Below are 57,671 nucleotides of genomic sequence, written 5' to 3' on the forward strand. Positions count from 1 at the left end.
ATTTTGAAGTAGCTTTACAACAAGAAATTACTTTATCATTTAGCGAACTCGAAAACATTATGGGACAAGCCTTGCCAAATGCAGCTTACTTGAATAGGAGCTGGTGGAAGAAAACAAAGCCCCCTCTCTCTCACTATTTGTCATGGACAAATGCAGGCTACTATGTCATTGATGTTAAACTCGGTACCAGTGTATCTTTCTCGCGTACACAGATGAAGACTACGAGTAATATTTCTAAAGATGACGAAAACCCATCTGCATACATAATTCGAGCAATTGAAGCATCAGATGCCAGATCATTTATTCATTTGCAAGAAGAAATTTTCCAACAAACTGACTTCATGTATAACAGGGAAAATGAATTAGACCTCACAGTTCAACAGCTTCGTAAAGATTTAAGCAATTGGAAACAATTAAAAAACCGTACAATTTTACTTTGTATATTAAATGGTAATTTTGCTGGTTATGCCGTTATCCATGGCTATAAACATTCTAAAACTAAGCATGTTGCATCAGTCCGCCTAGCTGTTAAGGAAGAGCATCAACGACAAGGTATTGGTTCAGAGCTAATGAAAGCAGTTGAACAATGGTCTAAACAGCGGGATATTTCGCGCTTAGAAGCATCTGTTATGGAACATAATGATTGTGCTTTACATCTGTTTAAAAAACTAGATTTTCAGCAAGAAGGTATCCGACAAAACGCTATTAAATTAAATGATACCTTTATTAACGAATATAGCTTAAGTAAAATTTTATAAGCTTCTTTTTCTAGGATGTCTAAAACTTATTTGGACATCTTTTTTATGTGTAGCATAAATTAGATTTTACGTTTTCTACGCGTTGTAAAATGTTTAGAAAACTTGCTTCTCTCTTGCTGCATCTAAGAATAACAAATTATTTTCTAATTGCTCATATGATTGCTGGTATTTCTCATATTGTGCTTTATCCTGATTAACCATTTCCTCAATTAGCGCATGTAAAAACGAAAATACTACTGGAATAACATCCAATGAAGATTGCTTTTTCAGACTTAGTGTAAATAATGCACTTGCATATTCCCGAATAGAAGACAAGGCCGAACCAGTAATAGCAATAATTTTAGCTTTTTTCTTCTTGGCAATTTCTACAATCGTTTGAATGTCGTTTGAATACTTGTCCCCTGCAAAAACTATTAATGTCGTCTGCTCCCCCATACTGTTAATTTGTTGTACGATATCGTCGGATTCTGAGCGAAGCTGTTTTACATTTGGACGTAAAGTTTTCATTGTATACGATAACCAATTTGCAATGGACGCAGCTTGACGAGTACCTAAAATATAAACGTTCTCTGCTTCATGCATCCACTTTGAGCTTTTTTGAAGCATATTATCGTTAATCAAATGAATCGTCTCTTGAATATTTTGAATATCGCGTTGCATCACCTTACCGAAACTTGGAATATTCCGCTTACTTGAAAAATATGTAGGTTGAATACTCTCACCGCCATTTTGAGTCATTACATCGCTTCTGACCTTGTCTTGAAGCTCGACATAGCCCATCAAATCCATCGCATAACAAAAACGAATAACTGTTGATTCACTAACATTCGCCTGTCTACCAACTTCTGCTGCTCCATTACCAATTACAACTGTAGGGTTACTCATAACAAATTGCGCAACTTTACGCTGGCCTTTTGACAGCCTAACAAATCTTCTTTCTATTTCTTCATTAATGCTCATTTCTAACAACCTTTCTTTCAATGAAATTATCACGAACGGAGATTGTTTCCTACTGACTCTAAATTCGGATCAATTAAGCCTCGACATAATTGTTGCTGTCGCTTTCGCTTTCGCACAGAAAACATTTGGTGCTGTCGCTTCGCTTTAGATAAACAATGCATCCGTAATCGGCTGAAGGCTTTAACTTCTTTCATCGGGCGTTTAAATGCATGGATGTGTCGCTACGCTTTCGGTACGGAAAATAATTGCTGAAAGAAGTTAAAAATACAGTATCACGATTACAATCTGAATACAATGACTTTTCTGAAAAATCTTCAATGCTTTAACTCGCTAATATAAAAGAGACCAAAAAGTTCTATTATCAATAGTTTATCGCTGAATCAACCTTATAGGACAAGAGTTGATTTCCGTTGCGACTATAAGCTTTCCTAGCGAAGCTCGCTCCAAGGTTACATCTGTAGCCACGGGTATTACCAATAAACCCCTAGCCTGCAATCAATTGATCCACGTACTATACGTTTTTAACCAAATGTCATCCCCATTTTCAGTGACGAACCTTATTTTGTGATTTTAACAGATTTTTAAAAATATTTGAATAAAAATTAATAACCTCTAATTTTTATGTAAATCAATTGATAAAAATGCCTTGGATTATAGTTCATCCAAGACATTTTTATTTTTGTTATTCTAATTCAATTTGTTTCGTTTCTCGACCTAAGAATATTACCTCAACAACACCGATAATAATTGCTCCACAGAAAATAGCAAAGATAAAACCAATATCATAACCTGCAGTTAATAAAGAGCCTACTAACAAAGGTCCAAAAACACCACCGATGCGCCCAACAGCTGCTGCCATTCCTGCACCCGTTCCACGAATAATTGCAGGATACTGCTCTGGTGTATAAGCATAGAGCGCACCCCATGCTCCTAAGTTAAAGAACGATAAAAACATCCCAGATGTTAATAGCACTACTAGTGTTTCCGCATTACCAAAAATGAACGCACTTACTGCTGTACCAATTAAATAAGAAACAAGTACAAACTTTCTCCCAAATTTTTCTATAAACCAAGCAGCTGTAAAATAACCTGGTAGCTGCGCAAGCGTCATAATGAGAACATATTTAAAGCTCGTAATCATATCAAAACCTTTACCAACCATAACACTCGGTAGCCATAAAAACATACCGTAATACGAGAAAACAACCGTAAACCATAGCACCCATAACATAAGTGTCGAGCGTACATATTTTTTCGACCATACTTCTCGAATATTTTGCATAACACTACGTTTCTTAGACGCAGCCTTTACAGTAAATTGTGATGAATCTGGCAAGTTCCAACGAAGATAAATTGCATATATTGCTGGAATTGCCGTTAACAATAAAGCACTACGCCATCCCCATGAAGGAATAACAAAATACGATATCAATGCAGCAATTAACCATCCCGCCGCCCAAAAACTTTCTAGCAAAACAACTACTCGCCCACGCTCTTTAGCTTCTACACTCTCAGAAACTAACGTCGACGCCACTGGCAATTCTCCCCCTAGCCCCATGCCTACTAAAAAGCGTAGTGTCATAAAAGCAGCTAATGTAGTGGTAAATGCTGACAAGCCACTCGCAATCGAAAATAATACAAGCGTCCACATAAAAATTTGTTTACGTCCCACTTTATCGGCAAGCACGCCGAAAACAAGAGCACCTACAGCCATACCAATTGAGTTTATGCTACCAATCCAACCCGACTGACTTGGTGTTAATCCCCAATCAACTGCTAATGCTGCAATAACGAACGATAATATTCCTACGTCCATTGCATCGAAAAGCCAGCCTACCCCCGCTACCCCTAAAAGCTTATTGCGAGAAATAGATTGTTGAAATTTATCCGCTGATACTGTATTTATCGTCATTTTAACCACCTGTCTTTACACATGACTTTACATTGTAAGTTTACTATACAGTTGTTTCAAGAAAGTGACAAGCAAAAATTCAAATTACCGAATTGTTTAGACAATTTATGAAATTCTATTGAAAACATGGGGCAATTTGCGTTAAAATGTCTTTTATACAAAAACAACTGTTCTTCCTATGAGAACAAAAGGAGATCGTAAACGTTATGTGGAAAGGCCTAATTGAGGAATATAAACAATTTTTACCCGTAACAGAAAATACACCTGCTCTGACTTTAAACGAAGGCAATACGCCTCTTATACATTTAGTAAATCTATCTAAAAAACTAGGCATTGAGCTTTATGGAAAAATTGAAGGTGCAAATCCAACTGGTTCCTTTAAAGACCGTGGTATGGTGTTTGCCGTTGCAAAAGCGATTGAAGAAGGTAGCAAATGCGTTATTTGTGCTTCAACTGGTAACACATCAGCCGCAGCAGCAGCTTATGCAACTCGCGCTGGAATCCAGTCCATAGTCGTTATCCCTAAAGGAAAAGTAGCCCTTGGTAAACTAGCCCAAGCAACAATGTATGGTGCAAAGATTATCGAAATCGACGGTAATTTTGATGATGCATTAAATATTGTTCGTCAAGTAAGTGAAACAACTCCAGTGGCACTTGTAAACTCTGTAAATCCATTCCGCATCGAGGGGCAAAAAACGGCATCATTTGAAATTGTAGATGCTTTAGGAAAAGCTCCAGACTATCTTTGCATCCCTGTTGGTAACGCAGGTAACATTACTGCATACTGGAAAGGCTTTAAAGAATACGATGCAGCAAAAGGCTCTGGTTTACCAAAAATGTTCGGCTTTGAAGCTGAAGGTGCAGCAGCAATTGTAAAAGGTGAACCTATTGCTAATCCTGAGACAGTGGCAACAGCTATTCGTATCGGTAATCCTGCAAGTTGGAAATTTGCAGAAGCAGCTCGCGATGAGTCTGGTGGTATTATTGACTCAGTTACAGACGAAGAAATTTTAGCTGCTTACAAATTAATTGCTGGCACTGAAGGAATCTTCGTTGAACCAGGTTCAGCTGCATCATTAGCTGGCGTTATTAAATCAGTTGAAAATGGCAAAATTGCGAAGGGCTCTAAAGTTGTGACAATTTTTACGGGTAATGGATTGAAAGATCCTGATACTGCCATGAATGTCTCGACTGTAGATGTTGTTTCACTGAAAAACGATGAAGAAGAAATTCGAAAATATATCGAGGGCGTACTATGAGTAACATGTGGGAGATCACGGTTCCTGGGAGCACAGCAAATCTAGGTCCAGGCTTTGATTCAATAGGGCTTGGCTTATCCCTTTACTTAAAGTTAACCGTGTCTTTACAGGATAGTTGGGAAATTATCCACCTCGATGATAATGGTCCTAAAGAGTTTGAACTGGAAGAGCATTTACTATACGTCATTGCAAAAAAAATTGCGGAGAGATACGGGAAGCAACTACCTGCCTGCCGTGTTGAAATGGCAAGTGAACTTCCATTAGCCCGTGGTTTAGGGAGCAGTGCAGCGGTCATCGTTGCAGGAATTGAACTAGCTAATCAAGTCTGTGACTTAGGCTTAACTTTACAGGATAAACTCAATTTGTCCTCACAAATCGAAGGACATCCTGACAATGCAACAGCCTCGGTATTAGGAGGATTAACAATTTCTTCAATGAATGATAATGGCGTTGTTGATACATTTCATGTTAATGATCTAGATGCTTCCTTCATTGTGTATGTGCCCGATGTCGAACTAAAAACAAGTGAATCCCGTTCTGTTTTACCAGAACAATTTGATCGAACATATGCAGTGAGGGCCTCTGCAAATGCAAATATGCTAGCTGCATCATTAATGGTTCGTGATTTCGAGCGTGCAGGTCGTTATATGGAGGCTGATTTATTCCATGAACCTTTCCGCGCCAATTTAATTCCACAATATAAAGAGATTCATGAAGCAGCAAAGGCTAATGGGGCATTTGGAACAGCTTTAAGCGGCGCAGGACCAACACTGATTTCTATCATTCCTACTGCTATTGCGCAAAATTTCGTAAATGCCATGAAAAATCAATTTCCAGAGCATGAAATTATCTTAACAAAAGCCGATGAAAACGGTGTACAAGTAAAATTTGAACGTCTACTGCAAAAGTAGACGTTTTTTCTTGAAGGGGGGAAGTAGCTTGAAACCAATTATTTTCTGTGATTTTGATGGCACTATAACAGAAACAGATAATATCGTCTCTCTAATGACTCAATTCGTTCCAGAGGAATCTGAGAAAATTGCTAAAGCAATGATGGAACAAACTATAACCTTTAAAGATGGCGTTTCAGCAATGTTCGCGCTATTATCAACTAAACAAAAGAATACTGTGATCCAATATTTATTAGATACGGCCATTATACGTGAGGGCTTTGGCGATTTCGTTCGTTATGCACAAGAGAACCATATTCCGTTTTATATTGTTAGCGGTGGTGTCGATTTTTTCATTGAGCCACTATTAAAAAAATACGGTCCATTTTCCGGGATATATTGTAACAGTGCTGATTTTTCCGAACGGCAAATTAAGCTCGTTTTTCCAAATAGCTGTGATGAAGAATGTGCAAAATTTGATGTACAGGGTTGCGGTTGCTGCAAGCCAAGCGTTATGCGAAAAGTTGCACAGAGTAATCATTTTAAAATCGTAATTGGAGACTCACTTTCTGATTTTGAGGCAGCAAAACAGGCAGATTTAGTACTTGCCAGGGATCATCTTATTAAACGCTGTAAAGACCTTCATCTTCCTTATAAGCCGTTTGAAACATTCTATGATTGCTTAGAAGCTGTAAAAAAGCTTATGGAAGCGGAAAAGGCTGTTTCCATGTAATTGAGATCAGAGCAATAAGAGCGGTCTGCTAATACGGATCGTTCTTATTTCTACATAACAAAGGGAACCACCTGCAATTAGATGGCTCCCATTTCATGCTCATGATTTATTTTTCTCTTTAATTTCTATACCGAAAGCGAGCGACAGGTACAGAAGTCTCCCCACCTCTATAGGTGGTGAGATGAATGCGGGTTTAAGTTACTTTTCAGTGGGTGTCCAAACCTCCGCTCCCCCGGCGGATGTCAGTGAAATTGAGACGCAATTATGCCGAGGCATATTTGATAATTCTCTTCCGACGTTCATACCAAATAACACAAATGATAAACCACGTATAGCCCATACTCCATCCGGCCACTACATCTGAAGCAAAATGACGGGCTCCAGCAACTCGAGACAAACCAATAAGTACAGTTAAAACAATTGCCCCAAGCCAAAGCAATGTCTTACGTCCCTTGCTATTGTTCTCCGAAAAAATATAAGCTATTGTAAATAAATACAAGATACCGGTCATAGCATGTCCAGAAGGAAAACTAAAGGATGTTAATTGTTCTTCAATCTCAGGTCTTGGCCGCTGCACCCATTTTTTCAATAATTGGTTAAGTACATTTCCACCTGCAACCGTTAACAAAACAAATAATATACCTCGGTTATTTTTTGCTTTCCACGCTAAATACACGATTAAGACTATAGCTACGGATACTACAAATATCGGTTCTCCTATATAGTGGAAAAATTCTATAAAACGATTATTGAAATATAAATCTGCCATTTTTGTATCAAAAGTATTGATGAATTCACTTTGAAAAGTAACTCGTAACACAAAAAAGATAATGAGCGTTAATACCGCTAAAGGATAAGCCCATTTTTTCATATAATACTTCACCTCAAGAACAATATGCTGTTATATTTTTCACATCATATCATATTTACATCAACTAAAGGTGAATTTGGCTTTTTATCCCGTGTACAATTCCCAACGCAAAGATAACACCAAGAAGTTAGGTACAAGATTATCTCCTCGTAAATGTCCGATTGGTAAATCTTTATCTAACCCAATGTGCCCCCTCTTTCTTGGGGTAGGACAAATGTTTTTTCTTCTGCCCTATTAAAATAATTTGAAAGAGCTAATGCAACGATAAATAAGATTGCAACGATAGGTATTATTTTTCTAAACAAAATATACACTTCCTCATCTTCAGTTTAAATTATTTTAATAATACTGGATCGAATAACCAATCCTTCGGCCCAAAGTTTTTATCCTTCTCTCCTCTTACTTCACGAGATATATTGTTTTTATAAATTAATTCTCTAAACTTTCTACTGAACAAAGTCTTTCGATATAAATATCTACCGTCATGACTCCATTCTGCTGATAAGAAAACATCATTTTCAATATTGGTTATATCTTTACGATTATAAATATCCGGACCATTGATTACCCCACTTAATCCACAACGACATGGAGGTTGCTCGGTCGCAAAATACAACTTAACTCTTTCAGCACTACTCTCTGGTAATACTTGTGTAGGTATAATTTGAAAAGCTTTTTGCTTCCCTTCTTTCGGTCCTTGATGAATAACTTCTAACAGTTCATAGCCTTTCATATCCTCTTGCTTCATTAATGTCGCTAATTCCTGTGAAGCAACCCAATATCCGCTCACATGAACTAGATGACGGTCTTTCATTTCTGTTGTATCTATCACTAATGGAGAAAGCTGCTCTTTTTCCATTAGTCCACAATGCTGGCAATAGGTGTTTATAGAAAATAAAGTTCCTCTATCATCTATAAACATATCAGGTGAGTTACCAGTTGAGTTTAGTGTGAACAATGGTGCTTGCTCATATTCGCTATCTGAAAAGTCAAAGTAAAAACGTTCTCCGATTGAAACAATTCCTAATTCGTGTTCCAATGATTTGTAGAGTGCTGCTACATGTTCATATGTTACGTCTTCATTTAAGGTAAAAATAGGATTAAAAGATGCCTTTAAATTTCTTTTTCTTATTTTAGGTGCACCTATAAAAATACCATAGCGATTATAAACATTAATAACTTGATCTTGACTAGATTCATCTATAGAAAATAAATTTTCAAGTTCTACTTTCAAAATACACGCCTACCTTTATATAAAGTTTTATGGTGAAGTACGTTGACTAGCTAGTAACTTTAAAAAAATCTACAATCTCTACTTTCTTCATAGATAGCCAGGCTCTTATTTTAAACGAAATCTTATATAGTATTACCTACTATAGCAAATCTACTTAACCACGATTATCTTAAGCGTACCAGTACTTACACCGACATTTCAACGTTGGGTTTACGCCAATTTTTTGGCGGTTTTCAGCCCAATTTCCGGCGTGATTTGGCGGACATAGAAAAAACACCGCCATAATTTGGCGGTGTTATTAAAAAAATATAGGTATTTAGAATTAAAATTCAGGTGTAATTAACTAGGTAAATATATAGTGTTGCGAAACCACCCAAACTCTCCCTTTTTATTGAAAAATATACCAACGAAAGTTAGTATAACATACAGACAATCTATAGTAAATTCATTCTTTCTGCAAGATTTACAGCCTCTATCCGTGAATCTACATTCAGTAAAGAAAACAGCTGAGTTAAATATCTTTCGGTTGTTCGCTGAGGAATATTTAACTCTATCGCAATTGCTTTATTTGTATGCCCTTCCGCAATCAATCTTAAAATTTTCTTTTCTTTTTCATTTAAGTGAATATCGAGTTTGGCATCCTGCAATTGAAATTTATTATCCAGAAAATCCAAGAAATTTTGAGGTAAAACAATTTCACCATTTGCAATGGCTCGAACAGTTCGTAAAATTTGCTCTTTAGATGCTGTTTTAGCTAAAATACCTTCGATTTTCCTTTCTAAAATAAGTGGATAATAATCAGTTATATCATCACCAGTATAAAGAATAATTGAAGCATTTGACTGGATAGCTTTAATGTTACGTCCTACATTAATGCCATTTTCTAACGGCATATTTATATCAATTAAGTAGATATCATATGGCTTGTTTTTAATTCTCTGTATGACACGAGTTGCATCGCTTTCTGTATCAACTATAATATCTTCATTTTCTTGAAATAGGTTTTTCGTTCCCTCTAACACAATAGGGTGATCATCCACTATGAGCATCGTAATCAAGTGTATCACTTCCTTCTTTTACTGTAATTCTAATAGACATTCCTTCACTAACCTGTGAATCGATGTAAAACTGCCCGTTAAAGGCCTTTACACGTTCTTGCATACCTTGAATTCCCATCGATTCTGCGACAATTATATCCCCAATATTACAGCCTACACCATCATCCCTGTAGATAATTTCGAAACCATCGTCCATTTCCCGCAAATGAATTTCAACTGTTGTTGCATAGGAATGTTTTAACGCGTTATTGAGTAATTCTTGAAATAGTCGATAAATCATTAAATTCATACGCTCATCCTCTAAATAAAGGCGATCGATCGTATAAATTAACACAAAACTAGCTCTTTCTATTACTTTGCGAATAAGCTTTTCTAATGCAGCATTCAATCCTAATGTATCTAATAATGGGGGCTTCAAATTTTCGCAATAAGCTCTTAAATCATGTAAAGATGTAACCATCTGCTGATGAATTTCCGCAAGTTTTGGCTGGATATCTGTTGCAACCTTCATATTGACTAGGACATCAACTTCCCGGGCAATATGGAGCTGCTCTTGCAAATTTGTATCATGTAATTCTTGAGCTAATTGATATTTTTCCTCTTCAAACCTTAACCATAATAATTTGCTTAACCAAGGTAATTGACTATCATCTGCTTGCCTCATATGCTTTAATTCTTCTAACAGTTCTTCTACCATCTTTGTATTTTCAATAAAATTATTTACATATAATAAGAGCAATTCAAGCCATAGAAGCTCTTCATCTTTCAAATGAATCGAATTATTATGTCGTAATACTAATGCTCTTTTATAATGAGCATCTTGATGGAGGAAAGCTAGATAGACTTGATCAAATTTTTTAATTTCCCCTAATTTTAAATCTTCCATTAACATTGGATTAATCGGAAGACTGCCCTCACCCGTTGATGTAAATTGCTTTGTGTCATAGTCATAAGTTAATACAAATACATGTTCGAGCTCAAGATGGAGAGAAACCTCTTGCACAAATTTTTCTAGAAGATTATCTATTTTTATTGTTTTACCAATCTTATCTACAGCTGTATATAACTGATGTATATAATCCCCTTTTGTCGAAAATAAGATTTTTCGTTTTCGATAATCGACTTTCTCTTTTATGTAAAAAAGAACAACTAACGATGTAAAAGTAAAAAATGAAACACCTGATATGACGGTCATCGTTAAATATCTTCCTGCAATCCAATACAATCCAACTATAAACCACAAAGTAAAAATCAATGAAAAGATTACATAATAACGTAATCTAGTAATATGATATTCGATATCAAATAGCCGCTCTGCTAACTGCGTAAAAATAAAACTAAACGGAATTAACAATAAAAAAAGAGCACTAATTTCAGCAGAAAGTATATATTGATGAAATAAAATGTAAGGGAGCGCATAGAGAAAAAGGAATGGCAGAAACGGAATCATTATACTAATTAATAAAATTTTTAACTGAGGCGATTTATATTTGAAATAGCTTAGCAATAAAATACTAAGTATGATAATAAGGAAAACGAAGAACATAGCTAGTACAATATTCGAAAGTAAATTATTAACAGATGGGTAAATAATACCAATACCGCCCAATATCATTGCTATCACAGGAAGTATATAAAATAATTTTATATTATTAGAAAGCAACCAATTTGTTTTTAAAAATGTGTAATAATTCCTTAAGAAGTGGAGTAATAACACTAAGCATAGTAACATGCTACCACGGTTAACGATTACACCAATACTGTTTAGACTGCCGGATGCACCAATGCTAACATAAGCCATGGAAACAGTGAGCATAAATAAAATGAGTAAACATAAAAGAGATGTATTTTTTTGTTTAAAATATAAGTAAAACACAATAATTAATGTTAAAAAAAAGTAACAAGAAGGTATTACCAATATGTAATGAAAATATTGCTCTGGTAAATCAAATCTACTAACGCTCACATCCATTATTTGTCCGTTAGGCTTCATAATTGTTAGCAAGCTTGCCGTACGTAATAAATGATCATGTTTTATATTAGGGATATCCTCTATATGAAGGTTATTTACACTTAAAATTACATCTCCTTCAGAAATTCGAATTCCATCCTCTAATTGTTTATTGTACGAACTAGTTACTACCCATTCCCCATTCGCTTCTTTTAAATCTATACCCAAAAAATGCTTGCTGTAAGTAATATACAGTAGGTAAGTTCCTAGCAATATGTAAATACTTACAGCAAGCAGAAACCATATACGTTTAAATATTTTTAGTTCCAAAATCCATTTTCTAAGCGTACGTCTTCTTCAAATGAATCAAGTATCGCTCTTTGCTCCAAAGCTGAAACTCCAATTAATGAAGCTTTTTGTTCTTTTAAGAGTGCCACTAAGTCTGGGTTTTTTTCTAGATGTTGAATTACATTAATCATCTTAATCTCTCCTCAACTTATTAGTTTTTTTAGGTAATCTTTACATACTTCATTTATAGCTACATTTTCAAGAATATCTAATGCTCTAAACTTGTAAACATTCTTAATAGTAATTGCATAACGTATTGCGCCACCATTTGTCAACTCATTTTCCGTAGCATTATTATCCAAAAATGCAACTATATCATCATTATAATAGTTTACAACAGAATTTGAAACATCATTTCCCTGCGATAAAAGATAAATAATAGGCAATGAGTATCTTTTGTTTAGTAAATCATTTTTAGGTCCCCAAGTTTTTAAACTTTGAATATCATTTTTAATTTGTTGGATAATACCTATATATTTCCCATACTCCTCAATCTCAGAAGATTTCTCCCCTTTTGCAAGCACTTCGCCAATTAAGCAGCTCATTGCTGTTAAAGAACCCGACTTTTGTTCAATCATTTGTATATATGATTGCTCATCCCTACAAGTATTAAGTAAATCTAGTTGCTGACCGTTTATACTTCGTAATGCATAATCCTCTAGTATTTGAATAGCAATACTTTTGTGTTCAAAGGTAGACTCACGTATAGTTCTAGAAGCCATGACTAGCATAGCTAAAGCAACATTTAATGATAATTCAGGTGTTTTAGTCCAACTGTAGTCTGAATCCTTGTCCTGCAAGTCGTCGATTATATCAAACGATAAAATTAAAAGTTCGATAGCTGCGGCAACTTTATAAATGTCCTCGTTCAAACAATCTGTAAACGCTTCATAATGCCAATAACAAAGCTTGCCAAATGAATAGCCAACTGCCTTTTTTTCTTCTTTAAATTTTTTTAGCATCGACCGTAATTCATGACTGATCAATGTCTCGTTTTCAAATAGAATGTCCAATGCTTCATTAATTTGTTCGTCAAGCTCCTGCAATAGTCCTCTCCTCCCTTAAGTATGTTAATAAATATTATACAGATTAATGGGAAATAATACTAGAGACCGAAATCATAAGATAATATTTCACATTATATCATTAGCACAATATACCGCCAAAAAGTGGCGGTATTTGTGGAAAGCACGCCAGTTCTTTATTTAGGGATAGTAAAATAAGTGGCGGAGTTATATTATTGACCGCCATTTTTTGGCGTAAACTCACCATTGAAATGGCGTCCTCACTGATGATACGCTTACATTAAGCTAAGATAAATTTGTATTCCGTTCGTACACTAATCTTAGAGTTATAAAGTTCATTAGAAACTAGATTGTATACTATGTATATAAGTTGATTGGGGAGAGGACGGGCCGCTTCTCGGGATTAGAGTTATATTGAACGCCTATTCAGAATGGAAATCCCCTACGTTTATCGTGAAGTGCCATTTTCACATAATCTATTAACAAGGAAATTCTCGAAACACTGGGAGTGATTGAAATGAAAAATGAAGTAAATGAAAACGTTTTATTACTTACAGCTAATTTTTCCTGTACAATTTTAATCTCTGAAGAAGAAATCACTATTAAAAAACCTTCGAAAGAACAACAATATATTGAGCAAATTATTATTGATGCTGAGCAACAGGTTTTTAAAGAAACATTAGCAGAGTATAAAAGCAAATCTACATTTTCAAATTTTATTTGCAATATTCCTGGATTTGAAGATACTTTTCAGCAAAGGCTGGACAGTTTTATTGAACAATACGGAATTATAAGAGTATCCGAAGAAAGCCTGTCTATATTGCCTTTAGTAAGTCCATTTACTTCCGAATTAAACATACATACACCTGTACTCTATATGTCACCAAGCTTTAGTATTATAAACGCAAGAGGCAATTGCTCTAACGCTTCGTCAATTGGAAATGCTATTAAAATTGGAGAAACAGTCGGTTTACCTACTTATCTTTTTAATTCAGAAATGGAAATGTCCTCTTTAAGGGACGTCACTGCTGTAAAAAAAGCAAATTGGGCACCACAACAATCGACTGCCACTTTCACCGGGGTTTCCATTAATGACAATGGTTTTTCTCTAAATATTACTACAACATTAAATTCATGGAATAGAACGTCCATTAAGCATTAATACTAGACTGGGTATGGCACAGATATAGTTATGTGCCTCGCCCTTCTTCCTTAAAATCGTTCTTTATGCCATTTTATAGTTCTTTGACTTTTTCCGACGATCTAGCGGTTCTTTCCGTCGCTTTGACTATCTATCATTGCATTTCTATCGGACAATGCAATGATTCTACTATTCATAAGAAAAAGGTGCCTCAAATGAACTTTGAGACACCTCTAATTACTAACCTTTTACATAATAAACTTCTTGGCCGCTTTCGATGATATGATCTGGCTTAGGTTTACCCGCATTTGCTTTATGACCAGCAATATGTTCGGGACTCTTCTCCCAGTTTTTCCACGCTTCTTCTGATTCCCATCGAACCATAATTAGCACTTCCTCATCACCACGTCGTACTTTTTTTACAAGTACTTGCTTATCGATAAAGCCTGGCTGTTGTTCAAGCAATGACGGACCATCTTTTTTGGCGCCAAAACGCTCAACAACTTTATCCGAATTCCCTTCCGTAACGACAATACGTTTAATTTGTACAAACATATTAGTTAAACGCCTTTAAAACGTCTTCAGCTTTTTGAGTTTCAGAAGTTAAACCGCCACCAGATAAATACCAAACTTGTGGATCTAAATAAAAGATTTTACCATTTTTCGCAGCGTGAGTAGCACCAACGATTTCGTTTTCAATTGCAGCTTTTGTACCAGACTCGCCTTCTGGATTTACAGCAGCATCACGATCAACTACGAATAAAACGTCTGGGTTTGTGTCACGGATATATTCGAAGCTTACATTGTCGCCATGTGTATCGACTTTAATTTTTTCATCAGCAGGTTTTACACCAAACACATCATGGATCACACCGAAACGTGAACCAGGACCATATGCAGATAATGAACCTTCAGAACCTAGAACGATTAAAGCTTTTTCTTTAGCTGAAGCTGATTTAGCTTTAACTTCCTCTACTTTTGCTTCGTATGCAGCAAATGCATCAGCAGCTTCTTTTTCTTTACCAAAGATCTTACCAGCTAATTCAGTTTTTTCTTTGAATGATTCCACGAAATTTTGATCATCTACACCTACATATACAGTTGGCGCAATTTTAGATAATTCATCGTAAGCAGATGCTTGACGACCAGAGATGAAAATAATGTCTGGATTCATTGAAGAGATTGCTTCAAAGTCAGGCTCTTTTAAAGCACCAACATTAACATAATCTTTACCAGCATATTTACTTAAGTATTTTGGAACTGATTTTTGTGGAACACCTGCAACTTTAACACCTAAAGCATCTAAAGTATCAAGGAAACCATAGTCAAATACAACAACATTCTTTGGTTGCTCTTTAAGCGTTACTTCTTTAAAAGTATCTTCACCATCTTTGATAGCTGGGATCGTAAGTGGGTAAGATGTAGCTTCTTCCTTTTGCTCTTCAGCTGGCTTATCAGTTGAAGAACCTTTATCTTCTTTTTTTGCTTCGTCTTTAGAACCGCAAGCAGCTAGTACTAAAAGCATCATTGCCATTAACACAGTAAGTAATTTCCAATTTTTCATTGTAAAATTGCTCCTTTATTTTTTAGATGGACATTTCCATCTATTATTTTTTTAAGAGTTAAAATATACACAAATGCGACAACCATTCTGTTCTTGAACTGGGATATCCATATCGTAAATTTCCTTAAGCGCATCAGAGTTGATGATGTCATTTGTTGGACCGTCTTTGACAACACGTCCATTTTTTAATGCGACAATATGATCAGAGTATACGGAAGCAAAGTTAATATCATGTAATACAATGACAACTGTTTTCCCTAGCTCATCAACGAGCTTTCGCAAAATTTTCATGATTTGCACAGAGTGCTTCATGTCTAAATTGTTAAGCGGCTCATCAAGCAAAATATAGTCTGTATCCTGCGCAATAACCATTGCAATAAATGCACGTTGACGTTGACCACCAGATAATTCATCCAAATAATTGTGCTGAATATCCTTTAAATTCATATATTGAATTGCTTCATCTATCTTTAGCTCATCCTCAGGCTTCAAATTCCCTTTCGAATAAGGGAAACGCCCAAATGAAACAAGCTCACGAATTGTTAGGCGAACATTCATATAGTTTGACTGTTTTAAAATGGATACTCGCTTCGCAAAATCATCCGATTTCCAACGACGTACATCTGATTTATCGAGTAATACTTCTCCAGTGTCTGCATTAAGTAAACGGCTTACCATTGAAAGCAATGTTGATTTACCTGCGCCATTCGGTCCAATAAAAGACGTAATTTTCCCTGGTGCAACGTCCACACTGACATCTTGAATGACCGGTTTTTTCCCAAAAAACTTAGAGATTTCTTTTACTTGGATCATCCCGCTGACCTACTTTCCTTCAATAATAAGTAGATGAAGTACACGCCACCTACGAAGTTTATAATAACGCTTAGTGTTGTATCGAAATTAAAAATACGTTCGACCACAAACTGACCACCGACCAAAGCTACAATACTCATTACACAAGAACCTGCGATTATCACAGAGTGCTTGTACGTCTTGAAAAATTGATACGATAAATTTGCCACGATTAAGCCAAAGAAAGTAATAGGCCCAACAAGAGCTGTAGAAACGGCAATTAATACTGAAGATAATATGAGCATACGCTGTACAAGCTTGTCATACGGTACCCCTAAATTAATTGCTGTATCACGTCCAAGAGACATTACATCTAATTGGTTCATGTGACGCCAGCCATATACAAAGGTAATGATTATGACGACACCAGCAAGCCATACTAAATCCGAATTGACATTATTGAAGCTTGCAAACATTTTACTTTGTAAGCTTAAAAACTCATTCGGGTCTATTAGGACTTGGAAGAACGTAGTTACGCTTCCTAAAAACGTTCCGACAATCATACCGACAAGCAGCAAGAAATAAATCGGACGTTTTCCTTCCTTGAACAATACTCGATAAAATATTACCGCAAAGACAACCATCGCTAAAACAGCTAGTAAGAAATTGTATTTGGCGTTAATAACGAATATCGACATAGAGCCAAAGAAGAAATAGATGAACGTTTGAACCATCATATATAATGCATCAAGTCCCATTACACTTGGCGTTAAAATACGGTTATGTGTAATCGTTTGGAATACTACAGTTGAATATGCAATCGCAATTCCTGTTAACGACATCGCTACCACTTTAATAAGGCGGCGTGGAAACGCATAATGATAGTTACCATTAAGCTCATAAAATACATACAGTAAAATAGATGCTACAGCCAAACCTAGTAAAATCAACATTTTTGTACGGCTACGCATATGCTCTCCCCCTAAACAACATAATTAGGAAGATCGCACTTCCGATGACACCGACAGTCATACTAATCGGAATTTCATAAGGGAAAATCAGTACACGCCCTACAATGTCGCAGAATAATAAGAACGACATACCTAGTAATGCTGTATGAGGCAATGTCTTAGAAAGATTATCCCCTTTGAACAGCGAAACTATATTTGGAATGATTAAACCAAGGAACGGTATCATACCAACTGTTAGCACCACTGTCGTCGAAATAAGTGCTACTAACACTAAACCTAAGTTCACAACGAATTTATAAGAAAGACCAAGGTTTTTTGCAAAATCCTCACCCATTCCTGCCACTGTGAAGCGGTTCGCATAAATGTAAGCTAAAATCAGCACGGGTACACTTATGTATAAAAGCTCATAACGACCTTTCATCATTAATGAGAAATCTCCCTGTAACCATGCAGAAATGTTTTGGATAATATCCGCCTTATACGCAAAGAACGTCGTAATTGACGAAAGGATATTCCCAAACATTAAGCCAATAAGCGGAATAAAGATCGCATCTGTAAACTTTATTCGATTTAATATTTGCATAAACAATAATGTGCCGGCTAAAGCAAATATGAAAGCGAAGGAAATTTTTTGAAAGTACGTGACATTTGTGAAAAACATCATTGAAATTAGTACCCCCAACTTTGTAGCATCTAATGTACCTGCTGTCGTTGGTGACACGAACTTATTCCTACTTAAGCTTTGCATAATTAAACCAGCAATACTCATACCTGCACCTGCTAACAAAATTGCTACAAGCCTCGGTATACGACTGATAAAAAATAGTCTAGTTTCTTCTGATTCAAAATCTAATAGATCACTCGGTTTTATATCAACTACACCGATAAATAGTGAAACTATAGACAGAACAACAGTTGCTGTAAAAAGATATCTTTTTTTCATTGTAATCCCCGGTAGATTCATTTTTGCTCGTAATCATTGAAAATGATTATCATTACTCACGATTCTCATTATAAGCGTGTTTCTATTCTCAGTCAACCTACAACTGAGAATTATTCTCGCTTTATTTGAGAATCCTTAAAAACAAGAATTCTCAACGAAAAATTTGCCTTCAGTGTTATTTCTAAAGTTAAAAATTTCTACATTTTTCACACAAATAAAAAGGTAATTGAGAATAAAATACTAATTCCTTCTCAATTACCTTATCAAAGCAATTATACCTCGGCATAATTGCGTTCGGAGGCTTTCGGCCAATGGATGTATTGCCACAGGTGACGTGGCGTTTTTAGACTGAGTTCTTCTATTTAAGCGGATGTTTAGACACCACTAAAAAGTGACTTAAAACCACATTCATCTCACCACCGTAGAAGTGGGAGATGTGCTCCAAAGAAGTTAAGTTATTCGTCGACCGCCTTTTAGCCACGCAAAAATAATTAACACGATTAATACAAAACCGACATATCCCATCACAGCATATAGCTTAGCTACAAGCGTTGTAAAACCCGCGAGACTTGCTAAAAAGGCCAAACTACCGATAAAAACGGCAGTTACCTTAAAACTGGCCTTATTAGGCTTTAAAAATCTCACCATAAATGAATAGAACATCCCCACTGCTGTATTATAAATCATCCCTAATAAAGAAAAGGACATCAATAGACCAATAAGAGGATGAATTTCATTTGCCAAAGCTAACATTGGTATATCAATGCCAACGATAACATTCATTTTTGCAAGAAGAGACAGGTTAATAAGTAGAATTAAAGCTCCAAGCAAAATCCCACCAATAATACCTCCCAGCCCTGCCACTTTTTCATTGCGAATAGACCCACACATAACAGTTAAAAGAGAAAAACATACACCGATATTAAAAGACAAATACAGTAAAGCAGTAACCCACCAGCTTTTAGAACTTACCTGTGCTTGTTGTGCAATAACAGCTTGTTCGACAAAGGTTAAATCCATCGTAGCTAATGAATAGATCGCTATTATCGAGACAATTGCTAGCAGATAGGGCGTAGCAATTGCAATAACGTTTATAATGCTCTTCACATCCATCATAACTGTCGCTATAGTAAGTACAATCATAAAAATGCTCCCAAGCCAAACGGGTAGTCCAAACATTTGATGTAACGTAGCACCCGCTCCTGCAAACATGATTACTGCTACACCGAATAAGAAAAGCGACAGTAAATAATCCATCACCAAACCTACAGCATTACCTGAAATTTGATAAATTAAATCCTTGTGCGATGTCGTACGTAATCTTGAGCTAATTTGAGCAATGCACATTCCTACTAAGGCAAACCCAACTGTAGCTATAAGTGCACCATAAATCCCTTGAAAGCCATAGCTCGTAAAATATAGTACGATTTCCTGTCCTGATGCAAATCCCGCACCGACAATAATCCCTACATAGGCACCACCGATTTGCAAACTTTTTTTCAATCAGTTCTCTCCCTGTTTATCCTATTATTGGGGTCATCACCAAAACGTGTGGTTGATTTCCGTTCCGACTGGGCTCTTTGCCGCTGACGCTTCGCTTTCGCGCAGAAAAAAACATTTGCCGCTGACGCTTCGCTTTCGCGCAGAAAAAAAACATTTGCCGCTGACGCTTCGCTTTCGCACAGAGCAGAGCTTCCTGGGGCGTCCGATGAGCCGCTTCACTCGCGATGCTCGCTTTGGTGATGAACCTATTATTGATAGACCTTCTTACTGATTGTTTGCTTATCAATTACCTTCATATTAGGTGTATATCCAATTCCAGCCGTTTGTGGCACACGAATATAACCATCTTCTACAATTACTTCCGGTGTAATGATATCCTCATACCAATAATGACTAGAGCCTGCAGTATCCCCAGGCAACACAAAATTAGAGAGCGATGTTAATGCAATATTATGTGCTCGTCCGATTCCTGCCTCTAACATACCGCCACACCAAACAGGGATATTATTTTCCTTACATAAATCATGAATTCTTCTTGCTTCCGTTAAACCGCCTACGCGTCCTATTTTTATATTAATAACACCACAACTACCTAGCTCTATAGCTTTTCGAGCATCTTCGTAGGAGGTGATGCTTTCATCTAAGCAAATAGGCGTTTTTAACTTTCGCTGTAGCTTAGCATGATCGACAATATCATCAACTGCTAACGGTTGCTCAATCATTAATAGATTAAATGCATCCAGTTGCTGCAATACATCCATATCGTTCAATGTATACGCAGAATTAGCATCTACCATCAATGGCAGTTCTGGCATTTCAGCACGAATAGCACGAATAACTCCTACATCGTGACCGGGCTTAATTTTCACCTTTACACGTTTATAGCCTTTATTTACATGGCCTTTTAATAAATCAATTAATGCCTCTGTGGAAGATTGAATACCTACGCTAACACCTACCTCTATTTGTTCCTTAACTCCGCCTAACGCTTGAGCAAGTGATTGCTTCGTTTGTTGAGCGTAAATATCCCAAATAGCCCCTTCAATAGAGGATTTCGCCATGCAATTACGACGAATAGCAGAGAACAAAGCACTGACTTCATCTGGATGCCCGACCTCTTTATGTAACAAGATGGGGATTAAGAAGTCTTCAAGCACATGCCATGTTGTTTTTAACGTCTCCTCTGTATACCACGGCGCTACAAAGGCAACAGCTTCTCCCCATCCTACAGTTCCTGATTGATCTATCGCTTCTATTAGTAAGAGCTCTTTTTCATCAATTGTGCCAAAACTCGTTGTAAATGGTGCTTTCATAGGCATTTTTATATGTCTCACTGTAATCTGTTCTAGTTTCACACGATGTCACTCCTTATCCTTATTATAAAGCTAATAAGGAGCGTCTGACTAATAGATAGCTGTGAACATATTCCTTATTCTTTTTCACTCGAACAATTGCATAATTTTGTTCAAACAATGTCGTTAAAATAGTACGTACTTTATAACGCCAGTCCTCCGCAAGCCTAGGACTTTCCACTTTCATCTTTTGTAAAAATTGAGGAATGGGTAATAAATAGGCGTCCTTATAATACGATTGCTCTTGCTGAAATTCACCATCAACATCGAGCACCGGTAAGCCATCTACCGTTAAAGACCACGGTACAATTTCGTCAGCTTCTTCTTCCAGTTCATCTAGGGAATCCTCCACTCGATCGCGTTCAATCCACCATTCAACAACGATTCGATCTGAAGGTAGCCCATCGTTAAAGTCATCCTCGAGCGGACCATAGTAATCATTTTCGTACTGAAAACTAAAGGCATTGAGCTTTAAAAATGATAAATTAGCCATACACGCTTCTAGCGGATCAAATAGCCAAATCACAAGCTGAAACCCATGTTCTTTTGCATATTCCTGTTGGGCATGCTTTAATAATTCACCTACACCTTGTTCACGATATGTTTCCTCCACGCCAATCATGTGTGAATGTAAATACATTTTTCCATGCCGATAGCCAACAAAGCAGTAGTTAAAGCCAATCAGCTTTTCTTCTAAATATGCTCCAAGGATTAACCCACCATTTTGTACAGCTGCTAACAATTGATGTGAGGGAATAGCCTGACTCCCCCATATACTTTCGTTCAAAATTTGTACTTCTGCAATTTCAGTAGGTGCTATTATTTTTTGAATACGTACTTTCTCTAACATTATGCTAATCCCTCCTTTGAGTTCCCCGACTCCAATGCTAACAATACCGCTCTTGTAAGAATTTCAACTCCCGTCACAAGCCTCGCCTGCTTAAATTTCATCTTTGGATGATGTAGGCCTGGTGTCACCCCACAGCCTAAGCCTAACATCGTAGATTTTAAATGCGGGCGTTGAACAGTATAGTGATGAAAATCTTCTCCTCCAGGTGTATGAACTGGCTTTCTTAAATTCGACAACCCAGTTGCTTGCACGATTGCCTGCTCCATAATATATTGAGCAGTTGGATCTACTTCAGCTGCTACTACATTTGCTACTGTACGTAATTCAATCTGTACTTTATGCAAGATCTTGGAAGAATCAATAACCCTTTTTATTCCCTGTGCAAGGGCATCCATTACATCATTTTGCTGAGCTCGTATATCGATGGTAAACGCTGCACTTCCAGGAATAATATTGCCGGATTCTCCCCCAGCATGGAATTTGGTCATCTTAATTGATACAGGAACCATTGGATCTGTATGAAGTGTTCTTAAATCTTCGATAATAGTTGCTCCTACTTCAATGGCGTTCACGCCGAGATGCGGTCTTGCTGCGTGGGCATCTTCTCCAATGATTTCTCCCTCAAGCAATCGAGAGGCTCCATGATGCAATGCGGCACAATAAGTACCGTCTTCAAGCTCATGAACAGGTCTTACATGGACACCAAATAAAAAGTCTAAATCATCAATGATCCCTTCTTTTAAAACCGATAAAGCACCAGTTCCTTTTTCTTCAGCTGGTTGAAAAATCACACGAATTGTACCGTTGAATGAAGGAGCAAGCTCTTTCAAAAGTAATAGAGCACCAATTGCCATCGTCATATGTCCGTCATGGCCACAGGAGTGGTTCGCACGAAATTCACCATCTACTTCCTGCCATAACGCATCAATATCCGTACGCAAACCGACTTTAGGACTACCACTTCCTACGTCAACATAAAGACCAGTACTGTTTTTAAAGCGTATTGGTGAAAATCCTTCACGCGTTAGTAAATCAACAATATAATTTGTTGTTTCTACCTCATGCCAGCTTATTTCTGGATTCGCGTGCAAATACGTGAAAATCTCCATTAATCTTGGCCTCAAACGACTTAAAGCTTCCTTCATAGCATCCAACTCCTTAAATTATCATACTATTAAGATTATTATAACGAAAATGAAATCTTTTCACACAAAAAACATATTCCCGCATTCAGAAAATTACCTACATGATACAGTTTATTACGTTCAGACTGTAGATAATTTATTATATCGAGTCATAAAGTACATTGATTAATCATCTTTTATCCACTTTTAATAATTAGAAGATGCTGATTTTCGCTAAAGGCTATAATAATATGCCTACATAAGTTAAATTTAAGGCTTATCATCGAAGATTGGGGATGATATTTGATTAATTATGCCTCGGCATAATTGCGTCCGAAATCGGCTTTGTGCTTAGACCTGCAGATGTTTTTTTTGTGAAAGCGCAGTGCTAACGTAGCGGTAGCGGTAAATGTTTTTTACTGCGCGAAAGCGAAGCGGCAGCGGCAAATGTTTTCTTCTGCGCGAAAGCGAAGCGGCAGCGGCAAATGTTTTCTTCTGCGCGAAAGCGAAGCGGCAGCGGCAAAGCGCCAACCGGAACGGAAATCAACTACACGTTATGTGATGTGCAAAGTATCAACAAGATCTCTCTTCATACAAAAAAGATGCAAGTACAGTTATTTGAATAACTGTACTCACATCTTTTGATTAGTTAATACCTCGCATAGCTTTTGAAATGAATGGCGAAAGTACTAATATTATGATCCCTAAAACAATTGATAATGAGCCTAAGAAACCGAAGTATGTGAATTCACTTACCACTTCATAGACTTTTACAAGTTGTGCGTTGATTGCTTGCGCTGCTGCGCTTGTTAAAAACCAAAGTGACATCGTTTGTGCAGCAAAAGCCTTCGGAGCCAATTTTGTAGTAACTGACAACCCTACTGGCGATAATAATAACTCCCCAACTACAACTAAAAAGAATGATAATACTAACCACCATGGACTTACTAAATCTGTACCACCGGATAAATACGCTGGTAGCATCATCACTAAGAATGACAATCCTGCAAAGAATAATGCATAAGCGAATTTACGCGGTGTAGATGGTTGCTTATCTCCCCACTTCATCCATAACATGGCAAATAACGGAGCCATCGTAACGACGAATAAAGGGTTTAACGATTGGAACCAAGAAGATGGAATATGAAAACTACCAATATCCAATCGTGTACGACTATCTGCATACGTTGCTAAAATAGTCGCCCCTTGTTCTTGGATTGCCCAAAACATTACAGCCGATAAAAACAAAGGAATATAAGCGAGCACGCGAGACTTCTCATCCTTAGTTGTTTTCTCACTTCGATACATATAAATAAAGTACACCGTTGGAATTACAATACCTAGTATCGTAATAATTAAACCAAAAACATTCACTGTTAGTACGCCAGTTTTGATACCAATTGCCCCAGCAATAATAATAAGGAGCGCTATAATCCCAAATCGTGTAAAGACTTTTTTTCGTTCTTCAGGCAGTAACGGGTTGTTTACCTGTAACCCTGCCAACCCTAAATATTTTTTTTCTGTTAATTTAAAAATAATTAAACCAACTAACATTCCGATCCCTGCTGCACCAAAGCCTAGGTGGAAATTATACTGTTGTCCAATTGTTCCGACAATTAATGGTGCAAGGAATGATCCCATGTTAATGCTCATATAGAAAATTGAAAAACCTGCATCACGACGATTATCTGTATCAGCGTACATATCTCCGACAATGCTTGAAACGTTCGGTTTTAATAAGCCTGTCCCAATGACAATAAAGAACATTGAAACAAATAACATGCTTACGCCACCAGGTAACGCTAGCAGGAAATGTCCAAACATAATGAACACGCCACCATAGAAAATGGTTCTACGTGTACCTAGTATTCGGTCAGCAATCCAACCACCGATAATCCCTGACATGTAAACCAGTGATCCGTAGATGGCCATAATGGAGTTTGCTAGTCCACGATCTAGACCTAAGCCGCCTTCATGCAATTCATAATACATAAAGAAAATCAGAATTGCTCGCATACCGTAGTATGAGAATCGTTCCCAAAATTCAGTGAAAAATAATGTAAAGAGCCCTTTAGGGTGTCCGACAAAGCCATTTTGAGGGACGGATTTTACAATTTCATCTTTAGTAGACATAAAAATATCCTCTCCCGATTTCATTATTCAATAATAATATTATTACCCAAAAGTAAGGATAAAAACTTTATTTCACCATACTAAAGTGTTTAAAAAACTTTTTCAAGAGTTTTAAAAAATGTTGAAATATTACACCTTTTCTCTAAATTCAGAATGATTTTTGTAGAATTATAGCAAACCTGTTGCTATTCCTAAGTTTTCTCACTTTTTGATATCTACTAAATTACAAACTACCACAAAATTATTCTAAAATATTTTATAGTCAGATTATTTATTTTATTAACAAATAAGCTAGTATTATCTATAATTTCATTCACAACGATATAAATTCGCTTTACGATTACAAAAAAGCACGCTAGAAACAAGGAGCGCTTCTAGCATGCTTTTAGAACAATGATGTGATTGCTTATTTAATGACATATTGTTGGAATTTTGCGTAATCTGCTTCTTTTACCTCTATTGTTAGAAGCGTACCATTTTCTTCATACACTGTTTCATAGACAGAAGCATGTTCATTTAAATAAGAGACAATATTCCCCTGTTCATACGGAATAAGCATATTACATGTTACATAAGCAGAGAAAATATGCTGACGTACCATTTGCAATAATTCTTCTAACCCTATCGCTTGTTTCGCAGAAATCCAAATATTATCACCACTAATAACAGGATAAGGAACGTTTGCTATATCCGCTTTATTATACACATAAATTGTCGGAATCCCTTCAACGCCAACTGCCTTAAGCGTTTCATTTGTTACATCCATCATAAAGCCGTGCTCAGAATTGGAAACATCTACAACATGGAGCAGTAAGTCGGCGTCACGAGCCTCTTCCAATGTTGAGCGGAATGCCTTTACTAAATGATGCGGTAATTTACTAACGAAACCAACTGTATCTGTTAATAGGAATGTCTTTTTATCAGATAATTCTATTTGACGGACAGATGTTTCAAGTGTGGCAAAAAGCATGTCCTTCTCAAACACCTGTTTATGATCTTCTTGCCCTATTTTCGAAAGTAGCTGATTCATAATAGTTGACTTACCAGCATTCGTATAGCCGACAATGGAAACGACAGGGATCGCATTTTTACGTCGTTGTTTACGCTGCGTCTCTCGTTGCTCCTTTACATGCTCTAGCTCCTTCTTTATTTTCGAAATCTGATCCTCAATTTTCCGACGGTCGAGCTCGAGCTTTGTCTCACCAGCACCACGGTTTTTAAAGCCACCCCCTGTGCCACCACCTTGACGGCTGAGAGATGCATGTAAGCCGACTAAACGAGGTAGCATATATTGCAATTGCGCTAACTCGACTTGCATCTGTGCTTCACGTGTTTTAGCACGACGTCCAAAAATATCTAAAATCAACATCGTTCTATCAATAACCTTCGTCTCCAAATCACGTTCTAAATTACGGATTTGCGAAGGTGATAATTCATCATTAAAGATTACTAAATTTGCTTGTGCTTCATCATAAAAGTTTTTTATTTCTTCAATTTTTCCAGTACCAACATAATGAGATGGCGTAATGCGCTCTAAATTTTGTGTGACAATGCCGGCAACTTCAACATTCAACGCTTCAGCTAAATTTTTTAGCTCCTCCATTGAATAATCAAAATGCTCATCATTCCGTAGATTTACACCAACTAAAACAGCTTTTTCCAACAATATATCTACTTCTTTAATTTTATCCATCCACAAACCTCCCACCAAACTTTGGTGCTACTACGACAAATTTTCTTCATCTTACCATATAATGTCCTAATTCGTGTCGTTTAACATATATATCGTAAAAAATGCGCCTTTATGCAAAAGGCGCATTTCATTTTTACTTACGTTCTTCTTTTAGTAATACTTCCGTGCGATTGAATTCGTCTTCAATATCTTTATTCGGTCTATATGTCAAAACACTAACAATAACCGCAACGATTAAGCATACAAAGAAGCCTGGAACAATCTCATATAATGTATCAGCTAAGAACTTTATTTTCCCCCAAACAAAGGCAGTTGCAGCACCAGCTACCATCCCACTTAGCGCTCCGTAATTCGTTAATTTTCTCCAATACAGCGACAGCAATATTACAGGACCGAACGCTGCACCGAAGCCAGCCCAAGCAAAGCCCACTAAGTCTAAAATAGAACTATCTGGATTCCATGCTAAAATCCCTGCGACGATAGCTACAACTAAAACAGCGACACGACCAACAAAGACATAATGCTTATCATCAGCCGTTTTATTAAATAAAGCTTTGTAAATGTCTTCAACAAGCGCTGACGAAGTAACAATTAATTGCGATGAAATGGTACTCATTACTGCGGCTAAAATGGCAGCTAGCATTATACCTGCAATAAATGGATGGAATAAAATTTGGCCAAGTACAATAAATACTGTCTCAGCGTCCTTTAATTCACCTGCATTTTGTTCATAATAAGCCACACCTACTAAAGCTGTTGCAATCGCTCCGAATAAACTTAACATCATCCAGCCAATACCGATACGACGAGCCTGCGTTGTTTCTTTTACTGAGCTTATCGCCATAAAGCGTACGATAATATGTGGTTGTCCAAAATAACCAAGTCCCCATGCAAGTGATGAAATAATTACTGCAGCAGTTGCATTTGAAGATAATAAGTTCAGATGATCAGGATTTACAGCTTTTATAGATGCTATCGTGTCTCCAATTCCACCTGTTAAAAACAATCCAAATAACGGTACAGAAATAAGTGCTATAAACATAATGAGACCCTGTAAAAAGTCTGTATAACTAACCGCTAAAAACCCTCCAAATAATGTGTATGCTACAACTACAGCAGATACAATTAATAAGCCAGTATGGTATTCATAGCCAAATGAGCTATCAAAAAACTTACCCCCTGCAACCATTCCTGAAGAAACATAAAATGTAAAGAAGATTAAAATAATGATACCTGACGCAATTCTTATTAGCTTAGTGTTGTCACGTAAACGATTATCTAAATAACTCGGAATAGTAATTGAGTCATTAGCAACTTGTGTATATACACGTAGCCTCGGTGCTACCAATAGCCAATTCAAATAGGCGCCAATTGTTAAGCCGATGGCAATCCAAGCCTTGGAAAGTCCGGCTAAATAGATCGCGCCCGGTAGACCCATTAATAGCCAGCCAGACATATCTGCTGCACCTGCGCTCAGCGCTGTAACAGCAGGGCCAAGCGAACGCCCCCCAAGCATATAATCCGTTAAATTTGATGTTTTCCTAAATGCATACCAACCGATTCCTAGCATGGCGATCATATAAATAATAATCGCAAGTAATTGATACATGTTTTCAGACATACTTTTCCCCCTTATTTCCCCTTGAGTCTTTTTATTAAAAATTCCCTATATTTAAAATACCACAAATATACAAGATAACCTATAATTATTCAAAGTGCGACTTCTAAAATTTATAATAGCAAAGCAATTCATAAAATGTGTTAAACTAGTGCCATCTATAACACGATAAAGAAGGCGAAATGTATGACATTTGAAGAAATGAAAACTCAGCTTATGGAGCGGATTATACAGCAGCAACTCGTTACTGCTACGATCAGTCAACCTCGTATGAAATCAAACGAAGTAAAGCGTATAAAGCTAAAACCTTTATTACTGAAGGATACTTACCATATACAAGTTGAATATCAATTTGAACGTATTTTAAAACACGAAAATGTTCTATTAGAAAATTTTCCTGAGAAACTAGAAGCATTTTTTATCGATTACCGTCAAGCGCATATTGATTTTATTGATGAAAATATACAAGTACAGCTATCAAAAAAGAACAAAGTACTATGGAAATCTGATAAGTCCTCAACGCCAAAGCAAGTTAATTTAGCGCATAATCGGAAGAAAAACTATTTACTGGCAGAGGATAAGCCATACCCGTTTTTAATTCGTCTTGGTGTGCAAACAGAAGAAGGAAAAATAAAGAAACAAAAATACGATAAGTTTAAACAAATCAACCGCTTCATCGAATTTATTGATGATGCATTAACCTATTTGCCAAAGGATCGTCAGGTTCGTATTTTAGATTTTGGTTCAGGCAAATCCTATTTAACATTCGCCCTATACCATTACTTAAAAATCGAAAAGGGCTTAGACATTCGTGTCACTGGTTTGGATTTAAAGAAGGAAGTTATTGAAGAATGCTCACGAATTGCACAGGATTTAGGCTATGAGCAGCTTGAATTTCTAGTAGGAGATATTAATGATTATAATGAGGAGTCTGCTGTGGACATGGTGGTGACTCTACACGCTTGTGATGTTGCCACTGATATGGCATTAGCCCGTGCTGTGAAATGGGGAGCAAGCGTTATTTTAAGTGTCCCTTGCTGCCAGCATGAGCTAAATCGTCAGCTTAACACACCAGCACTGGATATTATGCTTCAACACGGTCTCGTACGCGAACGTTTTGCAGCGCTCGCAACAGACTCAGTCCGAGCAGAAATCTTATCACTCGTTGGCTATGAGGCACAATTGCTAGAGTTCATAGATATGGAAAATACACCGAAAAACATTTTAATACGAGCCTATCATACAGGTAAAAAGCCAAGCTCTGAACAGCGCGCTAGCTATGATGCGTTTTTGAAGCTGCTAAATGCCAAGCCGTTTTTAGCGAATGAATTACAAGCTTACCTATAAAATGCCGCGTTATTTGTGAGTGAAGCGCGGGTATTTCTGAATTCACTTAAGCAAATGAAAAGGGCGGTCCAATAACTTCTGGACCGCCATTTCTATTATAGTTCTTGTCGTAATGCTTGAATAACGTCAATTTTCGTGGCCTTACGTGCTGGACGATAGCCTGATACCATCGCTACACCAATACTAATCGCTGATGCAATAAGAACGAGCTGCCAAGGAATAAGTGAAAATGTAATGTCATTTTTACTAAATGCATCTTCCCCTGTTGCTGCTTCTAGAATTAAAGGTAATGCAGCATTTGCTACAAAGCTAATAACATATGAAATAGCTACAGCCATCAAAGTCCCAATAATACCGATGAAAGTACTTTCCATTAAGAACAATCGTTGAATAAGCTTTGGACTTGCTCCGATCGCCTTTAAAACACCGATTTCACGAGTACGCTCTGTAACCGCCATAGTCATTGTATTAAAAATACCAATCGAGGCAATCAATACAGCAATTGTTCCTACAAATATTAAACCGATTTTTAAAACTAGGAAAAATACATTCATTTGATCCAATTGCTCAGTAATTGAATAAACGCTATAACCTTTGTCTTTTAGTTTGTCTAATATCGGCTTTACATTTTCCATGCTGTCAGCAAAAATATTAAACTCGGAATAAAACATGTCATCCTCTTTAACATTACCTGTTGCTACTAACTTTGTAGCTAACATCGGCTTTTGCTCTGTATCCATATAAACTGAGTTGTTGATCATCCAGTCATAGGAAGGCTTCTTCATAACACCGACAATCGTATATTTCATTTTCTCTGTCTCTTTTGCCCCATCAGTATGTGGCGTTAATAATAATTCGATCTCTTTACCAATTAATGAGTCCTTATAACCTTCCTCACTACCATTATAAAACGTGCCTTCTAATTCAGCTTTTTTACTCTTTTCTTCAATAATTTTGCGCTCAGCATCATTGACTAATGTTTGAGCAAAATGGTAGCCTACAACGATTTCGTTTGGCTTTGTTGGATACTTTCCTTCTGCAAGCTTGCCATTTACTTGCTCAAAATCATGCATATTTGCAACGTATAAATCAGATTGTGTATCACGATCCTCAAAAAATGAATGTGCGGATGCATTGACAGTAATCGTTTCGAGTACTGTTTTCACATGATCTATACTTTTTATTTCATTAATTTGTTCCTTTGTAATTTGATCATTCCCATGCACTTGAATTTTCGTCACTTTTTCATCCGATAATATTTCATTACGTAATGAATCCTGCAGCCCAAACCCAACTGATGCGAGGACAATCAAAAATGCACAGCCCATTGTTGCCGCTAGCACGGTCATAAACACACGTAATTTATTTTTCTTTATATGCTGTTTAACAAAATCTAATTGATCTTTAAATAACATATTATGCTTCCTCCTTTACAAGTTCCCCATCGTACATGCGGAAACGTCGATGTGCTATCGTCGCTACTTCCTCGTCGTGAGTAATGATGACAAATGTTAAGCCAAGCTCACGGTTTAGACTTTGAATGAGCAGCAATATATCTTGCTCTGTTTCCGAATCAAGACTTCCTGTCGGCTCATCCGCCAACAAAATAGGAGGATTTGTAATTAAGGCTCTTGCAATACTTACACGCTGTTGCTGACCACCGGATAATTCATTTGGGTAATGGTCTGCTACCTCTGTTAACCCAACCTTGTCCATTAATTTTTTCACCTTTTCTATACGCATAGCTCCCTTGATACCCTGTAACTTCAAAGGTAGCTCAATGTTTTCAAATGCCGTTAAGCCTGGCATCAGTTGAAAGTTTTGAAAGATAAATCCGAACTGTTGCAAGCGAAAAGCAGCACTTTCTGCTTCAGTGAGATGAGCTGTTTCCATTCCGTTTACCTTAATAGATCCTTGTTCAGATTTCATATATCCAGCTAATATTTGTAATAAGGTTGATTTCCCAGAGCCACTTTTCCCAACGATTGCGACAATCTCTCCTTTTTTTACCTCAAAATTGACACCCTTTAATACCGGAACCTGTTTTTCCTTACCTTTCTTTCCAATTAAAAATGTATGTTGTAAGTTCTCGACTTGAATCATTTTTAACTATACTCCCCTTTCACCTTCTTCTGACTCATAACGTAGGGTTGATTTACGTTCCTGCTGGTTGCTTCCCTACAAAAGCCATCCTAAATTTTAGGTTATGAGCCTTTACTTCTCCATTGTAGAATATAATTCTTAATAAAGTTGAAGGATAAAAATGAAGATATTCTTAAGAAAATGGAAAACGACAAGCAAAACATTTTCTTTACATTCGCTTTACAATTCATTCGGAAATTTTCCAAAACTTTATGTCCAAATAGTATCTTTTTGTATTAAACAGAGGGAAATTTCTTTATAAAACCTACCTTTAAGGCATTTTTCTGTATTAATAAAAACAAATACAGCAATACCTTTATTATTTTGTGAACAAATTGTATATTACAAAATTGTAAAGTTTTCTGTAGAATTGAAGAATTTTATGTAGATAATTTAAAGATTTTGTTATGATAGTAAAGTTTAGAGGCCAATTTATTTATATCCAGGAGGATTCGATTTACATGCTTAACTCAAAAAAACAAGACCCTTTCTTTATAGCTTTGCATAAAATTGCTGAGAATATGAGAGAGGCCGTACATTACGCAAATGATTTTCGTATTAACAGTGTGGCTGACCTAAAAGAGATTAGCATTACTATGAAAAATTACGAAACAGCTGGTGATAAGCTCATTCATGAACTAATCGTGATGCTAAATAAATCATTTATGACACCTATCGAACGCGAAGACATTCTAGAATTCGCCATTCGTATGGACGACGTATTAGATGGTACGGAGCATTGTATCGCTCATTTTGAGATGTTCTCTCTAACTGAGGTTGATGAATCAATGCGTACTTTCTTAGGCTATATTTCAAAAAGTGCTGATGAAATTGTAAAAGCAACAGAAGAGTTAAAGAAAAAGAATCTTATTGGCATGCGCCCACACGCAATTCTTATTAAGGACTATGAACGTGAATGTGATGAGGTGCAACGTTCGTCTATTAAACAACTATTTTTAAATGAAAAAGATCCAATTCGACTTATTAAATATAAAGATATATATGAACAACTTGAAGACATCGCTGATCATTGCCAAAACGTTGCAAATACTATGGAAACAATTATCATGCGTAACGCGTAATTAGGAGAGGGCACTTACAATGAACACAATCATTATACTAACTGTACTGGTCGTTATCTTTGCCCTAACATTTGACTTTATCAATGGCTTCCATGATACAGCAAATGCTATCGCAACCTCAGTTTCCACTAGAGCATTGAAACCTCGTGTAGCTATCATGATGGCTGCGACGATGAACTTTATCGGAGCTATTACCTTTGTCGGTGTTGCAAAGGCTTTAACAAAAGACATTGTAGATCCTTTCTCTTTAAATGCATTTGAGGGAGACACGACCGGCTCAATCGTTATTTTAGCAGCACTAATCTCCGCTATTATCTGGAACTTACTAACATGGTATTTCGGTATTCCATCGAGTTCTTCACATACTCTAATTGGGTCCATTGCTGGTGCAGCAGTTGCTTCTGCTGGCTTCAGCGTTCTAAACTATGGCGGTTTTACTAAAATCATTATGGCCTTAGTGCTATCACCAATTCTTGCGATTTGCGCCGGCTTTATTATGATGACACTGTTTAAATTATGGTTTAAAAACTTAAATTTATATCGTACGAATAAAGGTTTCCGTACAATGCAAATTTTCACTGCCGCAATTCAATCTTTTACACATGGTACTAACGATGCACAAAAGGCAATGGGGATTATGACGATGGCATTAATCGCTGGGGGTTTGCATTCAGGAGATGAAATTCCGTTCTGGATACGAGCTGCAGCGGCAACTGCAATGGGGCTTGGTACTTCTATCGGCGGCTATAAAATTATTAAAACGGTCGGCGGTAAAATTATGAAAATCCGTCCTGTAAACGGAGTTGCAGCAGATTTAGCATCTGCATCAGTAATCTTCGGTGCTACATTAATTCACCTGCCAGTATCTACAACACACGTTATTTCTTCCTCTATCATGGGTGTTGGCTCTGCACAACGTGTACGTGGAGTGAACTGGGGGATGGCGCGTAAAATCGTCACTACTTGGGTTATTACAATGCCAATTTCTGCAGTTATGGCAGCTATTATTTACTTATTGTTATCGTTATTCTTTTAACTTCTTCATCCCACCTCGATAGATGGTCGGATGAATGCGGATTTAAGTTACTTATCAGTGGTGTCCAAACATCTGTACCTGTCGCTACGCTTTCGGTACAAAAGACATCCGCTGAAACAGAAGAATTCAGTCTAAGAACGCCACGTCCTGTGGCGACGACTGAGTGATCAACATCACGTTGGCCCAAATCCTACGGCGGATGTCACGGAATTACGCCAAGGCATAATTGAATTTGATCGCATACTAAGACTCCTGTTCCTTGTTGGACAGGAGTCTTTACATTGTCACACGACAAAATGTGACACATCCTTTACACTATTCTAAAAGGAGGATAGTACCTACAATGAAAACTTTTTCAGCTTTTATAACAGCCCACGCTAAAGCTATTGTAGCCTTATGGTTCGTCATTTTTATTACCATGGCTATGTTTGCCGTACAGCTTCCAAATAAGCTTCATGGAGATGGTTTTTTTGTTAAAGGCGATCATACTTACGTAACAAATGAGCTTGCAAAAACATTTGATTTGCCTTCCGATACAATTTTGGTCGTCTTCAATCCAGCTGACGATAAGAAAATTCAAGATACATTAAAAAAATTAGAGAACGTTAAGGAGATTCATTCCATCCAGTCACCACTTGATGATGCTTCTTTACAAAAGAATGGTATAGCTTATGCCATGGTTCATATGAAAAATAATGTGGATCATCTACCTGATGTTGTGAAAGACATCCGTTCATTAATAGAGGATGACGGTGTGAGCATTACAGGCGGGCCTGTTATTTCAGCAGACATCAATACAGCAAGTCAAAAGGATTTAACATCAGCGGAAGCTATAGGCTTACCAATCGCTATCATAGTGCTATTACTTGCTTTCGGTACTGTCGTAGCCTCAATCTTACCTATCATTATCGGCATTGTCACTGTTGTAACTGCGTTTGGAATTTTGACTTTGTTTAGTGGTCCTATCAATTTATCAATTTTTGTGTTAAATATAGTACCAATGCTTGGACTTGCATTAAGCATAGATTTTGCCTTGTTGTTTATTAATCGATATCGCGAAGAACGTGCCCATACATCCATTGTACAGGCTATTCAAACAGCGATAGAGACAGCTGGCCGTTCTATCATTTTTTCTGCTGTTTGTGTCATGATCGGCTTAGGTGCCATGATTGTCATTGACGTCGAAATTTTTCACAATATCGCTTTAGGAGGCACAATCGTTGTATTTCTTGCAGTACTTTCTGGCTTAACCTTGCTCCCTGCTACAATGATGCTAATAGGAGATAACCTAAATAAATGGCGCTTATTACGTGTAAAGCCTGGTGGAGCGAATCGTTGGCGTGACTTTGCTGGCTTTGTCATGAAACATCCAGTGACCATCGTAATTGTGGCATTATTATTACTAGGTATTGGTATGATTCCGTTGAAGGATATTAAACTTACAATTCCCCAAGTGGATTCATTACCAACAAAATATGATGCACGTGCAGCTTATGATCAGTTAGATAAAACGTTCGGACTTGGCGATACCTCAACTTTATATTTGCTAGCAGAACGTAAGGAAGGCTGGGAAGATTTTGAGGCAAGAGAGCTTATTTTCAATATTCAAGAACAATTACTTGATGACCCTTTAGTGAGTCATGTATCAACCATTTATACGACAGCTAACATTAAGTCCCCTGAGGAACTGACGGCCTCTTTGAAAATTCCTCAAGCGGCAGAACAATTAAAACCAATACTAAATACATTTTCTAAAGATAAGCAACTCTTTATCCCCATTACATTGGATGCAGCAGGTTCATCAACTACCGCCCAACAATTCGCTCGAACATGGCAAGATAAAGATTTAGGTGTCAATTTTGCTCTTGGAGGTCATGCGAAATTCAATCAAGAAATTTTCGATGAAATCTCTAGTAAAATTTTCTTGGCTGTATCCATTATTATCGTTTCAACGTTCTTTATTTTAATGCTCGCTTTCCGCTCTATTTTAATCCCACTGAAAGCGATTATTATGAATATTATTGGACTTTCTTCAGCCTTCGGTATTCTCGTCTACATTTTCCAATATGGACATTTGGGGATTGAAGCCGGTACGATTGTCCTTATTATTCCGGTAATTGTATTTTGTCTTGTATTCGGCTTAAGTATGGATTATGAAGTCTTTTTAATATCACGTATTCAAGAGGAATATTTAAAAGGGGCAGATAATACACGTGCTACGATTGACGGTCTAACCTCTACAAGTCGTATCATTACGTCAGCAGCGCTTATTATGATAGTGATAACAGGGGCGTTCGCATTTACAGATGTAATGCCTGTGAAGCAAATTGGGGTTGGTATAGCTATTGCCGTCGCTATCGATGCAACTATTATTCGTCTCATGCTCGTTCCAAGTCTTATGAAGCTCTTTGGGGACTGGAATTGGTGGCTACCCTTCGCGAAGAAGCAAAAATAAAAACAATCCGCAACCTTCCGTGAGCTCTCCCTCACTCAAAGGTTGCGGATTTTTTATTTTGAATAAAGACAGTCGTACCATTCTTTTGCGGCTTCTACCTCAGGCATCGTTAGCTGATGACCATAATTAAACCATCCAGTTGTCACATCTGCCCCAGCCGACGATAAAAGTGCCTCTAAATCCTCAGATTCCTGAGCCGTACACATTGGATCATTCGTTCCAGCACCGATAAAGACAGGGATTGAAGAAAGTGTAGGCAATTCAATATCACGTCTAGGCACCATTGGATGATGCAGTATTGCACCTGCCAGAGCATCCTCATAATGGAATAATAGGCTAGCAGCAATATTGGCGCCATTAGAGTAGCCGATAGCAACCACTCGATTACGGTCAAATCCATACTGCTGTGCTGCTTCTAATAAAAAGTCATTTAATTCCTTCGTACGGAAAATTAAATCCTCTCTATCAAAAACACCTTCCGCTAAACGACGGAAAAAGCGTGGCATACCATTTTCAAGGACATTTCCACGGACACTTAAAATGCTTGCTGTATCATCAATTTCCTTTGCAAGGCCTATTAAGCTTTGTTCATTTCCACCTGTACCATGTAACAGTAATAAAATCGGTTTTGTTTCATCTGTTCCTTTATGAAAAACGTGCTGCATTTACAGTCCACCTCTCGATTATCTTGAATTCGAGATAATTGTAGCCTGTGGCAAAATTAAATTCAAGCTCTTTGACTTATTAATTTCTCGATTTTCACGATTTGGCTGTTCCTCATGGTCTTTATAAAATTTCGTAATCGTAAATACAGAAAATAAACAAACAGCTATAACAACAACAATAACAATTCCCACTATTTTTTTCCCATTCATTCGTTCTTATCCCCCGAATTACTTATTTCTTTTTACGAAAACCTTCTTCTAGTAAATATTCTTTTGCAGCTTCTTGTGTACCAAAGGCTTCCTCTAAATTTTCACCATGATAAACATTCCAAGAACGTTGCTCAAAGGCTACCTTTAATTGAATACCTTCACGACTTTGCCAAACCTCTTCAATCGGCTCTTGCTCTTCTTCTTCCGATAAATATTGAATGGCATCTTCAATAATTTCACGAAGTTGTTGTTCATCGTAGTCACGGATATTGACTAAACCTTTATCGTTTGCTTCTTTCTCGTAGCGCAATAGATCACCAACAAAGACAAAGCCGTTGCCATTTGGATGCAGCTTTTCCACAACAATAGTCTTTTCGTAAAGGCTATCCATAAAGTGATAATTTAAGCGTTTTAATGAAATTTCCTTCTTCGTAAGTTCAGGAAATGAGTCGATGATGGCTTGCTTTTGTTCAAATGTTAGCATATAAAAATGCTCCTTTTCTATTTAATATCTCTTTTAGTATAACTTATTCTTCCTGTTATATTGAAGTAAAATAAGCAGTTCTAAAATTGTGCCTTCTCATCCATAATGTGTGGTTGATTTCCGTTCCAACTGGGCGGCTTTCCTAGGGGGCTTCCTACCTCTACCCAATCAACTTCTATACATGGCATACTCTTTAACAAAATTGATGATGAAACAAAAAATCAGAGCCTATCATTTTTCCTATAAAAGCAAAAAACCGCTTAAACTTTCTGTGGAAAAAGCAAGAATGTACCGATTTGGCACATACCTTATCCCACTGAAAAGCGAAGCGGATTTTACCTTTTACAATTATGTTTGAATTTTATGGAAGAATTTATCCATCCTTCACAATTCATAACATTTTATCTTTTACAAACTGAATAACATGGGCAACGTATAGTTCACGGTAAGGGACAAATTGTGCTGTACTTACTGGGCGCACAATTTTCACTCGTTGACCATCAGGGAAATATTCATAGCCTTCTATATTCAGAGTAGCTGTTTCTCCTAAAAAGAATGCTTCTGCTTCATCGAGCTTTGCTCTTACGACTCCTGACACTTCCTCATACTGCAGTTCAAATGATTCCCAATCATGTTTGAATGGATATATATAAACATGACAAAATTCATTGTCTATCATGTTTTCCGAAACGATGCTACAAGATGTCATGCCCATTTTAACAACTTCATGTACGTCGACATCGAGTCCTAGCTCTTCCTTCACTTCACGAACTCCTGATTCTACTGTCTCTTCAGCTAATAGATGCCCTGCCGCTGTAATATCAAGCAAGCCCGGGTAGTCCTTTTTTTGTGAACTACGGATTTGGAAATAGATATAGTCCTCATTGACAAGCCAACAGTGGAATGTTTCATGCCATAGTCCTTTTTCATGTACCTCAGCTCTCGTTGCTATCCCAATCTGTTCATGTTGCTCATTAAAAACTTTTACAATTTCTTGTTCCATTTTTTCCGACTCCTATACCGACTTCGTAGCCTTTTTCTTAATCACGTTACGTTCATCATAAATATTGGATGCAATCACTTTTAATACTGCATAAAATGGTACAGCAATAATAATCCCAATGAAGCCTGCAATATTACCTGCTGCTAAAATAACTGTAATAACTGTTAACGGGTGGATATCGAGCGATTTCCCCATTACATTAGGCGTGATAAAGTTACTATCAATTTGCTGCGCCACGAGCGTGACAACAGACACCCATATGACTAACACTGGATCCTGCATAACAGCCACAATCAGTGCAGGTGTAAAGGCGATCCATGGTCCAATAAACGGAATCATATTCATAAAGAAAGCAAATATAACAAGAAGCAACGAATACTCTAGACCTATAATTAAATACCCGACATACATAATAGCTGCTAGTAAAAAACTAATTTGCAGCTGTCCTTGAATATAGCTACGTAAAACACCATCAATTTCACTTAACGTTTTCTTCACCCATTCACGACGTTCACCACTAAAATATTTATAAATCGATGGTGCAAACTTTTCATGATCCTTCAACATAAAAATAAAGAAGAATGGAATTAAAATAGCTAATAAAGAGGCAGATACAACTGATTGTAAAAACGATACTAACCCCTTACTTGCCACAACGGCAATATCCTGCACAGAATTCGCCATATTGTCGATAAAGTTTTTTAACTGGGGTGGGAAGTTATCCTTGTTTTTAAACACATAATCAGCTGCATCTTGAATACTAGCACTAATCTGTGGTACATTTTTCACTAAATTATTAACCTGTACGGCAATCGGATTACCAACGATCCAACCAAAGCCACCAACAAGCGCTATTAGTCCAATGACTATCGTTAATATACTTGCCCATCTTGGAAATTTACGCTTCTCTAAAAATCTTTGAATCGGCTCCGTAACATAATACAAAACACCGCCAAGTAACAAAGGTATAAAAATAGCCTTTAAAATAATTACTATCGGCGAAAAAATCCATTGAATCTCTATAAAATATTTAATGACTAGTAGAGCAAGTAAAATACCTACCCCTACTTGAAACCAAACTTTCCTCGTCACTTTCTTCACTTCCTTTATCACAGTTACTGAAAATACTACTTATATATTAACCATTTCGCAAGTATTCTATTATTTATTGTCAAAACAAAAGAGTTTTTGAAACTAAAAAATTCGCAACCCTCCAACAGGCTATTTTAGCGAACCCCTCAAATGCTAAAGCATCTGAGGTGGCTCGCATGGCTTGCCTTCAACAGGAGTGTCGCAAATTTTCACTAATGCTCTATAATGTAACAGTTTATAATTTTATATCTTCTACTGAATTTAAGTAATCTTCAATATCACCAATAACCGATTCAACACAGCCGTCCTCAAATGGTGAAATTAAGCCTGCTTCTTTCACAAGCTTCGTAAAGGACATAGAGCCACCTAAACCACATAAATGAACATAGTCCCTCCAAGCAGCTTCAAATTCATCACGTGAACGTTTCCAGAATTGGAATGCACAAATTTGCGCTAACGTGTAATCAATGTAATAGAACGGACTTGAATAAATATGTCCTTGACGTTGCCATATACCGCCTGCTTCTAGATAGCTGTTATGATCATAGTCACGATGTGGTAAATAGGTCTCCTCAATTTTTTTCCACGCAGCTTTACGTTCAGCTGGTGTCATATTCGGATTTTCATAAATCACATGCTGGAACTCATCAACTGCAACACCGTAAGGAAGGAATAATAAGCTACTACTTAAGTGTGTGAACTTATACTTTTCTGTGTCTTCCTTAAAGAATAGCTCCATCCATGGCCATGTGAAAAATTCCATACTCATCGAATGAATTTCACAAGATTCATATGTTGGCCATAAATATTCTGGGATTCCGATGTTACGACTTGAATAGACTTGGAAAGCATGTCCAGCTTCATGTGTTAACACATCGATATCGCCTGAAGTACCATTAAAGTTCGAGAAGATAAATGGTGAGTGATAGTTTTCGATAAATGTACAATAACCGCCACTCTCTTTTCCTTTCTTCGCCACTAAGTCCATTAATTCATGGTCAATCATAAAGTTGAAAAATTCACCAGTCTCTGGTGATAACTCTTCATACATTTTTTTACCGTTCGCTACAATCCATTCAGGATCGCCTTTTGGTGTAGCATTTCCTGATACAAAGTTGAATGCTTCATCATAGAACTTAAAATCAGAAATACCAATACGCTTTGCCTGACGTTCATATAATTTTGTGGCAATAGGTACGATTAAATCACGAACTTGATCGCGGAACTTCTTTACCATATCTGCATTGTAATCAATGCGATTCATTCGAATATAACCTAGCTCGACATAGTTTTTATAGCCTAATTTAACAGCGATTTCATGGCGCACCTTAACAAGCTCATCATAAAGTCGATCAAATTCCTCTTCATGATCCGCAAAAAAGCCAAAGCGTGCATCCGTTGCCGCCTTACGCACTACACGATCAGTAGACTCTGCATATGGTCCAAGCTGAGCAAGCGTTAATGTTTCACCATTAAAGTCAATTTGTGCAGAGGCAACAAGTTTATTGTATTCTGATACGAGTTTGTTCTCCTTTTGCATTAGATCAATGACTACTGGTGCAAAGCCTTTAATTTGATAGGTTGCTAAATCAAATAATTGCTGACCCCATTTTTCTTCTAACTGCTCACGGAATGGTGAAACGATTAGCGCTTTATAATATTCTGTTGTTACCTCTTCCAACTCTGGTCCAACCTCATCAAAATAATCGCGTTCTGCATGATAAAATTCATCATTTGTATCAATCGAAGCACGAATGTACACTAGGTTTGCCATTGTAGCGTAGTCATTGCTCAATCCATTTAATTTCTCAATTATTTCACTTTGCTCGTCCATCGTTTGAGCATTTTTAAATTCACCAATTAAGGATAATTGTTGCTCTTTCATAGCCTCGACATTTGGACGGCTGTATTCATAGTCTTTAAACATTTTCATAGAAGTCCCCTCTTTCTGTCATTTACCCCGTGATATTTCTATTATATGCCAAATCTATACTATTAATAAACAAATTAATAGCCAATTATATAGGTTTTTAATAATGCTGCCCTTTCACGTAAATTTAACTTTATTTCCACTGATTTTGGCGTTTTTGCCGCAACAACATCTACTTCAAAACCTAAAGACTCAGCTAAATACTTTGCACGCTTTAAATGAAAATCATTAGAGAGAATCGTGATTTTCTTAGTTCCTTTAGGCAACAGTTCTTTAGAAAATAGTAAATTCTCATAAGTTGAAGTTGATTGGTCTTCTACTAATATTCTGTTAGTATCTATACCCTTGTCCTGGAAATATTTAAACATTACTGAAGCCTCTGTCCTATCTTCATCCGCCCCTTGCCCACCTGAAACAATTACTTTTACATGAGGATATTTGTTTAAATACTTTACAGCCTCTTCTAATCTATTTTTCAATGAAAGCGATGGGATTCCACCCGTTTTTACCTTTGCTCCCAGGACAATCATGTATGTAGCTGTTCCATTTGCAGCCGGCTGGAAACCTTGTTTCATCTCCTCACCGAGCCAAATATAAACAGCTATACAAATAACAAGCAGTACAACCCCTAATCTAATTACCCATTTTCTCACATTTATCCCCTCCCTTACCTTTTACTAACGTTTAAACAAAGAAAAAGGATGCTTGTACTAGAATTACTGTACAAACATCCTGATTAATTATCTTAATATAAAGCGCTTAATAGATTCCTGTAACGCCGTTATTTCATCTGTTAAGTCACTGGAAGATTCACTAACAAGCTGAATGGCACGCTGTTGTTCATCAACAGATGCTGTTACTTCCTCAGATGCAGCAGCATTTTTCTCACTAATCATTGCAATACTTTCGATGGATTGCATAATATTATCCTTTGAGCCATTCAAATATTCTACTCCCGCAGTCATTTCTCCAATGACAGAAATAATTTTCTCTACGGCCAATTCAATTTCCTTAAAGGACGACTCTGTGATAGCAACCGAATCATTTTGCTTATGAACAATGACATTTGTTTTCTTCATCTCATCGTTCACTAAATTAGTTTCACTTTCGATTCCCTTTAAAGTTGTGCGCACTAGCTCAGTTGCTACAGATGTTTGGTCCGCTAGCTTACGTACCTCCTCAGCAACTACCGCAAAGCCCTTGCCATGCTCACCAGCTCTAGCCGCCTCTATTGATGCATTCAATGCAAGTAGATTCGTCTGATCAGAAATCTCAGTAATGGTACCGACAATGCCTTCAATTTCTCTTACTTTCACAATTAAGCTATTAAATACTGCATAAACATTATTAATCAATTCCGAAGACTCGTGTGACCTCTCTTTTAAACTATTTAAATTTAAGAGCCCCTCTTGATTTGATCGCTTCATATGTTGAGATGCATCAAGCATTACTTCATTTTTGTCATGCAAAACCTCAATCTGCTGGGCAAAATCAATGGCAGTTCTATTCGTATCCTCAGCATCTGAAGCCTGCTTTACCGCACCGTCCGAGACCTCATTTATCGCTTTTACTATTTCATCTCCATAAGCGTTTGTTTCCTCTGCCACAGATGTTAAATTTGACGATGTCGATTGAATTTCTACAATAGCTTCCTCTACATCTGTAATTAATGTTTTCAGTTGATCAACCATTTCATTAAATCCTTCATTTAATTGACCAATCTCATCTGAACGTTGTAGGTTTTCAATTTCCACGGTTAAATTCCCCTTGGCTACCTCACGTACACGTTTAGATAACTTTCGCACCGGTAAAGCTAAATGTCTTGAAACCAATATGACAACAGCCGTACCTATAATGATGGCACCTAATAATGTAATACCAATAACGAGTAATAATGAATTAGCCTCTTTATTAAAGTCTTGCATATATGTACCCGATGCAATGATCCAGCCCCAATTAGGATCCTTTGCAGAATAAATTATTTTATCAGCTAATACATCTTGACCCGGTAGCTGAAACTCATATTGTGTAAATCCCCCACCAGCAAGTGCTCTTTCGGTTACTTCCTGAATAAAGTAATTGCCGCTACTATCTTTACCGTCCCATAGGTTTTCCCCTTCTCGAGTCGGATGGGCTAGAAATGTCCCTTTTTCATCTAAAGCATATATATAACCATACTCCCCTAAGTCTCCAGGATATTTACTTGGCCTCTTCCCTTCATTATCCTTTGACCCTAGAAGTGCCTCACGCACTTGCTCCTGTGCAACTTCTAAAGGAATGTCGCCCCTCTTAACACTCTCATTCGCAAGCTCAATTAATTGCAAAGAAGATTCAACACTATTTTTAATAACTTGTTCACCAATATCATCCATACCTTTTTTGGCTTTATTATAGCTAGCTAAACCTATAACTAAGCTAGGGATAATTAATAGTGCTAATGAAATAATAATTAGTTTCCCCTGTATCGACTGTAAAAACTTCATGCTTTAGCCCCCCTTTCCTCTTTGTCACCATGACTATTAATCTATATTATGTTATGATTTGAATTTTTTCACAATGGGTAAAACGTAATTTATGTTTGAATTATTCGCCCTTTTACCCAGATATGCTTTTTCATCAGAACGCTGATGAGTAGGCTGGGCACTTTCCTGAGGCCAACCGATGAGCTGGAAACATAGAAAAAACTATCTTTCTATAGAGATATGCCTGATAGAAAAATAGTTTTTTGATTTTATCGTATTTACCTATGATAGGATGATTATCCAAGCCACTAAAGCTATTAAAGTAGCTGAAAGAGTTGGGATTGTTAAAATAATACCTATCTTTAAATACTGAACCCAGCCAATTTTTATCCCCTTTTGCGCCAATATATGGAGCCATAACAATGTTGCGAGTGAGCCAATCGGTGTCATTTTAGGACCTAAATTAGTTCCAATGACGTTTGCATAAATAAGCCCATCTTTAATAACGCCAGTTGCACTAGTTTCAGCAATAGCTAATGCATCAATCATGACAGTTGGTAGGTTATTCATAATAGCTGACAAAATCGCTGCTACAAACCCCATCGTTATTGTCGATACCATCAACCCTTGCTGTATCGCGTGCTCTAATAAATTTGCTAACAATCCTGTCATCCCTACATTTTTCAAGCCGTAAACAACCACATACATACCGATAGAAAAGAACACAATATTCCACGGTGCCCCTTTCACAACTCTCTTTGTATCTACTATATGACTACGTCGCGCAAGCAAGAAAAAGATAGCTGCTACACCACATAAAATAAATGACACTGGAATTTTGAAAAACTCACTCGTCAAGAAACCAACTAATAATATCCCTATTACATACCATGATAATAAAAATAATCTCGTATCACGAATTGCCAGCTTTGGATTATCAACTGCCTCAAGTGAATATTCTTTTGGAATCGAACGACGAAAGACTATATAAAGTACAGCAATGCTTGCCAGTAAAGAAACTAAGTTCGGTATCAGCATATGTAAGAAATATTCCATAAATCCAATACCGAAATAGTCTGCCGACACAATATTTGTTAAATTACTAATGACTAACGGTAATGATGTTGTATCTGCTATAAAGCCACTTGCAATAATAAATGGAAAGACCATTTTTTCGGTTAAATTTAACTTACGGATCATCGCTAGAACGATTGGTGTTAGTATTAGAGCTGCACCATCATTTGCAAATAACGCTGAAACAACAGCACCTAGACAGGAAAGATAAATGAATAAGCGGATACCATTCCCCCTTGCGATGCGTGCCATATGGAGGGCAGCCCATTCAAAGAATCCTATTTCGTCTAAAATAAGTGAAATAAAAATAATCCCTATAAACGATAACGTTGCATTCCAAACAATCCTTGTTACCTCAACAACATCTTGCCAAGTAACAACCCCGAGCGTCAATGCAATTGCAGCACCAATACAAGCAGACCAGCCGATCGATATTTTTCGTGGCTGCACTATTACAAAAAATAAAGTTACTAAAAATATAGCAATCGCTAATAAAGCTTGCACCGTTTTCCTCCCTAAATCAATTATGCCTCGACCTAATTACGTCTGAAATCGGCTTTGTACTTAGGCCTGTAGATGTTTTTTGCGCGAAAGCGAAGCGCCTTTGGACACCCTCTGAAAGAAGTTGAAAACCAGTAGCTTTAGCTACTGGTTTTATTGTTTATATTATTCGCCTAAATCAGCATTATGGTAAACGTTTTGGACATCCTCTAAATCTTCTAATGCATCAATTAATTTTTCAAATTTCGCAACGTCGTCACCAGTTAATGCTACTTCTGTTTGTGGAATCATTGAAAGCTCTGCTACTGTAAACTCTTGAACACCAGCTGCTTTTAAAGCTTCTTGTGTAGCAAAGAATTGGTCTGGCTCTGCATAAATAATGACAGCCTCATCTTCTTCTAGAATATCACGAGCATCAATATCTGCTTCCATTAAAATTTCAAGAACTTCGTCTGCAGATTTACCTTCTAAACCGACTACTGCTGTTGAATCAAACATGTAGGCAACAGATCCACTGACACCCATATTCCCATTATTTTTACCAAATGCAGCACGTACATCAGAAGCAGTACGGTTAACATTATTCGTTAAAGCATCAACGATTAACATAGTACCAGCTGGTCCGAAACCTTCATAACGTAATTCGTCGAAGTTTTCATCGCCGCCACCCTTCGCTTTATCAATTGCTTTTTCAATAATATGTTTAGGAACACTGTATGTTTTTGCTCGTTCAAGAACAACTTTAAGGGCACGGTTTGATTCAGGATCTGGCTCACCTGATTTAGCTGCTACATAAATTTCACGTCCAAATTTTGCATTGATACGGCTTGTGCTTTGGTCTTTAGACGCTTTCTTTTCTTTAATATTGTTCCACTTACGACCCATAGTTTCCACTCTCTTTCAAATTATAAGTTTATCAAAATAATAGATGCACACTGGCACATCTGTAAATGGTAATTCAATACTTAATGTATCTTTACTCTGCAAATAATAACACAAAATATGTTTGCAAAGCTAGATATCCCAATGTTTAAGGTGACTTTATTAAACATTAATTGTAAAATTTTTTTCACTTAGATCCACTTTATAATTGGTTTTCTACTTTGATTTTTTCTAAAAGTGCATGACAGCCTTCTAAGGCTAAATCATAGGTTTCTTGAAAATCTCCTGTATAGTATGGATCCGGCACGTCTTTTTGATGGTCGGTTAAATCTAAAAAGCGGAAAATCTTTGGAGAATCAGGATTACCAAGCATCGTTCGGATGTTACGTATATTGCTTTCATCCATGCCAATAATGTAATTAAAATTTTCAAAATCAGCCTTTTGTACTTGTCGGCCCTGCATCCCTTTCGTTGAGATGCCATACTCTTTTAGCTTTTCTTGTGTTCCTCTGTGAGGAGGTTCACCAATATGCCAAGAGCTTGTTGCAGCCGAATCTACTTCGACTTTATGACTTAAATGCTCTTTTTCTACTAAATCACGCATGACCGCTTCGGCCATTGGTGATCGGCATATATTCCCCAAACATACAAAAAGTACTCGAATCATTTTTATATCCTCCCCAATCAATTTCGCACTCGCGTAACTGTGGCTGTCGCTTTCGCGCAGAAAACATTTGCTAAATGAAGATAAAGCACTCAAAATCAATGATTCTGAGTGCCTTCTAAGTTGTCCAGCATATAACCGGTAGGAAGCTACCCCACTTCAAAAGGTTGTGAAGGCTTGTATCTTCACAGGGAGTCCTTCTTTAAATATGTTTCACTTTATCTCTTTTCTGCCGCAATACGCTTCTCTAACTCTTTAGTTAACGCTACTAATTCATGTTCAAGACGATGAGTAAATTCCTCGCGTCCCTCTTTACCTTTTCCAGTTACATAAAACGGCTCTCCATAAATTAGATAACCTTTTCCACGCCTAAAAACATCCCCAGCATTACGAGCACCAATGTAAGCGGCTGGTACAATTTGAGCTTTAGATAGCTGTGCAATTGTAATCGCACCTTGCTTTAAATCCGAACCCTCAGCATTTCGTGTACCAGATGGGAAAATACCTACGATTTTACCCTCTTTCAATAACTGTGAAGGGATTTTAATAACACTTGGTCCTGGATTGTCACGGTCAACGGGAAAGGCATTTAAACGCTCTATAAGCCAACCAATGCCTTTTTTATCAAACAATTGCTTTTTAGCCATAAAGTGAATTTCTCGAGGAGCCATTGACACTCCAAGGTTTAAAATATCAACATAGCCTGTGTGTGTACATGCAATAATAAACCCACCTTCTTTCGGTAAGTTTTGCTCCTCATATACACGCGCCTTTGAACCCGTTAATTTTAATATCACTTTAACAACATTTGCTATAAATTTATACACTGTTTCATTCCTACCTTATTCAATAGTTATACCCATTGTAATCGAAAAGACCAGTATATCGCAATTGCATGTGAAATAACTAGACTCTTCCCACTAATACATCAACATCAATCGTAATTTCAGTTAACCGGATATTGACTCCTTCTTTTTTATGCCAGCCCATCGGTGTCATTTCAAGCAGTGCTGGCACAAGCTCTGTAGCTAGTGGTACCGTATACGTAATACGTTCTACACGAACATCGGCAAAGCTTTCTTTAAAGCGAGCAACGATTTGTTCATTCGAATAGGACTCTTTAGTAGAATCCGCATATAATTGTGATCGAAGCTCATGTAAGTACCCGCTTTGAGGTACAACCTTAACAACACAACCATTCTCGGTTAATAAACGTTTAAACTCTTCGTAATTGGCAGGCGATAAAATATTTAATATGGCATCGAAGCTTGATTTTGCAAATGGACTTTTCGCTAAATCACCAACACACCAAATTTGCTCTGGATAATGTCGGGATGCAGCAAGTATGCCTTCTTTCGCTATATCAATACCTATGCCAATACTGTTACCTTTTTTATCTTTCATAATACGGGCTAAATGCGAACCCTCACCACACCCTGTATCAAGCACGGTTTCTGCACTTGCAATTAGCTCTCTGATTTTTTCTTCTATCAAATCATAGATGCCACTATCAATAACCGCTTTTCGAGATTCAAAGAGGTCTTTACTGTACTTAGAAATCGCACTATGTGCCAGCATATTGACGTAGCCCTGCTTGGCAATATCAAAAGAATGATTTGAGGAACATACTAATCTCCCTTGCTCAAATACACTCATTGACTCCTGACAAATTGGACAAGCAAAAACTGTTATATTTTTATCCATTAAAGCTGCCCCTGCAGCTCTTTTAGAAAGTGCTCCCATTAATTCGCCTCCTGTTGTTCTGTAGGTGAAACAAGTGCAAAACGCTCCCACTTACGACTTCTCCATCTAAAGTATACAATAATGGCTCGCATCCATTCATCTGCTGAAATCGCAAGCCAAATACCTACTAATCCCCAATGTAAAACGAATACGAACAAGTACCCGAGTGGAAGACTCATACATACCATTGATAAGAAACCGATTTTCACCGGGAATCTTGCATCCCCTGAGGCACGCAACGAGTTAATAACAACAATATTCATTGTACGCCCTGTTTCAAGTAGAATGCTTAATGCTAAGACAGATGCTCCGATAGCTATTACCTCTGAATTATCAGTGAAAACGTACATAAGTTGCTTACGGAATATCGTCACAACTACAACCATAGTTATCGTAAAGGCAAAAGCTGCTCGTACACTTAACCAAAGCTGATGATAAGCTTGATCTTTTTTACCAGCACCGACATTTCGCCCAATAATTATAGCTGTACCCGTCCCGATTGCAATCGCAAATAAATATGTAAACATCGAAATATTCATAGCATATTGTCTTGCAGCAAGTGTCTCTGAGCCTAAATACGTTGCATAATAAAGGAAGACAATCTGACAAAACTGATAAAGCACCTGCTCAAATGCTGACGGTAAGCCTATATTTAATATTTTTCGAACATATTCCTTTGAATACTCGAAATAATACTCTAGCTTTACTCTTACTTCCATGACTTGATACAACAGCCAGAAAAACACAAGAACCGCTAATCCCCGACTTACAACCGAGGAAATTGCCGCTCCTTTTACACCTAACTCCGGTAATCCTAGGTTACCAAAGATTAAACCGTAGTTTAATACAACGTGTAACACATTCATACCTAGTGATACATACATCGTTTGCTTTGTCCATCCATGTACACGGATAATCGCTGCTAACGCATTTATAATTGCCTGTAAAAAAATAAAGCTTCCTATGATTACTAAATAGCTTTGGGCATATTTAAGCACTTCTCCCTGCAAGTTCATCATGGTCATTAAATGACTCGAAAAGAAGAAAAATAAGACACTCATCATTAGTCCAACGATCAAATTCATCGTTACTGCTAAAGCGGAAATTTTCGCAGCTTCAAAAATGCGCCTTGAACCTAAGTATTGAGATACAACAATGGAAGCACCATTACCAACTACTTCAAGTATTAAAATTGCAATATGAATATACTGATTGGCTGCACCAACCCCTGATACTGCATTATCTGATAAAGCACTGAGCATAAAAGTATCTGCTAATCCCATTAACATGAATAAAAATACTTCTAAAAATATCGGCCACGTTAAATGGAACAAGCTTAACTTATTTGGCTCTTTTAAATCACTTTCTCTTACTGTGTCTGACAATTTCAACTTCTCCTATACGCTTCATAAAGATTTTACGTGCGGTTATTTTCCCCACTACCAATTTTGTGATGAGAGTTTTGTACCTGACGCTTCACTTTCGGTACAGTTAAATGACTACCCGTTACAGCGGGATAAAAATATATAGTATCTTATCATAGATTTTTAAGGTGTAAAGAGTTTTTATAATGAAACATTGTAAAGCTAGTATAATACGTAAAAACCCCTCTCACAATTTTATGCGAAAGGGTTTCTTATCATATTAAGTAATGATCCTGCAATTGCTTACGTTTTTCTGTTGTTAAACCAAACTCTTGCTCTAAAAAAGCGGTCTTAGAGCCGTATCGGTTATCCATTGCATCAAATGCCGCTTGTAAATAGTCCTCACGGGCCGACATTAAAGCATAAAATTGCTGCAATTCTTGATCGCTATAACCTAGCTGAATTGTCTGAGCCATTCGTTCTACTAAGGGACGTAGATATATATTTGTATTTAAATAGTCCTCCATGATTGTTTCCTCAGGTACATCTAAAGCAAGTAAAATAAGTGCGCTACCAATACCTGTTCGATCCTTTCCCACCGCACAATGATGAACAAGCCCTAAATTTTCAGGATGTTGAATCGTTGCTATTAACTTTTTAAACGAGTCATTATTAAAAGGCATTTGCGCATAAAATTCTCGGAACATCTCTAGGCTTACAACCTTATAAAAATCTTTTCCACCAGTGTTTGTAGGCATCTCAAAAGCATGATTTCCCTTTGCTGGTATTTGAAGATACTTGGCATATGGAAATACCGGATTAGGATTATTTTGAGCCTCATGGTTGTCTCGATAATCAAAAATTGTTTTCACACCAAGCGTTTTAAATAGCTCCTTATCTGCTTTCGTCATTTTACCAAGTGCTGCTGAACGATAAATCAAACCATTCTTAACAGCACGTCCATCTCTAGACTTATAACCACCCATATCACGAAAATTATAAACTGCTTCAAACGGAACAATCTTCACATCAAACTGTTTCACTCACTGCACCTCTCTCTGTTAGCAAGCATTCTTACTTCTATATTATAAAACAATCCGATATAATACCAATTTTCACACTAGGTATGTCATACACTACTTCGAGCGATGAGGGGAATTTAAGCAATACTTTATTGAAGAGGAGAAGGTGGCCGTATTACCTGATCACTTTTTCATCAAAGCTGAGCAGTTATCCACTTCACACGATCACTTCTTCAGCAAAGCGGAGCAGTTATCCATTTCACCTGTTCACTTTTTCATCATAGCAGAGCAGTTATCCACTTCTCCTAATCACTTCTTCAGCAAAGCGGAACAGTTATCCACCCTACCTGTTCACTTTTTCATCATAGCGGAGCAGTTATCCACTTCACACGATCACTTCTTCATCATAGCGGAGCAGTTATCCACCCTACCTGTTCACTTCTTCATCATAGCAGAGCAGTTATCCACTTCTCCTAATCACTTCTTCAGCAAAGCGGAACAGTTATCCACTTCACACGATCACTTTTTCATCATAGCGGAGCAGTTATCCACTTCACCTGTTCACTTTTTCATCATAGCAGAGCAGTTATCCACTTCTCCTAATCACTTCTTCAGCAAAGCGGAACAGTTATCCACTTCACACGATCACTTTTTCATCATAGCGGAGCAGTTATCCACTTCACCTGTTCACTTTTTCACATAGCGGAGCAGTTATCCACCTTATCCGATCATCAAAAAAGCTGCCCATAAAGGACAGCTTCAAAATACGCTTTTTCAATTAGACTATTTAAATAACTCAGGGTATACTGCTTTTGCGATTAACTCAACTGCTTCGCCAATACGTGGACCCGGACGGTTTGAAATATCAGTATCTATAGAATAAACCGCTTTATTTTGAATAGCAGTGATTGAATTCCATCCATCACGAGAAAGAATTTCTGCCGCTGGGTCTTTCACATAGTTTATTGTTGTTAAAATGACATCTGGATTTTTCGCAATAATATCTTCCTCAGATACTTTTGCCCAGCTTTTAAGGTCAGCAAAAACGTTGTTAACATTTGCAGCATTTAAAATTTCTTGTTGGAATGTACCAGAACCAGCTGTATAGATGTCTGGCTTTGGACTAATTTCTAAATAGATATTTTTTGGTTCTTTCACATCTTTAACTTTCGCTTGGACATCTGCAATTTTACCTTTAATATCTTCATTTAACTTGTCGCCTTTATCTTTGATGCCCATAACCGTTGCGACTTGTTCAATATCCCCATAAACATCATCAAATGATTTAGCTGATTGAATGGCAAACACTTTAATACCCGCATCCTCAAGGCCTTTTAATGCATTTAAATTTTCTTCATCTTTGCCTCCGGTTGTATAGGCAATAACGACATCTGGCTTTAGTGCTAAAATACGCTCGCTATTGAATGTTGTAGAAGTAGAAACACGCTCAATTTTTTGCGCTTCTTCTGGATACGTATCATACTCAGTTGCACCTACGATTTTATCGCCAACGCCTAGCGCAAATAAAATCTCTGTATTACTCGGTTGTAATGAAACAATAGTTTTAGGTACTGCATTAAACTCTACTTCTACACCACGATCATCCTTAACTTTATAGCTAGTAGTTTTCTCAACTTGTTGATCTTCTTTAGAAACAGTTTCTTTTTTTGTATCCTCTTTCGTGCCGCAGCCAACTAATACGAGGGCCAGCATCAACACAGAAAGCCATTGTAGCTTAAACATTTTCTTCATTTCATTGATTCTCCTTTTTCTTTTTCATCGGGTATGACTTACTAATAAACGGTATTTCAGCAATACCAGCATGCTGATTCATATAAACAGCCATTACAAAAAAGACATTGGCTAGCAATCCTAAATAATCAAAGAGAATAGCAGGTACTTCCCGTTCTTCAGATACTTTGTGCAAAACACGATATGATTTTTTCGCCTCACTACGGCATACATGTAATGCAGTAGCAGCCTCTGTCCCTTGAGGTAATACAAAGTTCTGTATTTCATCCTGAACATGACTAACATAGAAATCATAGCGATCACTTAGCCAAGTCAAATCATCTTCGGTTACCGCCAATTTACCTCGTACTGACCCATTTACATGGTAAGCCATTGGTAAAATGGCTAGTAAATCATCTGATACTACCTCCACTGTTTCCTTTTTTACCGCCGCCAAAGCGACGCCAATATGTGTTGTAAGGCTATCTGTTCGAATTTCAAAATCTACCGTCGATGCCTTTTCACGCATAAATGGATAACAAGAATAACGTGCATCTTTTTTCAAATCTAAGTCCCCGCCTTCCTTCGTGAAAAATTCTACTTTATTCACACCTTCTTAGAATTTCTTCCGGTGAAAGATAAGTGTACATAAAAAAACGTTGTTCCCATTCCTAAGGAAACAACGAAAATAACATAAATAGTGTCATATACACAACAAAGCCTATGTAATTGCCGCATATTCTCCTAGCTTCCGAAGAGTTATCATACGTTCAAACAAAGGTTGGTCTCCTGGCTTGTACAGTTCACTACATTCAATCATGTCGTGCGTCATAAACTTTCCCATCAGATCATTCGACAGTGGTATATCTTTATGATCCCTGTACTTACAGTTGCGGAAACAGCTTCGGTTTTTCACCGAATTCCCGATTATGCTATAGTTCAGCACCCTTATTCTGCAAGAATTATTCACTTGTTAAGCAGTTTATCATAGATTAATAGGAAAAAATAGATGTGGAATTAGAATAAACAAATACGATGGGTAAAGATCATGCAGGTATCACCATATGCCCGTGCAGGTATTATATTTCATAGATTGATGTTATAAAAGCTATCTCTCAACGAAAGCATTTGCGCAAAAACAGCTATTTTACATCTTTTAACGGATGGCATTCTTATATTTCTTTTTATATTTACTATCTTCTTCTTCTTCAATCAATCGCTGTGCAATCTCTAGTAGTTTCGGGTCTTTCGTTTCATCGAATAGCTTTTTAAAAGATACAATTATATCATAGCGTATCGATGTCGGGTGCTTTTCGTCTAAGCATATTTGAAATCTTTTCGCCAAATAGGACACGACTAAATCTCTTTGTACCTGCCCTGCTAAACCTATTCTCCAAATCGCCTGCAAAGTATGTCTCGCAGTTTCTGTTTTTTCATCATACGTTACTGCCCAAATCTTTAAGAAGTCCTCTAATACTCTTTCTTCAGGATCACTTTTTGCTGCCAATGCGCATAAAAATTGTGCAGCACTTGCACGTACATGTCCATTTCTATATGTAAGAGCTTGAACAAGTTGTTCCCAAACTGAATATGTCCAATCAACTGGTTCCTGCATAATTTTCATTAATTCTTCGTATGATTTGTATTGAATATCAAGGTCACGCTCTGTTAAATTACTAAAAAGTTGCAAAATCTCTTTTTCCATGATTCATCCCTACCTTTATGAACGCAAAAATGGCAAACTTGTAAGTATTGTATTAATTTCTATCATTCGTTACTTTACTACTACGAAACTAAAGTCACAAACAGTTTAATTTCAAAGTAAGATCTCTAATTGTTGTATTTCAAAATTATCAGAAATGAGTATCAATATGCAAGAAAACATTTCTTTCGGCTATAAAGACACATTTTACATGATAGCTTTTTAATTGGAATTAGCCTTCTATGAATCCAAGTGAAATACGCTATAACGATGACAATCATTATATGGATAATTGATGCTATACCTTACATCGGCTCTATTTTCATTTTAGTAACAGGTAATATGGTTGTAAATATATCTACTTATGTAAATTTATTCATCTTAGATGTTATTTTACTCATTATTCATCGAGTAGTCGAGCCTAAATTAATGGATCTATATCTGGCTGTATAATTTTTTCTCGGAGGGCCTTAAATACCGTCAAATAATAAAAAAGGTCATCTTTGTAATTTTTTTACAAGGATGACCTTTTCGCTATTTAAATCGTCTATATAATAGTAGGGCTTATTGAATACGACCGAAGCCTACTAAATATTGATTCCACCAATCAAGTGATTCAATGACAACACCTTTATTTTGAGCATCAATCATCGTGTTATTTCCTAAGTAAATACCTACATGCGCTATGCCTGAACCATAGCTGAAGAATACTAGGTCACCTACACGTGCTTCACTTGCTGAAATACGTTGTGTTGCTAAATATTGTTGTGATGCTGTACGTGGTAAAGATACGCCTGCTTGGTTGTAAGACCATTGTACAAGACCTGAACAGTCAAATCCTGTTGATGGGTTGCTGCCGCCCCAAACATAGCTACGGCCTAAGAATTGCTTTGCAGTTGAAATTGCATCACCCGAAGATGCAGTACCTGAACCAGAACCAACAACGACTTTTTGTGGTGATTTTTCATTGTTCGCTTTACCACTATTGTTAGCGTTGCTAGTATTACTGTTACTAGTATTATCGTTAACGTTGTTATTTGTTGCTTGTACTACTGGAGTAGCTGCTTGAAGTGCACGTAAACGAGCTGCTTCTTCCTCTGCTGCTTTACGTTCTGCTTCTAAACGTTCTTCTTCTTGTTTCGTTGCAATTTGTGCCTTTAACGCAAGAGATTTCGCTTCATTTTCAGCTTTTTTTACTTCCATTTCGCTTTCCTTTTGTTGAAGCTCTTGGAATTGCTTTTGAAGCTCTTTTTGTTTTTCATCTAATGTTGCTTTTTGTTTCTCTAAGTTAGCCTTATCAGCTTCTTGTTGATCTACTAAATCTTGGTCAGCATCCATTAATGTTTTTACCGCTACGACACGGTCCATTAAATCTGCAAAGCTTTTTGCTTCAAGAACAGCATTTAAATAAACGCCCACAGTATTATCTTGAGCTTGGTATGCAGCCATACGATCATTTAAAATCGCTGAACGTTGCTCAATACGTTTTTTAGTATCTACAATATCTGCATCAACTTCTTTAATATCTGCTTGTACTTTGTTAAATACTTTTACTTTTTCATCGATCTCTTTTTGTAGTTTAGTTAATTCTTCTTGTAGCTTTTTAACCTCTGTATCTATTTTAGCTTTCTTATCAATCATTTGTTGAGATGTTTCTTCTGCGTGCACTACGGTTGGTTGAACTGTATTAAATAATAAGCCGCCAGCTAGTGCTAATGCTAGCACCATCGACTTACGCCATTTATTGCGCTTACCCACGTTATTCTTTCCCTTCACTAGTCAATTTCGCTCTTAGTATTTTAATGTAATCACTGGAACGATTATTTTATTTTCTCTTATATTTTATTAGCCTTTTAAAGTTTAGCATTATTAGCATAACTTTTATACTATTTCACGGCTTTTTAATCGTTTAGTAAAACTCGCAACATTCTTGTAATATTCATGTAAATTCTATTAAATTCTACAAAACTACGTTTTATTCTACATAACAACGTTTTTAACTGCTTTACCATTAGACCCAATTTCTGTTTTGTAATGTTTTTGTAATATTTCACGAGAACATTTACCCATTATGGCTCGACATAATTGCATCCCGAATCTGCTGAAAGAAGTTAAAATAAAAAAGGTAAGGGAGCATTTCCCCTACCTCATCTTGTTGCAAAAGAATAGATATAAATAATGTGTTTCAATAAACAAAGATTGATTTCCACTCCAAGCTGGTGCTTCCTATTGCCTCATAGAACGTAGCGCTTGGATAGAAAGGCGTACCAAAAGAATGGCACATAAAAACAATCCCAAGTATGCAGCTGTATTTAAGTAAACAGCGTACGCTTCACGAATAAATTGCGAGATTGCTAAAAGTGCTACAGAAATAATCCCAAAGGTAATACCTACGAG

53 protein-coding genes and 1 riboswitch (2 of these 54 cut by a window edge) are annotated in these 57,671 nt (G+C 37.0%); of the genes, 11 read left to right on the top strand and 42 right to left on the bottom strand.

The annotated features are described in order from the left end of the window. Window positions 1-758, top strand: partial view of a GNAT family N-acetyltransferase gene (locus C7Y47_RS09350; protein WP_255505107.1) — the 3' portion only. It extends 43 nt beyond the left edge of the window; the window shows 758 of its 801 coding nt (coding positions 44-801); the start codon falls outside the window, past its left edge; its stop codon occupies window positions 756-758. A 93-nt stretch (window positions 759-851) separates the two neighbouring features. Here C7Y47_RS09350 and C7Y47_RS09355 read toward each other — a convergent pair whose 3' ends face one another. Together C7Y47_RS09355 and C7Y47_RS09360 are read right to left on the bottom strand one after the other, a co-directional pair. After that, window positions 852-1,718 carry a MurR/RpiR family transcriptional regulator gene (locus tag C7Y47_RS09355; protein WP_142508533.1) on the bottom strand — a complete coding sequence of 289 codons (867 nt, stop codon included), beginning with the start codon at window positions 1,716-1,718 and terminating at the stop codon, window positions 852-854. 682 nt (window positions 1,719-2,400) lie between these two features. After that, entirely contained in the window at window positions 2,401-3,630 is a 1,230-nt protein-coding gene (locus C7Y47_RS09360) for an MFS transporter (protein WP_142508534.1), read from the bottom strand. A 206-nt stretch (window positions 3,631-3,836) separates the two neighbouring features. Here C7Y47_RS09360 and thrC point away from each other — a divergent pair, with 206 nt between their 5' ends. The 3 genes from thrC to C7Y47_RS09375 are packed head-to-tail and all read left to right on the top strand — an operon-like array spanning window position 3,837 to window position 6,512. Beyond that, window positions 3,837-4,889: a threonine synthase gene (thrC, locus tag C7Y47_RS09365; protein ID WP_142508535.1), complete on the top strand. Its 1,053-nt coding sequence runs from the start codon at window positions 3,837-3,839 to the stop codon at window positions 4,887-4,889. After that, complete coding sequence (thrB, locus tag C7Y47_RS09370) at window positions 4,886-5,800, top strand: homoserine kinase (RefSeq protein WP_142508536.1); 915 nt, start codon at window positions 4,886-4,888, stop codon at window positions 5,798-5,800. Before thrC ends, thrB begins: the two co-directional genes overlap by 4 nt. Before the next feature lie 28 nt (window positions 5,801-5,828). After that, window positions 5,829-6,512, top strand: a complete 684-nt coding sequence (locus tag C7Y47_RS09375) for a 2-hydroxy-3-keto-5-methylthiopentenyl-1-phosphate phosphatase (protein ID WP_142508537.1) — start codon at window positions 5,829-5,831, stop codon at window positions 6,510-6,512. A gap of 262 nt (window positions 6,513-6,774) precedes the next feature. Here C7Y47_RS09375 and C7Y47_RS09380 read toward each other — a convergent pair whose 3' ends face one another. The 6 genes from C7Y47_RS09380 to C7Y47_RS09405 all read right to left on the bottom strand — a co-directional run bounded on the left by C7Y47_RS09380 (window position 6,775) and on the right by C7Y47_RS09405 (window position 13,020). Then, complete coding sequence (locus C7Y47_RS09380; protein ID WP_142508538.1) at window positions 6,775-7,383, bottom strand: phosphatase PAP2 family protein; 609 nt, start codon at window positions 7,381-7,383, stop codon at window positions 6,775-6,777. A gap of 334 nt (window positions 7,384-7,717) precedes the next feature. Then, a complete protein-coding gene (locus C7Y47_RS09385) occupies window positions 7,718-8,617 on the bottom strand; it encodes a hypothetical protein (RefSeq protein ID WP_142508539.1) in 900 nt (299 codons plus the stop codon). A gap of 434 nt (window positions 8,618-9,051) precedes the next feature. Next, on the bottom strand, window positions 9,052-9,639 hold the full coding sequence (locus tag C7Y47_RS09390) for a response regulator (RefSeq protein ID WP_255505108.1): 588 nt from the start codon (window positions 9,637-9,639) through the stop codon (window positions 9,052-9,054). Between the two features lie 10 nt (window positions 9,640-9,649). Continuing rightward, window positions 9,650-11,899: a sensor histidine kinase gene (locus C7Y47_RS09395; protein WP_142508724.1), complete on the bottom strand. Its 2,250-nt coding sequence runs from the start codon at window positions 11,897-11,899 to the stop codon at window positions 9,650-9,652. A 47-nt stretch (window positions 11,900-11,946) separates the two neighbouring features. Next, window positions 11,947-12,105: a competence pheromone ComX gene (gene comX, locus C7Y47_RS09400; RefSeq protein ID WP_142508541.1), complete on the bottom strand. Its 159-nt coding sequence runs from the start codon at window positions 12,103-12,105 to the stop codon at window positions 11,947-11,949. 12 nt (window positions 12,106-12,117) lie between these two features. Beyond that, window positions 12,118-13,020 (bottom strand): polyprenyl synthetase family protein, encoded by a 903-nt coding sequence (locus tag C7Y47_RS09405; RefSeq protein ID WP_142508542.1) that lies wholly within the window; start codon window positions 13,018-13,020, stop codon window positions 12,118-12,120. Window positions 13,021-13,516: 496 nt separating this feature from the next. Here C7Y47_RS09405 and C7Y47_RS09410 point away from each other — a divergent pair, with 496 nt between their 5' ends. Beyond that, a complete protein-coding gene (locus tag C7Y47_RS09410) occupies window positions 13,517-14,161 on the top strand; it encodes a hypothetical protein (protein ID WP_142508543.1) in 645 nt (214 codons plus the stop codon). Between the two features lie 219 nt (window positions 14,162-14,380). On the opposite strand, the gene C7Y47_RS09415 is transcribed toward C7Y47_RS09410, so the two are convergent. The 12 genes from C7Y47_RS09415 to putP all read right to left on the bottom strand — a co-directional run bounded on the left by C7Y47_RS09415 (window position 14,381) and on the right by putP (window position 28,686). Continuing rightward, entirely contained in the window at window positions 14,381-14,695 is a 315-nt protein-coding gene (locus C7Y47_RS09415; RefSeq protein ID WP_142508544.1) for an antibiotic biosynthesis monooxygenase family protein, read from the bottom strand. Window position 14,696: 1 nt separating this feature from the next. Further along, on the bottom strand, window positions 14,697-15,704 hold the full coding sequence (locus C7Y47_RS09420) for a siderophore ABC transporter substrate-binding protein (RefSeq protein WP_142508545.1): 1,008 nt from the start codon (window positions 15,702-15,704) through the stop codon (window positions 14,697-14,699). A gap of 51 nt (window positions 15,705-15,755) precedes the next feature. Continuing rightward, entirely contained in the window at window positions 15,756-16,517 is a 762-nt protein-coding gene (locus C7Y47_RS09425; protein WP_142508546.1) for an iron ABC transporter ATP-binding protein, read from the bottom strand. Beyond that, entirely contained in the window at window positions 16,514-17,467 is a 954-nt protein-coding gene (locus C7Y47_RS09430) for an iron chelate uptake ABC transporter family permease subunit (RefSeq protein ID WP_142508547.1), read from the bottom strand. Before C7Y47_RS09430 ends, C7Y47_RS09425 begins: the two co-directional genes overlap by 4 nt. Then, window positions 17,460-18,410, bottom strand: a complete 951-nt coding sequence (locus C7Y47_RS09435) for an ABC transporter permease (RefSeq protein ID WP_142508548.1) — start codon at window positions 18,408-18,410, stop codon at window positions 17,460-17,462. Before C7Y47_RS09435 ends, C7Y47_RS09430 begins: the two co-directional genes overlap by 8 nt. Window positions 18,411-18,860: 450 nt before the next feature. Beyond that, a complete protein-coding gene (locus C7Y47_RS09440) occupies window positions 18,861-19,913 on the bottom strand; it encodes a YkvI family membrane protein (RefSeq protein WP_142508549.1) in 1,053 nt (350 codons plus the stop codon). A 248-nt stretch (window positions 19,914-20,161) separates the two neighbouring features. Then, window positions 20,162-21,268 carry an o-succinylbenzoate synthase gene (gene menC / locus C7Y47_RS09445; RefSeq protein ID WP_142508550.1) on the bottom strand — a complete coding sequence of 369 codons (1,107 nt, stop codon included), beginning with the start codon at window positions 21,266-21,268 and terminating at the stop codon, window positions 20,162-20,164. A gap of 22 nt (window positions 21,269-21,290) precedes the next feature. Further along, a complete protein-coding gene (locus C7Y47_RS09450; protein ID WP_142508551.1) occupies window positions 21,291-22,115 on the bottom strand; it encodes a GNAT family N-acetyltransferase in 825 nt (274 codons plus the stop codon). After that, complete coding sequence (locus C7Y47_RS09455) at window positions 22,115-23,260, bottom strand: M20 peptidase aminoacylase family protein (protein WP_142508552.1); 1,146 nt, start codon at window positions 23,258-23,260, stop codon at window positions 22,115-22,117. The genes C7Y47_RS09450 and C7Y47_RS09455 overlap by 1 nt, the downstream gene beginning before the upstream one ends. A gap of 624 nt (window positions 23,261-23,884) precedes the next feature. Further along, window positions 23,885-25,372, bottom strand: coding sequence for a peptide MFS transporter (locus tag C7Y47_RS09460; protein ID WP_142508553.1), 1,488 nt, complete (start codon window positions 25,370-25,372; stop codon window positions 23,885-23,887). A gap of 406 nt (window positions 25,373-25,778) precedes the next feature. Further along, a complete protein-coding gene (gene hflX / locus C7Y47_RS09465) occupies window positions 25,779-27,065 on the bottom strand; it encodes a GTPase HflX (protein ID WP_142508554.1) in 1,287 nt (428 codons plus the stop codon). A 133-nt stretch (window positions 27,066-27,198) separates the two neighbouring features. Further along, complete coding sequence (putP, locus tag C7Y47_RS09470; protein ID WP_142508555.1) at window positions 27,199-28,686, bottom strand: sodium/proline symporter PutP; 1,488 nt, start codon at window positions 28,684-28,686, stop codon at window positions 27,199-27,201. Between the two features lie 183 nt (window positions 28,687-28,869). On the opposite strand from putP, the gene C7Y47_RS09475 reads away from it, so the two are divergent. Continuing rightward, complete coding sequence (locus C7Y47_RS09475) at window positions 28,870-30,030, top strand: class I SAM-dependent methyltransferase (RefSeq protein WP_142508556.1); 1,161 nt, start codon at window positions 28,870-28,872, stop codon at window positions 30,028-30,030. 95 nt (window positions 30,031-30,125) lie between these two features. Here C7Y47_RS09475 and C7Y47_RS09480 read toward each other — a convergent pair whose 3' ends face one another. Next, window positions 30,126-31,445, bottom strand: coding sequence for an ABC transporter permease (locus C7Y47_RS09480; RefSeq protein WP_142508557.1), 1,320 nt, complete (start codon window positions 31,443-31,445; stop codon window positions 30,126-30,128). Between the two features lies 1 nt (window position 31,446). Then, entirely contained in the window at window positions 31,447-32,133 is a 687-nt protein-coding gene (locus tag C7Y47_RS09485) for an ABC transporter ATP-binding protein (protein WP_142508558.1), read from the bottom strand. 500 nt (window positions 32,134-32,633) lie between these two features. On the opposite strand from C7Y47_RS09485, the gene C7Y47_RS09490 reads away from it, so the two are divergent. The 3 genes from C7Y47_RS09490 (at window position 32,634) to C7Y47_RS09500 (ending at window position 36,745) form a co-directional block, all read left to right on the top strand. Beyond that, window positions 32,634-33,254 (top strand): DUF47 domain-containing protein, encoded by a 621-nt coding sequence (locus tag C7Y47_RS09490; protein ID WP_079562474.1) that lies wholly within the window; start codon window positions 32,634-32,636, stop codon window positions 33,252-33,254. Between the two features lie 19 nt (window positions 33,255-33,273). After that, on the top strand, window positions 33,274-34,290 hold the full coding sequence (locus tag C7Y47_RS09495) for an inorganic phosphate transporter (RefSeq protein WP_142508559.1): 1,017 nt from the start codon (window positions 33,274-33,276) through the stop codon (window positions 34,288-34,290). A gap of 343 nt (window positions 34,291-34,633) precedes the next feature. Further along, window positions 34,634-36,745 carry an MMPL family transporter gene (locus C7Y47_RS09500; protein WP_142508560.1) on the top strand — a complete coding sequence of 704 codons (2,112 nt, stop codon included), beginning with the start codon at window positions 34,634-34,636 and terminating at the stop codon, window positions 36,743-36,745. Window positions 36,746-36,798: 53 nt separating this feature from the next. Here the strand turns inward: C7Y47_RS09500 and C7Y47_RS09505 are convergent, their stop codons facing one another. The 15 genes from C7Y47_RS09505 to C7Y47_RS09575 all read right to left on the bottom strand — a co-directional run bounded on the left by C7Y47_RS09505 (window position 36,799) and on the right by C7Y47_RS09575 (window position 51,862). Then, window positions 36,799-37,410, bottom strand: coding sequence for an alpha/beta hydrolase (locus tag C7Y47_RS09505; RefSeq protein ID WP_142508561.1), 612 nt, complete (start codon window positions 37,408-37,410; stop codon window positions 36,799-36,801). Between the two features lie 18 nt (window positions 37,411-37,428). Then, window positions 37,429-37,620: a hypothetical protein gene (locus tag C7Y47_RS09510; protein WP_142508562.1), complete on the bottom strand. Its 192-nt coding sequence runs from the start codon at window positions 37,618-37,620 to the stop codon at window positions 37,429-37,431. Window positions 37,621-37,642: 22 nt separating this feature from the next. After that, window positions 37,643-38,104 carry a hypothetical protein gene (locus C7Y47_RS09515; RefSeq protein ID WP_142508563.1) on the bottom strand — a complete coding sequence of 154 codons (462 nt, stop codon included), beginning with the start codon at window positions 38,102-38,104 and terminating at the stop codon, window positions 37,643-37,645. Between the two features lie 391 nt (window positions 38,105-38,495). Continuing rightward, complete coding sequence (locus tag C7Y47_RS09520; protein ID WP_142508564.1) at window positions 38,496-39,107, bottom strand: NUDIX hydrolase; 612 nt, start codon at window positions 39,105-39,107, stop codon at window positions 38,496-38,498. Window positions 39,108-39,119: 12 nt separating this feature from the next. Further along, window positions 39,120-40,199, bottom strand: a complete 1,080-nt coding sequence (locus C7Y47_RS09525; protein ID WP_142508565.1) for an AI-2E family transporter — start codon at window positions 40,197-40,199, stop codon at window positions 39,120-39,122. A 235-nt stretch (window positions 40,200-40,434) separates the two neighbouring features. Continuing rightward, window positions 40,435-42,132: a M3 family oligoendopeptidase gene (locus tag C7Y47_RS09530; protein ID WP_142508566.1), complete on the bottom strand. Its 1,698-nt coding sequence runs from the start codon at window positions 42,130-42,132 to the stop codon at window positions 40,435-40,437. A gap of 74 nt (window positions 42,133-42,206) precedes the next feature. Beyond that, window positions 42,207-42,782 carry a YdcF family protein gene (locus tag C7Y47_RS09535; protein ID WP_255505110.1) on the bottom strand — a complete coding sequence of 192 codons (576 nt, stop codon included), beginning with the start codon at window positions 42,780-42,782 and terminating at the stop codon, window positions 42,207-42,209. A gap of 87 nt (window positions 42,783-42,869) precedes the next feature. Beyond that, entirely contained in the window at window positions 42,870-44,612 is a 1,743-nt protein-coding gene (locus C7Y47_RS09540) for a methyl-accepting chemotaxis protein (protein WP_142508567.1), read from the bottom strand. Window positions 44,613-44,873: 261 nt separating this feature from the next. After that, window positions 44,874-46,169, bottom strand: a complete 1,296-nt coding sequence (locus C7Y47_RS09545) for an arsenic transporter (RefSeq protein WP_142508568.1) — start codon at window positions 46,167-46,169, stop codon at window positions 44,874-44,876. 162 nt (window positions 46,170-46,331) lie between these two features. Next, window positions 46,332-47,051 carry a YebC/PmpR family DNA-binding transcriptional regulator gene (locus tag C7Y47_RS09550; RefSeq protein ID WP_142508569.1) on the bottom strand — a complete coding sequence of 240 codons (720 nt, stop codon included), beginning with the start codon at window positions 47,049-47,051 and terminating at the stop codon, window positions 46,332-46,334. Between the two features lie 199 nt (window positions 47,052-47,250). Continuing rightward, window positions 47,251-47,715 (bottom strand): low molecular weight protein-tyrosine-phosphatase, encoded by a 465-nt coding sequence (locus C7Y47_RS09555; RefSeq protein ID WP_142508570.1) that lies wholly within the window; start codon window positions 47,713-47,715, stop codon window positions 47,251-47,253. Between the two features lie 215 nt (window positions 47,716-47,930). Continuing rightward, window positions 47,931-48,539 carry a lysophospholipid acyltransferase family protein gene (locus C7Y47_RS09560; protein ID WP_142508571.1) on the bottom strand — a complete coding sequence of 203 codons (609 nt, stop codon included), beginning with the start codon at window positions 48,537-48,539 and terminating at the stop codon, window positions 47,931-47,933. 79 nt (window positions 48,540-48,618) lie between these two features. Continuing rightward, window positions 48,619-49,455, bottom strand: coding sequence for a putative RNA methyltransferase (locus C7Y47_RS09565; RefSeq protein WP_142508572.1), 837 nt, complete (start codon window positions 49,453-49,455; stop codon window positions 48,619-48,621). Beyond that, window positions 49,455-50,840, bottom strand: coding sequence for an MATE family efflux transporter (locus tag C7Y47_RS09570; protein WP_142508573.1), 1,386 nt, complete (start codon window positions 50,838-50,840; stop codon window positions 49,455-49,457). Before C7Y47_RS09570 ends, C7Y47_RS09565 begins: the two co-directional genes overlap by 1 nt. 254 nt (window positions 50,841-51,094) lie before the next feature. Next, complete coding sequence (locus C7Y47_RS09575) at window positions 51,095-51,862, bottom strand: tyrosine-protein phosphatase (protein WP_142508574.1); 768 nt, start codon at window positions 51,860-51,862, stop codon at window positions 51,095-51,097. A 145-nt stretch (window positions 51,863-52,007) separates the two neighbouring features. Between C7Y47_RS09575 and C7Y47_RS09580 the strand changes: the two genes are divergently transcribed. Then, entirely contained in the window at window positions 52,008-52,544 is a 537-nt protein-coding gene (locus tag C7Y47_RS09580) for a hypothetical protein (protein ID WP_142508575.1), read from the top strand. Between the two features lie 80 nt (window positions 52,545-52,624). On the opposite strand, the gene C7Y47_RS09585 is transcribed toward C7Y47_RS09580, so the two are convergent. From C7Y47_RS09585 to C7Y47_RS09595, 3 genes are all read right to left on the bottom strand, one after another. Continuing rightward, complete coding sequence (locus C7Y47_RS09585; protein WP_142508576.1) at window positions 52,625-53,593, bottom strand: ABC transporter substrate-binding protein; 969 nt, start codon at window positions 53,591-53,593, stop codon at window positions 52,625-52,627. Window position 53,594: 1 nt separating this feature from the next. Then, window positions 53,595-54,137 carry an ATP:cob(I)alamin adenosyltransferase gene (locus tag C7Y47_RS09590; protein ID WP_142508726.1) on the bottom strand — a complete coding sequence of 181 codons (543 nt, stop codon included), beginning with the start codon at window positions 54,135-54,137 and terminating at the stop codon, window positions 53,595-53,597. Window positions 54,138-54,334: 197 nt separating this feature from the next. After that, a riboswitch (cobalamin riboswitch) is annotated at window positions 54,335-54,538 on the bottom strand. 190 nt (window positions 54,539-54,728) lie between these two features. After that, on the bottom strand, window positions 54,729-55,277 hold the full coding sequence (locus C7Y47_RS09595; RefSeq protein ID WP_142508577.1) for a hypothetical protein: 549 nt from the start codon (window positions 55,275-55,277) through the stop codon (window positions 54,729-54,731). 267 nt (window positions 55,278-55,544) lie between these two features. Between C7Y47_RS09595 and C7Y47_RS09600 the strand changes: the two genes are divergently transcribed. After that, window positions 55,545-55,727, top strand: coding sequence for a hypothetical protein (locus C7Y47_RS09600; RefSeq protein WP_142508578.1), 183 nt, complete (start codon window positions 55,545-55,547; stop codon window positions 55,725-55,727). A 111-nt stretch (window positions 55,728-55,838) separates the two neighbouring features. Here the strand turns inward: C7Y47_RS09600 and C7Y47_RS09605 are convergent, their stop codons facing one another. Together C7Y47_RS09605 and C7Y47_RS09610 are read right to left on the bottom strand one after the other, a co-directional pair. Next, the gene (locus C7Y47_RS09605; protein ID WP_305067648.1) at window positions 55,839-57,032 is read right to left on the bottom strand and encodes a C40 family peptidase; all 1,194 of its coding nucleotides are present in this window, start codon (window positions 57,030-57,032) and stop codon (window positions 55,839-55,841) included. A 468-nt stretch (window positions 57,033-57,500) separates the two neighbouring features. After that, window positions 57,501-57,671, bottom strand: the 3' portion of a protein-coding gene (locus C7Y47_RS09610; protein WP_142508580.1) for an ABC1 kinase family protein. Its footprint extends 1,818 nt past the window's final position; only the last 171 of its 1,989 coding nucleotides appear in the window; its start codon lies off the right edge, out of view — the gene reads right to left on this strand; the stop codon is at window positions 57,501-57,503.

Source organism: Lysinibacillus sphaericus (assembly GCF_006864135.1).
Classification (GTDB): domain Bacteria; phylum Bacillota; class Bacilli; order Bacillales_A; family Planococcaceae; genus Lysinibacillus.

Bases quoted from the DNA above. Each gene is read 5' to 3' on its own strand.
- C7Y47_RS09355 (WP_142508533.1), bottom strand. From the start codon at position 1,718: ATGAGCATTAATGAAGAAATAGAAAGAAGATTTGTTAGGCTGTCAAAA.
- C7Y47_RS09360 (WP_142508534.1), bottom strand. From the start codon at position 3,630: ATGACGATAAATACAGTATCAGCGGATAAATTTCAACAATCTATTTCT.
- thrC (WP_142508535.1), top strand. From the start codon at position 3,837: ATGTGGAAAGGCCTAATTGAGGAATATAAACAATTTTTACCCGTAACA.
- thrB (WP_142508536.1), top strand. From the start codon at position 4,886: ATGAGTAACATGTGGGAGATCACGGTTCCTGGGAGCACAGCAAATCTA.
- C7Y47_RS09380 (WP_142508538.1), bottom strand. From the start codon at position 7,383: ATGAAAAAATGGGCTTATCCTTTAGCGGTATTAACGCTCATTATCTTT.
- comX (WP_142508541.1), bottom strand. From the start codon at position 12,105: ATGATTAATGTAATTCAACATCTAGAAAAAAACCCAGACTTAGTGGCA.
- C7Y47_RS09410 (WP_142508543.1), top strand. From the start codon at position 13,517: ATGAAAAATGAAGTAAATGAAAACGTTTTATTACTTACAGCTAATTTT.
- C7Y47_RS09415 (WP_142508544.1), bottom strand. From the start codon at position 14,695: ATGTTTGTACAAATTAAACGTATTGTCGTTACGGAAGGGAATTCGGAT.
- C7Y47_RS09420 (WP_142508545.1), bottom strand. From the start codon at position 15,704: ATGAAAAATTGGAAATTACTTACTGTGTTAATGGCAATGATGCTTTTA.
- C7Y47_RS09425 (WP_142508546.1), bottom strand. From the start codon at position 16,517: ATGATCCAAGTAAAAGAAATCTCTAAGTTTTTTGGGAAAAAACCGGTC.
- C7Y47_RS09430 (WP_142508547.1), bottom strand. From the start codon at position 17,467: ATGCGTAGCCGTACAAAAATGTTGATTTTACTAGGTTTGGCTGTAGCA.
- C7Y47_RS09435 (WP_142508548.1), bottom strand. From the start codon at position 18,410: ATGAAAAAAAGATATCTTTTTACAGCAACTGTTGTTCTGTCTATAGTT.
- C7Y47_RS09450 (WP_142508551.1), bottom strand. From the start codon at position 22,115: ATGTTAGAGAAAGTACGTATTCAAAAAATAATAGCACCTACTGAAATT.
- C7Y47_RS09455 (WP_142508552.1), bottom strand. From the start codon at position 23,260: ATGAAGGAAGCTTTAAGTCGTTTGAGGCCAAGATTAATGGAGATTTTC.
- C7Y47_RS09460 (WP_142508553.1), bottom strand. From the start codon at position 25,372: ATGTCTACTAAAGATGAAATTGTAAAATCCGTCCCTCAAAATGGCTTT.
- hflX (WP_142508554.1), bottom strand. From the start codon at position 27,065: ATGGATAAAATTAAAGAAGTAGATATATTGTTGGAAAAAGCTGTTTTA.
- putP (WP_142508555.1), bottom strand. From the start codon at position 28,686: ATGTCTGAAAACATGTATCAATTACTTGCGATTATTATTTATATGATC.
- C7Y47_RS09475 (WP_142508556.1), top strand. From the start codon at position 28,870: ATGACATTTGAAGAAATGAAAACTCAGCTTATGGAGCGGATTATACAG.
- C7Y47_RS09480 (WP_142508557.1), bottom strand. From the start codon at position 31,445: ATGTTATTTAAAGATCAATTAGATTTTGTTAAACAGCATATAAAGAAA.
- C7Y47_RS09485 (WP_142508558.1), bottom strand. From the start codon at position 32,133: ATGATTCAAGTCGAGAACTTACAACATACATTTTTAATTGGAAAGAAA.
- C7Y47_RS09490 (WP_079562474.1), top strand. From the start codon at position 32,634: ATGCTTAACTCAAAAAAACAAGACCCTTTCTTTATAGCTTTGCATAAA.
- C7Y47_RS09495 (WP_142508559.1), top strand. From the start codon at position 33,274: ATGAACACAATCATTATACTAACTGTACTGGTCGTTATCTTTGCCCTA.
- C7Y47_RS09500 (WP_142508560.1), top strand. From the start codon at position 34,634: ATGAAAACTTTTTCAGCTTTTATAACAGCCCACGCTAAAGCTATTGTA.
- C7Y47_RS09505 (WP_142508561.1), bottom strand. From the start codon at position 37,410: ATGCAGCACGTTTTTCATAAAGGAACAGATGAAACAAAACCGATTTTA.
- C7Y47_RS09510 (WP_142508562.1), bottom strand. From the start codon at position 37,620: ATGAATGGGAAAAAAATAGTGGGAATTGTTATTGTTGTTGTTATAGCT.
- C7Y47_RS09515 (WP_142508563.1), bottom strand. From the start codon at position 38,104: ATGCTAACATTTGAACAAAAGCAAGCCATCATCGACTCATTTCCTGAA.
- C7Y47_RS09520 (WP_142508564.1), bottom strand. From the start codon at position 39,107: ATGGAACAAGAAATTGTAAAAGTTTTTAATGAGCAACATGAACAGATT.
- C7Y47_RS09530 (WP_142508566.1), bottom strand. From the start codon at position 42,132: ATGAAAATGTTTAAAGACTATGAATACAGCCGTCCAAATGTCGAGGCT.
- C7Y47_RS09540 (WP_142508567.1), bottom strand. From the start codon at position 44,612: ATGAAGTTTTTACAGTCGATACAGGGGAAACTAATTATTATTTCATTA.
- C7Y47_RS09550 (WP_142508569.1), bottom strand. From the start codon at position 47,051: ATGGGTCGTAAGTGGAACAATATTAAAGAAAAGAAAGCGTCTAAAGAC.
- C7Y47_RS09555 (WP_142508570.1), bottom strand. From the start codon at position 47,715: ATGATTCGAGTACTTTTTGTATGTTTGGGGAATATATGCCGATCACCA.
- C7Y47_RS09565 (WP_142508572.1), bottom strand. From the start codon at position 49,455: ATGGGAGCACTTTCTAAAAGAGCTGCAGGGGCAGCTTTAATGGATAAA.
- C7Y47_RS09585 (WP_142508576.1), bottom strand. From the start codon at position 53,593: ATGAAGAAAATGTTTAAGCTACAATGGCTTTCTGTGTTGATGCTGGCC.
- C7Y47_RS09595 (WP_142508577.1), bottom strand. From the start codon at position 55,277: ATGGAAAAAGAGATTTTGCAACTTTTTAGTAATTTAACAGAGCGTGAC.
- C7Y47_RS09600 (WP_142508578.1), top strand. From the start codon at position 55,545: ATGACAATCATTATATGGATAATTGATGCTATACCTTACATCGGCTCT.